General features: G+C 58.4%; 52 protein-coding genes, 4 tRNA genes and 2 pseudogenes (1 of these 58 only partly in view). 38 read left to right on the plus strand and 20 right to left on the minus strand.

The features are described from left to right. The 5 genes from GTU76_RS13605 to GTU76_RS13625 all read left to right on the plus strand — a co-directional run. Positions 1–1,645: DUF2345 domain-containing protein (locus GTU76_RS13605; protein WP_180698823.1), on the plus strand; the 1,645-nt coding region annotated here is incomplete at its 5' end. After that, positions 1,642–6,297, plus strand: a complete 4,656-nt coding sequence (locus GTU76_RS13610) for an RHS repeat-associated core domain-containing protein (RefSeq protein ID WP_246376039.1) — start codon at positions 1,642–1,644, stop codon at positions 6,295–6,297. The genes GTU76_RS13605 and GTU76_RS13610, both read left to right, overlap by 4 nt. Next, entirely contained in the window at positions 6,294–6,611 is a 318-nt protein-coding gene (locus GTU76_RS13615) for a hypothetical protein (RefSeq protein WP_016984665.1), read from the plus strand. Before GTU76_RS13610 ends, GTU76_RS13615 begins: the two co-directional genes overlap by 4 nt. A 198-nt stretch (positions 6,612–6,809) precedes the next feature. Further along, positions 6,810–7,073, plus strand: coding sequence for a PAAR domain-containing protein (locus GTU76_RS13620; RefSeq protein ID WP_007918680.1), 264 nt, complete (start codon positions 6,810–6,812; stop codon positions 7,071–7,073). An 80-nt stretch (positions 7,074–7,153) separates the two neighbouring features. Further along, on the plus strand, positions 7,154–7,549 hold the full coding sequence (locus GTU76_RS13625; RefSeq protein ID WP_180698824.1) for a hypothetical protein: 396 nt from the start codon (positions 7,154–7,156) through the stop codon (positions 7,547–7,549). A gap of 110 nt (positions 7,550–7,659) precedes the next feature. Here GTU76_RS13625 and GTU76_RS13630 read toward each other — a convergent pair whose 3' ends face one another. Continuing rightward, the gene (locus GTU76_RS13630) at positions 7,660–8,808 is read right to left on the minus strand and encodes an aldose epimerase family protein (RefSeq protein ID WP_180698825.1); all 1,149 of its coding nucleotides are present in this window, start codon (positions 8,806–8,808) and stop codon (positions 7,660–7,662) included. 343 nt (positions 8,809–9,151) lie between these two features. On the opposite strand from GTU76_RS13630, the gene GTU76_RS13635 reads away from it, so the two are divergent. The 4 genes from GTU76_RS13635 (at position 9,152) to GTU76_RS13650 (ending at position 12,546) form a co-directional block, all read left to right on the plus strand. Then, the gene (locus tag GTU76_RS13635) at positions 9,152–9,901 is read left to right on the plus strand and encodes a hypothetical protein (protein WP_180698826.1); all 750 of its coding nucleotides are present in this window, start codon (positions 9,152–9,154) and stop codon (positions 9,899–9,901) included. Positions 9,902–9,978: 77 nt separating this feature from the next. After that, entirely contained in the window at positions 9,979–11,193 is a 1,215-nt protein-coding gene (locus GTU76_RS13640) for an MFS transporter (RefSeq protein WP_180698827.1), read from the plus strand. Positions 11,194–11,426: 233 nt separating this feature from the next. Then, a complete protein-coding gene (locus GTU76_RS13645) occupies positions 11,427–12,212 on the plus strand; it encodes a sulfite exporter TauE/SafE family protein (protein WP_034154648.1) in 786 nt (261 codons plus the stop codon). 7 nt (positions 12,213–12,219) lie between these two features. Continuing rightward, complete coding sequence (locus GTU76_RS13650; protein WP_180698828.1) at positions 12,220–12,546, plus strand: hypothetical protein; 327 nt, start codon at positions 12,220–12,222, stop codon at positions 12,544–12,546. Between the two features lie 36 nt (positions 12,547–12,582). Here the strand turns inward: GTU76_RS13650 and GTU76_RS13655 are convergent, their stop codons facing one another. After that, positions 12,583–13,047, minus strand: a complete 465-nt coding sequence (locus GTU76_RS13655; RefSeq protein WP_180698829.1) for a GNAT family N-acetyltransferase — start codon at positions 13,045–13,047, stop codon at positions 12,583–12,585. 207 nt (positions 13,048–13,254) lie between these two features. Between GTU76_RS13655 and GTU76_RS13660 the strand changes: the two genes are divergently transcribed. After that, on the plus strand, positions 13,255–13,818 hold the full coding sequence (locus GTU76_RS13660) for a DUF4174 domain-containing protein (protein WP_180698830.1): 564 nt from the start codon (positions 13,255–13,257) through the stop codon (positions 13,816–13,818). A gap of 176 nt (positions 13,819–13,994) precedes the next feature. Here GTU76_RS13660 and GTU76_RS13665 read toward each other — a convergent pair whose 3' ends face one another. After that, on the minus strand, positions 13,995–15,266 hold the full coding sequence (locus GTU76_RS13665; RefSeq protein ID WP_343057505.1) for an AAA family ATPase: 1,272 nt from the start codon (positions 15,264–15,266) through the stop codon (positions 13,995–13,997). Between the two features lie 376 nt (positions 15,267–15,642). On the opposite strand from GTU76_RS13665, the gene GTU76_RS13670 reads away from it, so the two are divergent. Then, positions 15,643–15,933: a DUF6124 family protein gene (locus tag GTU76_RS13670; RefSeq protein ID WP_320337554.1), complete on the plus strand. Its 291-nt coding sequence runs from the start codon at positions 15,643–15,645 to the stop codon at positions 15,931–15,933. 16 nt (positions 15,934–15,949) lie between these two features. Continuing rightward, positions 15,950–16,216: a hypothetical protein gene (locus tag GTU76_RS13675; protein WP_180698832.1), complete on the plus strand. Its 267-nt coding sequence runs from the start codon at positions 15,950–15,952 to the stop codon at positions 16,214–16,216. Positions 16,217–16,301: 85 nt separating this feature from the next. On the opposite strand, the gene ampC is transcribed toward GTU76_RS13675, so the two are convergent. After that, positions 16,302–17,468 (minus strand): class C beta-lactamase, encoded by a 1,167-nt coding sequence (gene ampC / locus GTU76_RS13680; RefSeq protein ID WP_180698833.1) that lies wholly within the window; start codon positions 17,466–17,468, stop codon positions 16,302–16,304. 160 nt (positions 17,469–17,628) lie between these two features. Here ampC and GTU76_RS13685 point away from each other — a divergent pair, with 160 nt between their 5' ends. Then, entirely contained in the window at positions 17,629–18,501 is an 873-nt protein-coding gene (locus GTU76_RS13685; protein WP_180698834.1) for a LysR family transcriptional regulator, read from the plus strand. 102 nt (positions 18,502–18,603) lie between these two features. Here GTU76_RS13685 and gudD read toward each other — a convergent pair whose 3' ends face one another. Then, complete coding sequence (gene gudD / locus GTU76_RS13690; RefSeq protein WP_116256027.1) at positions 18,604–19,947, minus strand: glucarate dehydratase; 1,344 nt, start codon at positions 19,945–19,947, stop codon at positions 18,604–18,606. Positions 19,948–19,986: 39 nt separating this feature from the next. Further along, a complete protein-coding gene (locus tag GTU76_RS13695) occupies positions 19,987–21,333 on the minus strand; it encodes an MFS transporter (RefSeq protein ID WP_180698835.1) in 1,347 nt (448 codons plus the stop codon). Positions 21,334–21,677: 344 nt separating this feature from the next. Between GTU76_RS13695 and GTU76_RS13700 the strand changes: the two genes are divergently transcribed. Together GTU76_RS13700 and GTU76_RS13705 are read left to right on the plus strand one after the other, a co-directional pair. Continuing rightward, on the plus strand, positions 21,678–22,391 hold the full coding sequence (locus GTU76_RS13700; protein ID WP_175553791.1) for a FadR/GntR family transcriptional regulator: 714 nt from the start codon (positions 21,678–21,680) through the stop codon (positions 22,389–22,391). A gap of 92 nt (positions 22,392–22,483) precedes the next feature. Continuing rightward, positions 22,484–22,717: a hypothetical protein gene (locus GTU76_RS13705; protein ID WP_016984646.1), complete on the plus strand. Its 234-nt coding sequence runs from the start codon at positions 22,484–22,486 to the stop codon at positions 22,715–22,717. A gap of 126 nt (positions 22,718–22,843) precedes the next feature. Here the strand turns inward: GTU76_RS13705 and GTU76_RS13710 are convergent. Both GTU76_RS13710 and trhP read right to left on the minus strand, forming a co-directional pair. Next, positions 22,844–23,323 (minus strand): annotated as a pseudogene (locus GTU76_RS13710) (DMT family transporter); the annotation flags it as partial. Positions 23,324–23,457: 134 nt separating this feature from the next. Next, entirely contained in the window at positions 23,458–24,879 is a 1,422-nt protein-coding gene (gene trhP, locus GTU76_RS13715) for a prephenate-dependent tRNA uridine(34) hydroxylase TrhP (RefSeq protein WP_180698836.1), read from the minus strand. A 155-nt stretch (positions 24,880–25,034) separates the two neighbouring features. On the opposite strand from trhP, the gene GTU76_RS13720 reads away from it, so the two are divergent. Next, positions 25,035–26,096 carry an AI-2E family transporter gene (locus tag GTU76_RS13720; RefSeq protein ID WP_016984643.1) on the plus strand — a complete coding sequence of 354 codons (1,062 nt, stop codon included), beginning with the start codon at positions 25,035–25,037 and terminating at the stop codon, positions 26,094–26,096. On the opposite strand, the gene GTU76_RS13725 is transcribed toward GTU76_RS13720, so the two are convergent. The 3 genes from GTU76_RS13725 to GTU76_RS13735 form a co-directional block, all read right to left on the minus strand. Continuing rightward, positions 26,093–26,275, minus strand: a complete 183-nt coding sequence (locus GTU76_RS13725; RefSeq protein WP_016984642.1) for a hypothetical protein — start codon at positions 26,273–26,275, stop codon at positions 26,093–26,095. The two genes, GTU76_RS13720 and GTU76_RS13725, sit on opposite strands and share 4 nt — an antisense overlap. Before the next feature lie 98 nt (positions 26,276–26,373). After that, positions 26,374–26,568, minus strand: coding sequence for a hypothetical protein (locus GTU76_RS13730; RefSeq protein ID WP_016984641.1), 195 nt, complete (start codon positions 26,566–26,568; stop codon positions 26,374–26,376). Positions 26,569–26,798: 230 nt separating this feature from the next. Further along, the gene (locus GTU76_RS13735) at positions 26,799–27,158 is read right to left on the minus strand and encodes a hypothetical protein (RefSeq protein WP_007917357.1); all 360 of its coding nucleotides are present in this window, start codon (positions 27,156–27,158) and stop codon (positions 26,799–26,801) included. A gap of 256 nt (positions 27,159–27,414) precedes the next feature. Here GTU76_RS13735 and GTU76_RS13740 point away from each other — a divergent pair, with 256 nt between their 5' ends. Both GTU76_RS13740 and GTU76_RS13745 read left to right on the plus strand, forming a co-directional pair. Further along, positions 27,415–28,233, plus strand: a complete 819-nt coding sequence (locus tag GTU76_RS13740; RefSeq protein WP_180698837.1) for a shikimate 5-dehydrogenase — start codon at positions 27,415–27,417, stop codon at positions 28,231–28,233. A gap of 188 nt (positions 28,234–28,421) precedes the next feature. After that, the gene (locus tag GTU76_RS13745) at positions 28,422–28,940 is read left to right on the plus strand and encodes a cupin domain-containing protein (RefSeq protein WP_180698838.1); all 519 of its coding nucleotides are present in this window, start codon (positions 28,422–28,424) and stop codon (positions 28,938–28,940) included. 116 nt (positions 28,941–29,056) lie between these two features. Here the strand turns inward: GTU76_RS13745 and GTU76_RS13750 are convergent, their stop codons facing one another. Beyond that, positions 29,057–29,704 (minus strand): YceH family protein, encoded by a 648-nt coding sequence (locus tag GTU76_RS13750; protein ID WP_108225592.1) that lies wholly within the window; start codon positions 29,702–29,704, stop codon positions 29,057–29,059. Between the two features lie 125 nt (positions 29,705–29,829). Between GTU76_RS13750 and GTU76_RS13755 the strand changes: the two genes are divergently transcribed. Continuing rightward, positions 29,830–30,339 carry a DUF1993 domain-containing protein gene (locus GTU76_RS13755; RefSeq protein ID WP_150652255.1) on the plus strand — a complete coding sequence of 170 codons (510 nt, stop codon included), beginning with the start codon at positions 29,830–29,832 and terminating at the stop codon, positions 30,337–30,339. Positions 30,340–30,581: 242 nt separating this feature from the next. On the opposite strand, the gene sstT is transcribed toward GTU76_RS13755, so the two are convergent. Next, complete coding sequence (sstT, locus tag GTU76_RS13760; protein WP_180698839.1) at positions 30,582–31,814, minus strand: serine/threonine transporter SstT; 1,233 nt, start codon at positions 31,812–31,814, stop codon at positions 30,582–30,584. Between the two features lie 336 nt (positions 31,815–32,150). On the opposite strand from sstT, the gene GTU76_RS13765 reads away from it, so the two are divergent. Continuing rightward, on the plus strand, positions 32,151–33,314 hold the full coding sequence (locus GTU76_RS13765; protein ID WP_016986873.1) for an MFS transporter: 1,164 nt from the start codon (positions 32,151–32,153) through the stop codon (positions 33,312–33,314). Here the strand turns inward: GTU76_RS13765 and nhaR are convergent. Beyond that, entirely contained in the window at positions 33,309–34,208 is a 900-nt protein-coding gene (nhaR, locus tag GTU76_RS13770) for a transcriptional activator NhaR (protein WP_016986874.1), read from the minus strand. The two genes, GTU76_RS13765 and nhaR, sit on opposite strands and share 6 nt — an antisense overlap. A gap of 133 nt (positions 34,209–34,341) precedes the next feature. On the opposite strand from nhaR, the gene GTU76_RS13775 reads away from it, so the two are divergent. Then, complete coding sequence (locus tag GTU76_RS13775; RefSeq protein WP_175553797.1) at positions 34,342–34,584, plus strand: hypothetical protein; 243 nt, start codon at positions 34,342–34,344, stop codon at positions 34,582–34,584. A 29-nt stretch (positions 34,585–34,613) separates the two neighbouring features. Next, entirely contained in the window at positions 34,614–35,363 is a 750-nt protein-coding gene (locus GTU76_RS13780; RefSeq protein ID WP_016986876.1) for a TerC family protein, read from the plus strand. Between the two features lie 254 nt (positions 35,364–35,617). Here GTU76_RS13780 and GTU76_RS13785 read toward each other — a convergent pair whose 3' ends face one another. After that, a complete protein-coding gene (locus GTU76_RS13785; protein ID WP_180698822.1) occupies positions 35,618–35,782 on the minus strand; it encodes a hypothetical protein in 165 nt (54 codons plus the stop codon). Between the two features lie 246 nt (positions 35,783–36,028). Here GTU76_RS13785 and GTU76_RS13790 point away from each other — a divergent pair, with 246 nt between their 5' ends. The 3 genes and pseudogenes from GTU76_RS13790 (at position 36,029) to GTU76_RS13800 (ending at position 37,213) form a co-directional block, all read left to right on the plus strand. Beyond that, on the plus strand, positions 36,029–36,700 hold the full coding sequence (locus tag GTU76_RS13790; protein ID WP_175553798.1) for a peptidase C39 family protein: 672 nt from the start codon (positions 36,029–36,031) through the stop codon (positions 36,698–36,700). 87 nt (positions 36,701–36,787) lie between these two features. Further along, positions 36,788–36,994: a DUF6021 family protein gene (locus tag GTU76_RS13795; RefSeq protein WP_026000733.1), complete on the plus strand. Its 207-nt coding sequence runs from the start codon at positions 36,788–36,790 to the stop codon at positions 36,992–36,994. A gap of 12 nt (positions 36,995–37,006) precedes the next feature. Further along, positions 37,007–37,213: pseudogene (locus GTU76_RS13800) on the plus strand (hypothetical protein). 53 nt (positions 37,214–37,266) lie between these two features. Here GTU76_RS13800 and pbpG read toward each other — a convergent pair. Both pbpG and folD read right to left on the minus strand, forming a co-directional pair. Beyond that, the gene (pbpG, locus tag GTU76_RS13805) at positions 37,267–38,205 is read right to left on the minus strand and encodes a D-alanyl-D-alanine endopeptidase (RefSeq protein WP_180698840.1); all 939 of its coding nucleotides are present in this window, start codon (positions 38,203–38,205) and stop codon (positions 37,267–37,269) included. A 230-nt stretch (positions 38,206–38,435) separates the two neighbouring features. Further along, on the minus strand, positions 38,436–39,290 hold the full coding sequence (gene folD / locus GTU76_RS13810) for a bifunctional methylenetetrahydrofolate dehydrogenase/methenyltetrahydrofolate cyclohydrolase FolD (RefSeq protein WP_016986882.1): 855 nt from the start codon (positions 39,288–39,290) through the stop codon (positions 38,436–38,438). Between the two features lie 275 nt (positions 39,291–39,565). Between folD and GTU76_RS13815 the strand changes: the two genes are divergently transcribed. The 10 genes from GTU76_RS13815 to GTU76_RS13860 all read left to right on the plus strand — a co-directional run bounded on the left by GTU76_RS13815 (position 39,566) and on the right by GTU76_RS13860 (position 48,963). Then, positions 39,566–39,642 (plus strand) — tRNA-Arg (locus GTU76_RS13815). A 32-nt stretch (positions 39,643–39,674) separates the two neighbouring features. Beyond that, positions 39,675–39,750, plus strand: a tRNA-His gene (locus GTU76_RS13820). 56 nt (positions 39,751–39,806) lie between these two features. Further along, positions 39,807–39,891, plus strand: a tRNA-Leu gene (locus GTU76_RS13825). A 77-nt stretch (positions 39,892–39,968) separates the two neighbouring features. Further along, positions 39,969–40,044: transfer RNA gene (locus GTU76_RS13830), tRNA-His, on the plus strand. Positions 40,045–40,446: 402 nt separating this feature from the next. After that, positions 40,447–41,757 (plus strand): trigger factor, encoded by a 1,311-nt coding sequence (gene tig, locus GTU76_RS13835; protein WP_016986883.1) that lies wholly within the window; start codon positions 40,447–40,449, stop codon positions 41,755–41,757. A 93-nt stretch (positions 41,758–41,850) separates the two neighbouring features. Then, complete coding sequence (gene clpP / locus GTU76_RS13840; RefSeq protein WP_007951559.1) at positions 41,851–42,486, plus strand: ATP-dependent Clp endopeptidase proteolytic subunit ClpP; 636 nt, start codon at positions 41,851–41,853, stop codon at positions 42,484–42,486. A 112-nt stretch (positions 42,487–42,598) separates the two neighbouring features. After that, a complete protein-coding gene (gene clpX, locus GTU76_RS13845) occupies positions 42,599–43,882 on the plus strand; it encodes an ATP-dependent Clp protease ATP-binding subunit ClpX (RefSeq protein ID WP_003223632.1) in 1,284 nt (427 codons plus the stop codon). A 163-nt stretch (positions 43,883–44,045) separates the two neighbouring features. After that, a complete protein-coding gene (gene lon, locus GTU76_RS13850) occupies positions 44,046–46,442 on the plus strand; it encodes an endopeptidase La (protein WP_016986884.1) in 2,397 nt (798 codons plus the stop codon). Between the two features lie 148 nt (positions 46,443–46,590). Then, a complete protein-coding gene (locus GTU76_RS13855; RefSeq protein WP_003183171.1) occupies positions 46,591–46,863 on the plus strand; it encodes an HU family DNA-binding protein in 273 nt (90 codons plus the stop codon). Positions 46,864–47,091: 228 nt separating this feature from the next. Beyond that, positions 47,092–48,963 carry a SurA N-terminal domain-containing protein gene (locus GTU76_RS13860; RefSeq protein ID WP_180698841.1) on the plus strand — a complete coding sequence of 624 codons (1,872 nt, stop codon included), beginning with the start codon at positions 47,092–47,094 and terminating at the stop codon, positions 48,961–48,963. Between the two features lie 629 nt (positions 48,964–49,592). On the opposite strand, the gene GTU76_RS13865 is transcribed toward GTU76_RS13860, so the two are convergent. Then, complete coding sequence (locus GTU76_RS13865) at positions 49,593–50,798, minus strand: MFS transporter (protein WP_180698842.1); 1,206 nt, start codon at positions 50,796–50,798, stop codon at positions 49,593–49,595. Positions 50,799–50,916: 118 nt separating this feature from the next. Between GTU76_RS13865 and GTU76_RS13870 the strand changes: the two genes are divergently transcribed. Together GTU76_RS13870 and GTU76_RS13875 are read left to right on the plus strand one after the other, a co-directional pair. Next, positions 50,917–51,816 carry a LysR family transcriptional regulator gene (locus GTU76_RS13870; RefSeq protein ID WP_180698843.1) on the plus strand — a complete coding sequence of 300 codons (900 nt, stop codon included), beginning with the start codon at positions 50,917–50,919 and terminating at the stop codon, positions 51,814–51,816. 92 nt (positions 51,817–51,908) lie between these two features. Continuing rightward, on the plus strand, positions 51,909–52,763 hold the full coding sequence (locus tag GTU76_RS13875; RefSeq protein ID WP_016983898.1) for a DUF2242 domain-containing protein: 855 nt from the start codon (positions 51,909–51,911) through the stop codon (positions 52,761–52,763). A 386-nt stretch (positions 52,764–53,149) separates the two neighbouring features. On the opposite strand, the gene GTU76_RS13880 is transcribed toward GTU76_RS13875, so the two are convergent. Continuing rightward, positions 53,150–54,190 carry an AraC family transcriptional regulator gene (locus GTU76_RS13880; RefSeq protein ID WP_180698844.1) on the minus strand — a complete coding sequence of 347 codons (1,041 nt, stop codon included), beginning with the start codon at positions 54,188–54,190 and terminating at the stop codon, positions 53,150–53,152. Between the two features lie 3 nt (positions 54,191–54,193). After that, the gene (locus tag GTU76_RS13885) at positions 54,194–55,324 is read right to left on the minus strand and encodes a nitrilase-related carbon-nitrogen hydrolase (RefSeq protein WP_026000510.1); all 1,131 of its coding nucleotides are present in this window, start codon (positions 55,322–55,324) and stop codon (positions 54,194–54,196) included. A 208-nt stretch (positions 55,325–55,532) separates the two neighbouring features. Between GTU76_RS13885 and GTU76_RS13890 the strand changes: the two genes are divergently transcribed. Further along, positions 55,533–57,159, plus strand: the 5' portion of a protein-coding gene (locus GTU76_RS13890) for an NADPH-dependent 2,4-dienoyl-CoA reductase (RefSeq protein ID WP_016983901.1). The gene runs 413 nt beyond the window's last position; the window shows 1,627 of its 2,040 coding nt (coding positions 1–1,627); its start codon is at positions 55,533–55,535; its stop codon lies off the right edge, out of view.

Consider the following 57,159-nt stretch of genomic DNA (forward strand, 5'->3'; position numbering starts at 1 on the left):
GGAAACCTTTGGCTCGATCAACATTCCGCGGGTCGGCATGGAGGTGCTGATCACCTTCCTTGAAGGCGATCCCGATCAGCCGCTGATCACGGGTTGCCTGTACCACGGCGCGAATTTGCCGCCGTACAAACTCCCGGACTTCAAGACCCTGGCCACGGTCAAGAGCAAGGAATACAAGGGCAGCCGCGCCAACGAACTGCGCATCGACGACACCACCAGCGAGATCAGCATCGCGCTGCGCAGTGATCACGGTGCGAGTGCGATCAACCTCGGTTACCTGACCCATCCGCGCCCGAGCGGTGGCCAGCCGCGCGGCGAAGGTTTCGAACTAAGAACCGACCGCCACGGTGCGGTGCGTGCGGGTGCGGGTCTGTTGATCACCACCGAGCCGCGTCCGAACGAATCCAAGCACCACAAGGATCTGCCGGAAACCGCCGAGCGCCTCGCGACGGCCAGCGATCAGCAGGACGGTTTTGCGGTGCAGGCCAAAGAGTTGCAGGCCCAGGAGGCGGGCGATCAGGACGACGTCGCCAAAGCGTTGCACGCCCAGCATCAAGGCGTGCTCGGCAGTGGCCCGGCAAACCTCACCGCCAACGAATTCCCCGAGTTCACCGAACCGCATCTGGTCCTCGCCAGTCCCGCCGGCATTGCGCTGACCACGCCGCGTTCCAGCCACATCGCTACCGGCGAACACCTGGCGCTGAGCAGTACCGGCCACACCAGCCTGTCGATCGGCAAACGCCTGCTCGCCAGTGCCAGCCGTGGCATGCGCCTGTTCGTGCAAAGCATGGGCTGGCGTCTGGTCGCCGCGTCCGGCGACATCGACGTGCGCGCGCTGAAGGACAGCATCAACCTGCTGGCCAAACTCAACATCACCGCCAACGCCGACCGCATCACCATCACCGCGAAAACCGAACTGGTGATCCAGGGCGGCGGCAGCGCCACCACTTACAACGCCGGCGGCATCACCCACGCCACCAGCGGCCCCTACACCGCGCACGCAGCGAACTTCGCCTACACCGGCGCGAAAAGTCTCGCCGGGGTGTTCCCGGAACCGCCGAAACCGGGCAAGGGCAATCTGGAATTGTTCAACCAGTACGCTGGGCGTCAGGGCATCAAAGAGGGCGATTACGAAGTCATCGATGCGCTGGGCAAAAGCATCAAAGGCAAGCTAGACGGCAAGGGTTTCGCCAGTGTCGCCGGCGCTGCACCGGGGCCGGCGCGTGTGCTGTTCGGCAAGGATCCGGCGGATACGTGGAGCGATGGCAGTTACATCGGCAAACCGGAATGGCCGTTGAACCCGCCGGGGCCTGAAGAGGTGCCGAGCCAAGTGCAGGCGATGGTCGCGCAGGTGTTGCCGAGCAAGAGTTGGGACATGTTGGAGAAGGGCAAGGACATGGCGCAAACAGGGATGAGTGCGATGCAGACGGCGCAAGGTGCGATGCAAACGGCGCAGCAAGTGAAAGGTGTGGTGCAGGGCGGGGTGGCGGGGTTGCCGAAGCTGGCGAGTGCAGTGTTGCCAAGTGCGTCGGGGGTTCTTGGGGCGGCGAGCAAGGCGGGCAACTTGCCGAGCCTGCCTGCACCGAGTCTGCCAAAACCTTCCTTGAAAACCCCGGGCCTGTTGGCGGGTGAGATGCTGTCATGACTAATGAAGTAGCTGCTGTAAAACGTGAACCTCAGGTTGCCATCGTTCCACTGAACGCCATCGACATTCAGGACGTCGCCAGCAGTGCGGCAACCTTCGATGCTTGGCTGCAATCGGCTACGGATGGCGTGGTCACGCTTGATCGAATCAAGAACTACGCCGGCTTCCTGCCGGTGGTGGGCAACATCATGGCGCTAGTCGATGCGCTGGGTGACATCGTCACCCTGTCGAACGCCAAGCAACGTGACTTGCTCGCTTGGGCCAGTCTTGGCATCAACCTGATCGGCGTCTTGCCGTTGCCGCCGTCGATGGCCGCGGCGCGGATGACCCTGCGCCCGACGCTGTTTCTGGTGCGTCAGGAAATGAGGGCCAGCAGCAAGGTGTTGCTCAGCACTTCCGTGATCGAGGTGCTGGTCGGCCACCTGAACGCCTCGATTATCGGCACGCTTGATGATTTTGTTGAGCAAGCCAAAGGCAAGTTACCGGGCATTTTGGCGGACGCTGGCAAGCTCGGCGAAGAAATCATTGATCAGATTGCAATAGGCATCGAAGCGGTGGCGTTCGGCAATCTGGATGCCAAAGGTGATCTGAATGCAGCCAGCACCCAGGCGAGCGCCGCAGCCGATCAATTCAAGAATGATCCGCTGGCGTCATTCAGCAATGTTTTTGGGGCTGCCAACAGCGCCCTGAAGTCGGCAGGCAAAGGCCTGGCCAACAGCGTGGCGCAAAACCTTGTCCCCGATGACTTCAAAAAAACCGTTTCTGACGAAACCAAAAAACTGCGCGCCATGGGCCCGGAGCTGCGTACGCAGTTGAGCAAGCTCGACGATGAGTCGGTGCAGAACTCGATCGGCTGGTTGCTGCTGATCCTCTCCAGTGCCGTGACCTTGTGGCGCAAGCGCAATGCCCATGGGCAGAACGCCGCGGTCCACCCGGACAAGACCGGTCAGGCGAAGCGTACGGCATCCGAGGGGCAGTTGGCCTCTAACGGCCAACAGGCTTCGGCGACTCACGCACCCGAGCCGAAAAAAAACTGCGCCTGCGCCAGCACGGGGCGCAGTATCAATTTCGCCATAGGCTCTGAAAGCCTCAGCCATACCGATTTCAGCCTGCCCGGCCCCTTCCCGATCGAATGGACGCGCACCTACAACTCACGCCTCGACGCCTACGATCAGAGTGAACTCGGCGCTCGCTGGATCAGCGAATTCACCACGCGCTTTGACTGCGTGGATGATGGCCTGACGTTCTACGGTGCCGACGGCCGCGACCACAGCTATCCGTTGCCAAAAGTCGGCCTGTTCCACTACGACGCCATCGAAGACATCACCCTGGTCCGCAACAGCGAAGACCAGTTGCTGCTGTGCCGTGGTTTCGAACGCAAGGAAACCTACGTCCGCCGTGGCCAGCGCTTTGTGCTGAGCAATATCTCGCTGCGCAACGGCGCCGGGATCATGCTGCATTACGAGCATCGTCACGATGAGCAGTCGGTGCTTTCGGACTTGATCACTTATCAGGAAAACGACTTCACCAAAGTGCACTTGCACCTCGGCACGATGATCGACGATCACGGCCGGTTTATCGGCCTCTGGCAGATCGTTGACGGCGCTCCACTGCGCCAGCTCTGTGCTTACCAGTACGACGCCTATGGCGACCTGATTCAGGCGCAAGACGAGAACGGCGCCGTCTGGTCGTATCAGTTCGAGCATCACCTGATCACCCGCTACACCGACCGCACCGGGCGCGGTATGAATCTGCAGTGGGATGGCCAGAGCGCCAAGGCCAAAGCCATCCGCGAATGGGCCGATGACGGCAGTTTCGACACGCGCCTGGAGTGGGACGAAAACATTCGTCTGACCTACGTCACCGATGCCCTCGGCAACGAGACCTGGCACTACTACGACATCCTTGGCTACACCTACCGAATTCGCTACGCGGATGAGCGTTCGGAATGGTTCTTCCGCGACGAGGCGAAAAATATCGTGCGCCGCGTCAATGCCGACGGCAGCACCGATCGCTACAGCTACGATGAACGCAGCAACTTGCTCGAACACATCCGCGCCGATCACACGGTGATGCATTACGCCTACGATGATCAGGATCTGCTGATCAAGATCAGCGATGCCGAGGGCGGTCAGTGGCAACGCGCCTATGACGACCAAGGCAACTTGGTCGAAACGCTGGATCCGCTGGGCAACAAAACCGAATACGCCTACAACAAATCCGGCCAGCCCACCGCGATCAAGGATGCCAACGGCAACGAAAAAACCCTCGACTACAACGATGCCGGGCAACTGGTCGAGTACGTCGATTGCTCGGGCAAAACCAGCGCCTGGGAGTACAACGAACTGGGGCAGATGATCTGCTTCACCGACGCTGCCGGCAACGCCACCGAATACGAATACAAGGCCGGCCAACTGGTGCTGATCAAGCACCCGGACAAGACCGAAGAGCGCTTTGATCGTGATGCCGAAGGTCGGTTGTTGGCGCACGTTGATGGACTCGATCGCTGCACCACCTGGAGCTATAGCGCGGCTGGTTTGATCGCCGAACGCATCGACGCTGCCGAGCAAACCCTGCGCTACCGCTGGGACCGTCTCGGACGGCTAACGGCCCTGGAAAACGAAAACGAACAACGTGCGCACTTCCACTACGACCCGGTCGGTCGTCTGCTCGAGGAACGCGGTTTCGACGGCCGCAGCACACGTTATCAATACGACCCGCTCACCGGTCGCCTCGCGCAATCGATCAATGGCCAACGCGTCATCTCTTTGAGCTTCGACCCGATGGGCCGTTTGACCGAACGTCGCGCAACCTTGGGCGACCAGTCGCAAAGCGAGACCTTTGCCTACGATGGCAACGGCAACCTGGTGCTGGCCGACAACGCCGACAGCCGCCTGCAATGGTTTCACGACCCGGCCGGTAATCTGCTGCGCGAACACCAGCATTATCTCGGCCTGGAAAAACCCACCGTCGCGATCTGGCAGCACGAGTACGACGTGCTCAACCAACGAGTCGCCACCGTGCGCCCCGACGGCCACCGCGTCAGCTGGTTGACTTACGGCAGCGGCCATTTGCTCGGCCTGCGCCTCGATGAACACGAACTGATCGGCTACGAACGCGACGACCTGCACCGCGAAGTCGCCCGCCATCAAGGCAACCACCTGCTGCAAACCCAAAGCTGGGACCCGGCCGGTCGTTTGCAGGAACAATTGCTGGGACGCAGCGACGACAAATCCACCCTGCTCAAACGCGAGTACAAATACGACGCCGCCGGCCAACTGACTGACATCAACGACAGCCGCCGCGGGCCACTCGCCTATCGCTACGATCCGGTCGGCCGACTGCTCAGCGCCACCACACGTCAAGGCGTGGAAACCTTCGCTTTCGACCCGGCCGGCAACCTGCTCGACGACAAAGCGACAGAAATTCGCCGCCCGCTCGACCTGACCCCGCCGCGCAGCAAACTCGTCGACAACCTGCTGCGCGAATACGCCGGCACCCACTACGACTACGACGAACGCGGCAACCAGATCCAGCGCTGGCACAACGGCCAACGCAGCGACCTGCGCTGGGACCTGTTTGATCGACTGGTGCATTTCGAAGACCCGCGCCTGAGCGTGGATTTCGCCTACGACGCACTGGGACGCCGCCTGCACAAAAACTCGCGCGCGCATTACAAACTGCGGCCTGAAGCCGGTTCTCTCTGGAACAGAAACGAGCACGCGCGCAAACAACGCGAACTCGGCTGCGGCTTCACCTTGTACGGCTGGGACGGCGACAACCTCGCGTGGGAAAGCAGCCCAGCACAAAGCGATGGCGAACCGGGTCGCACGGTGCACTACGTCTTCGAACCGGGCACTTTTGTCCCTGTTGCGCAGGCTGTACGGCATGCGCCAATCGATCTGATTGGGCTGCCGGACTACAGTGGTGAATACAGCCTTGATGATGACCCGGTTTGGAATCACAAGGCGACGGCATTACCATTTGATGCGTTGGCCTGGTATCAGTGTGATCACCTCGGCACGCCGCAGGAATTGACGGACTCGCACGGCAACATGGCCTGGACCGCGCAGTACAAGGCGTGGGGACAGGTGACGGAGCAGCGTTCGGAGTGGGCGCAGCAGCATGGCGTGATGAACCCGATACGGTTCCAGGGGCAGTATCACGATCATGAGACGGGGCTGCATTACAATCGCTACCGATACTACGATTCTGAGGTAGGGCGTTTCATTTCACAGGACCCGATTGGGCTGGCTGGTGGACTGAACCTTTATCATTACGTACCTAACCCGCTGGAGTGGATTGATCCACTTGGCCTTTCCGCCTCTTCTGATCTACCTCGGATGAAAGGTACGAGTATTCCTCGCGCCGGTAGAACGTTGAACAGCGCTGGATTTTCGAAAACCAAAGACAATGGGGTTAACGAAACCTGGAAGCATGCAGACGGTTCAGAGGTCAGGGTTCACAAGTACGGAAACTTGAATGCCTGCCCTCACAAATCTGGCAACAATGCACACATCCATAAACAGGATCCGTCCAATCATCAACTGGATGATGAGGGTAAAGTTTCCACCGATCCTAATAAAACTCACATTGGCATTCGTAATCCTGCCGATTTACCAGCTGTCCGAGGGAGACCACACGGATCATGAGTTATGAATACAAATTGGTGTTTGACGACAACTCTACAGCTCAGCATGTCATCGACATTGTTAAAGCTAGTAGTGCTTGTGTTCGCTCGGGCGACGGTGATCTTTATTTGAAGGATCACTCGTTGAATAGCAGTGGGGCTTACGATACTCGTCTCATTTATGGGGATGATGAATCCCTGTGGCTCCAAGTGAATTTCCAATCAGCAGAACTGTACGCCTTACTTAAAACAGCACTCAATGGAAGAAAATTCAGGTGTCTTGAAGATGGGGACGAGGATGAAGAGGTTGGCTTAAATGAGGCCTTCCGCGTGTAGGTTGACTCTCGGTCAAATTGCAGCCGAATAGCCACTTTTTAATCTCTAAAAATTTATGAAATATATCAGGGGCAGGCCACGTTTTTGAAGGTTGATTAAACGCAACCTGCCTCTGATAAAACTCTCTGCCATTGGTGGCCGAAAGACGCGAAATTGATCGAGGCTGCAGTCAACCCTCGTAGTCGAAGGAATGACAACATGAAAGACGCCATTCGCTTGGGCGACTCCACCACTCACGGTGGCAAAGTCCTCGAAGCCTTTTCCCAGACTGACCTCAACGGCAAGCCCATCGCAGGGGTTGGCCACAAAGTCAGTTGTCCTCTGTGCAAAGGCATTTTTCCAATTGCCGAAGGCAGCAGCACTTACACCGTCGATGGAACGCCCATCGCGCTGGACGGCATGAAAACCGCCTGCGGGGCCGCGCTGATTGCCAGTGGCCCGAAAGGAGCGGTGGTCAGTTGAATCCGCGAGGGTGAGCTCTTCGTTCGCCCTCAGGAATACTGCAAGTAAACAACCTGGCTTCATCCATTAAAGGAATAAACATGAAGAACACCGCTTTGATCCTCGCACTGACCGCCGCGCTCGGCATCGTCAATGTTGCTCACGCAGAAGGACCGGACGCCGCTACGTTGAAAGGGATGTACGACACTGGGCGCAACATGTCCGGTCTGATTAACCATTGCGTTGACAAAGGTTTCCTGAAAGCTGAAAGCGCTACGAACGCCAATAAAATGGTGGCGTTTGTTGCCGGTATTCCAGGGCAGATGGACAAGAGCGACGGCGATAAGAACGAGGCCCATGGTCGCAAGGGTGAAGTATTGGACGATGGTCAATACAAAAACCTGGAGGCCAATCTGCCGCCGAGTCTGACGCTGAAGCAGTGGTGCGAGCAGGCGGATCAAGGCATGCGCCAGGGATTGGAGCGTGTGGGTCTGTAATCTCCTTGGTGATTGATCGTTCCCACGCGCAACAACGGAATGCCTCAAGGGACGCTCCGCGTTCCAGTTCGCGAAGGGACGCGGAGCGTGGGAACGATCAGCGTTGGAGGTTATTTTGCGGAGAACTTCAACACCACGCTGTGGCTGTAAGTCTGCCCCGGATCAAGCCGAGTGCTCGGGAAGTCCGGCTGATTCGGTGAATCCGGATAATGCTGAGTCTCCAGGGTAAACGCGCCCCAGTGCGGATACACCTTGCCACCCTTGCCCTTGACCTTACCGTCGAGGAAGTTGCTGGTATAGAACTGCACACCCGGTTCCGTGGTGAACAACTGCAGGACGCGACCGGACTGCGGGTCACTCACCTCAGTCGCAACTTTGCCGATATCACCCTTGGTATCCAGCGCCCAGTTGAAGTCGAAGCCACCCTGTTTCGGCTCGGCAAATTTCAACTGCGGATGATCCGCCTTGATGTGCGTGCCGATCGCGGTTGGTTTGCTGAAGTCCATCGGCGTGCCGGCCACGGGTGCCAGTTCGCCGGTCGGGATCAGTTTGGCGGTGACCGGGGTGTAATGGCTGGCGTGCAGGGTGGCGACCTGTTTGAGGATGTCGCCATTGCCGGCGCCGGCGAGGTTGAAGTAGCTGTGGTTGGTCAGGTTGAGCACGGTCGGTTTGTCGGTGCTGGCCTTGTAGTCGATGCGCAACTCGTTGTTGTCGGTGAGGCGATAGGTCACTTCGGTGGTGAGGTTGCCGGGGAAGCCCATTTCGCCGTCCGCCGACAAATAGGTCAGGGTCACGCCGACCGAATCCTTGTCCTTGGTTTCCTGGGCTTTCCAGACTTTCTTGTCGAAGCCCAGCGTGCCGCCGTGCAGCGCGTTGGTCTTGTCGTTCTGCGGCACTTGATAGCGCTTGCCGTCGAGTTCGAACGCACCTTCGGCGAGGCGATTGCCGAAACGGCCGATGGTCGCGCCGAAGTAGGCGGTGCCTTTCTGATAACCCTGCACATCGTCGAAGCCGAGCACGACGTCGTCGAACTTGCCGTGCTTGTCCGCCACTTTCAGCGATTGCAGGGTCGCACCGTAGGTGATGACGGTCGCTTGCATGCCGTGGCTGTTGCGCAGGATGTATTGCTCGACGGGCGTGCCGTCATTGGTTTTGCCGAAAGCTTTGTGTTCGGCGCTGAGGCCGGCTGCGTTGGCGGAGAGGGTGGCGATCATCAGGGACAGTCCGAGGCCGGAGAGCAGGTGACGGGATTGAAGCATGGTTGACCTTCCTTTTTGTTGTTGTTTTCAAATTGCTGCTGACGCTGTGTAGGAGCTGCCGAAGGCTGCGATCTTTTGATCTTGGCTCTAAAAACAAAGTCAAAAGATCGCAGCCTGCGGCAGCTCCTACAGAATAACTAGTCATGCTATTTGTATGTGCAGTGAAGATTTATAGTTGATTAATCGTTTATTTCAACAATAAAGACAGACTAATTGGTTGGGCAGGCATTGCCGAAGGTCGGCTGGTCGTGCGCACCACTGCACTTTTTCGCAATCGGCGGCTCTATCCATGGCCAGGATGCGGTGACTCCCGCCGCACAGGAATGTGCCCGTTCGAGATTTCATGCCGAGAGTTTTTGCCCCGATCGCTGCTTTTTTCCGCCGCCCGTGCCTGTTGCTGGCCTGTCTGTCGTCGCTGCTGTTCAGCGGTTGCAGTCACCAGGACGGCAACGGCTTCTTCAACCAGATGCGTGAAGGGAAGCCGCAGGAGTTCCTGCAGACCAGCGTCGACCGCATGGCCACACTGGCGATGCGCGACAACCTCAACAGCCTCTATCGCTTGCAGGGCAAACTGTACTTGCGCAACCCGGAAGAACTGCGCAAGTCAGGCTTTCTCAACATCCATGCGGCCGTGAAACAGGTGCGCCAAGCCATCGAGCAGCAACAGCCGCTGCCGGTGCTTGGCGGGCGCAAGGATCTCGCAGCGCTGAGCTATGCGATGAGCCCGGAGTTTCTCGGTGACCGCGTCGGCGCGTTCATCTATGCGATCGGCAGCATGCTGGTCACCGCCCACGGCAATCGCACCGAGTTCTACATGACCGACGCGATCAACCCGACGTTCGTTCACAACGCTGCCCGCAATATCGAAAAAGCCACGTGGATTTTGTCCCAGCGACAGAACACCGCCGGCCAGCCGCTGCTGTTTTCCAATGAGATCTCGGAGGAGGGCAGCAACCTGAGTTTCGCCACCGAGTTCGGCAAGATCGTTGCGCGACTGGACCTGATCACGCAGATGCTTGATGAGCGTTACCGGCGGATCGGCCTTAACTACGCGCAGAGTTTGCTGTTCCTGAATTTCTTGCCGGTGCAGTGAGTGCAGAGCACCAATGTGAAGGTTGTTTTTGTATACAATCCGTTGCCACTATTGATCAAAAAGGAGCGGCAACCGTCATGACCGACCCCGCAAGCGCCGATTTCACTCGCGTCGACCGCACCGCCCGTGCGGACAAACTGCCCTATGCCGCGTTGCTGGCGTTCGCCATGACCGGCTTCATCGCCATCCTCACCGAAACCTTGCCCGCCGGGCTGCTGCCGCAAATCGGCGCCGGGCTCAATGTCAGCGAGGTGCTCGCCGGGCAACTGGTGACGCTGTATGCGCTGGGTTCGATTGTCGCGGCGATTCCGTTGACCGTCGCCACGCGCGGCTGGCCTCGGCGGCGGGTGTTGCTGATGACGGTTGGCGGGTTTCTGGTGTTCAACACCGTCACCACGTTCTCCAGCCATTACGGCTTGACCCTGGCTTCGCGCTTCCTCGCCGGGATGGCGGCGGGGCTGTCGTGGGGGATCATGGCGGGGTATGCGCGCGGCATCGTGCCGGTGCATCAGCAGGGACGGGCGCTAGCGATTGCTATGCTCGGCACGCCGGTGGCGCTGTCGCTGGGCACACCGGCGGGGACGTGGCTGGGCAATCTGATCGGCTGGCGTGCGTCGTTCGGGATCATGTCGGCGCTGGCCCTGGTGTTGGCGGCGTGGATTGTCATTGCGGTGCCGGATCGTCCGGGGCAGGCCAGTGATGAGCGTCTGCCGTTGCTCGAATCAATGCGCCTGCCCGGCGTGCGACCGGTGCTGTTCGTGGTGCTGACGTGGATGCTCGGGCACAACATTCTCTACACCTACATTGCACCGTTTCTGATGCAGGCTGGGCTGGCTGACCGGGTCGATCTGGTGCTACTGGTGTTTGGCCTGTGTTCGCTGGTGGGGATCTGGATCATTGGCATGCTGGTGGATCGCTGGTTGCGCTGGTTGACGTTGATCAGCCTCGCGGTGTTCGCGCTGACGGCGCTGGTTCTAGCGTTGGCAGCGCCGTCGCCTCTGATCATCTATGCCTGCATGGCAGTGTGGGGATTGTCGTTTGGCGGCTCGGCCACGTTGCTGCTGACTTCGGCGGCGGACTCGGCAGGTGATCACGTCGACGTGGTGCAGGCGATGCTCACCACTTCCTGGAACGTGGCGATTGCCGGGGGCGGGTTGTTTGGCGGGTTGCTGCTGGATCGGGCAGGGGCGATGTCGTTTCCGTGGGCGTTGCTGATTTTGTCGCTGATTGCGCTGGCCACGGTGTGGATCAACAAGACCCACAGCTTCAAACCGGGCCGGCGAGTGCATTAACTCTGGAAACCACCGCTTCACCCTGTGGGAGCGAGCTTGCTCGCGAATACGTTGTGTCAGTCGACAGATGAGTTGAAGGATCCACCGCATTCGCGAGCAAGCTCGCTCCCACAGGGGGATAATCGTGGTGAGTTCGATATGGCATAACGATAGACCGCATCGATATATGTGGTTATAAGAAAAATCGCTATGCTGCGGGCCAGATTTTTCCTGTCGTTTTTCTGGACGGTTTAATGGAATTGGCAAATTTCGGCCTGGTGATTGCCGGGCTGGTGGTGGGTTTTATTGTCGGCATGACCGGTGTCGGCGGTGGTTCGTTGATGACGCCGATTCTGCTGTGGTTCGGCATCAACCCGGCAACGGCGGTCGGCACTGATCTGTTGTACGCCGCCATTACCAAATCCAGTGGCGTCCTCGTCCATCGCAAAAACAAGAACATCGACTGGGCCATCACCGGTTGGCTGACCCTCGGCAGTGTGCCGGCGGTGGCCATGACCTTGTGGTTCCTCAGCACCCTGCACACCGCGCCGGACGCGATGAACGCCATCATCAAACAGGCGCTGGGCTTCGTCCTGTTCGCCACGGCGCTGGCGATCTTCTTCAAGAAACGCTTGCTCGACTTCGCCCACAAACGCGCCGGCGGCAACTACAACCCGAGCGGTTCGCGCCTGAACGTGATGACTGTGATCACCGGTCTGATTCTCGGCACCATGGTCGCCCTGACCTCGATCGGCGCGGGCGCCCTGGGCACCGTTGCGCTGTTCATCCTCTATCCGCTACTGCCGACCCGCCGTCTGGTCGGCACCGAAATCGCCCACGCCGTGCCGCTGACCCTGGTTGCAGGCCTCGGCCACGCCAGCATGGGCAATATGGATTGGGGGGTGCTGGGCTTCTTGCTGGTTGGCTCGTTGCCGGGCATCTGGCTCGGCAGTCACCTGACCGGACGCATCTCCGATGAAGTGCTGCGCCCGTGCCTGGCGACGATGCTGGTGTTGATCGGTTACAAACTGGCGTTCTGATCTGGCCATGAGTGAAACCACTGTCCATTGCGATGGCCGTCTCGCCATCACCGTCGAACCGCGTGAAATGCGCATGAGCCATTGGCTGTATGCGCCGCGTGCGGTCGATCTGCAGCGCCAGCAAGTGCTGCTGGATCTGAGCGAGAGCCTGTGGGATTTGCTCGGTACCGTCGACGAGACGGCCAATGGCCTCGCGCTGGTGCTGCGCAAGTACCCGGGTGATCGGGCGTCGGTGAGGTTGAGCGTTGAACTCGACAGCGGTGAACTCAAGCTCGGTGGACAACCCGTCGACCCTTCGCAATTGCTTTCGACACTCGATTCAGCGCTAGACTGAGGCGGCACAGCTTGCGGCGCGCCGCCTCACCACGGGTTAACGCAGAATGACGTATTTCATTATCGTCACCGGCAAACCGTCGTACACCAGTTCTTCAACCACTTCCCAACCCAGCCGCGCATATAGCGACTGCGACGTGTCGGTGTACAGATACAACTCAGGCACACCCAGCGCCGCCGCTTCTGCAACCACTCGATTGACCAGTTGCGAAGCAATCCCGCGACCGCGTTCCTCAGCCTTCACATAAACCCCGGCCAGCCATGGCGTCAGGTTCGGTCGCAGCTTCAGATCGCTTTCGATCAGCAGCGCGCCGCCCAGCAAACGTGAACCCTCAAGCGCTACCACCACGCTGGGCACTGCGCCTTTGCCGCAGGATTCGCGCATGTGTTCGATACGGTCCTCGACGGTTTGCCCGGGACGAAACTCGCCCCACTCCTTGAAGTTGAGCGTGGCCAGTTCTTCGATCAATTCGGGGTGATCGCACAGGTAATCGATGTGCATGTGGCTGAACTCCATTCCATTGGCAGAACCACCACCCTAATGCGGTCATAAAAGGTAATCAAATCCGCGTTGCGATCACCTCGGATATGTTGCGCAATGTCGCGCCTGTCCTAAGCTTCTGACTAGGCGGATATATTTGCCGGGTTGTCCCGGAACAATCGCCACGATGCGCAATCATTAGAGCGTGGATATCAAAAGGAGATGCGCATGCTCATCAGGTCATTGACCCTGACACTCTTGCTGGCGATTGCCGGCCCCTTGTTCGCCGCTGACAACGATTCGCCCATCGCCGGGGATATGGGCCGCGCCCGACCGCTGATCGTGATCGCACAAAGCACGGTCGACCCCGTGTGGGTAGCCCTGAAAAAGTCGCTGGAGGATCCCGCCAACAAAAAGGGCGTCACCGACCGCAACATCAAGGTCTACACCATCCTCAACATGTCCGGACAGCTCGACGGCAAAGACATGGGCCAGCAAGACACCATGGCGCTGCTGCGCTCGCTGAAACTGGGCGCCGGGGCGTATCCGAAAGTGTTCCTGGTGGGCAAGGACGGCGAGACCAAGCTTTCGGCCTCGGGGGATGAAGCGAAATCGGTGGATTTGAAGAAGATCTTTGACACCATTGATGCCATGCCAATGGCTGAGAAGGAAGCGGCCGCTGCGGCTCAGGCACCGGTCGCTGCTACGCCGGAACCGGCAAAAGGCGCGAAGAACGCTAAACCCGCCAAGCCTGCGAAACCGGCCAAGCCGCCGGAAATGCCGGATGATTGATCGCGCTGTCACTGAATAAAACGCGTCCCCTGTAGGAGTGAGCCTGCTCGCGATAGCGGTGTATCAGTCACCATCAGCGTTGACTGATACACCGCTATCGCGAGCAGGCTCACTCCTACAATGTTTATTCCGTTGCCTGCAGATTTGCGGACACCGAAGCCCTCACAGCAACCTGTCTACCCACGGCTATCGCCCTCATCAAGCAGGTAAACCAGCACACCTTTGGTATCACCTACGACCAGTGGAGAATGCGTGGTCAACACGAACTGGCAATTGGGAAAGGTCGTACTTAACTGTGCAATCAGACCGAGCTGCCATTGCGGATCCATGCGCAATTCCACATCGTCGATCAGAACAATACCGCCACCGTGCAGCGGGTTGTCCATCGATGGATTCATCATCGCCAGACGCCTGGCCATGTCACCCACCAACGCAATCATCGATTTTTCGCCAAGCGAGAGCTGAGTGACATTGAATGTCGCGCCATGCTTGTCGATTGCCGTATGCAGATGGGGTTTGCGTTGCACGCGCAGGTTAGTGAAATCCGGCATGAACGCGGTGAGGGCCGAACGAACGGCAGTCAATTGGCGATCGCGAGTGGAGGCTTTCACATTGGCCAGCGTTTTCCAGACGTCGCTGTCAGTACCGAATTTTTCCGCCATTTCGGCCAGTGCGGTATCGGAAATCCCGTCTTCGTTTTCGCTGTCTTCGCGTTCGCGGAACCATTCGAAAAAACTGCCAAAATCGGCACCCCCGTGAAAACTGGTGTCGTAGCCGTCGAGTTGATCGAAGGCTTGTTTGCCGCTGATTTTCAGCGGGACTTCTACAATGCAACGTTCGGCCGGGTAATAAGCGATCAGCGGGAGTGAGGCACTATCGTCGGCGGTGAGTTGAGTGCGGTAGTGGTCTGCAAGCAGTCTGACTTCGTTCAAATATCCACGGCCCGAAACTGCACCTTCTTGGCGACTTCGGGCAGCGCCCCATACGAACAATTCGTTTTCGGAACCCGCACCACTCTCAGCTGCGCGCGGATGTGAAACGTCGGTGATGCCAATCGAGAGGACGGCTCCTGAAGCGCCGTTGCGAATATCTTCATCGACAAGGTATTTGCCATTGCCTTTATTGGAGCGAATTTTTGCGATCAGCCAGCTCAGACAAATATTCAGGGATTTCAGAATGGTGGTTTTTCCGCTGCCGTTGTTTCCCACCAGCACCGTGATGTTCGAACGGTGTGTCGGGGTAGGGGCAAACTGAATATCCATGTCGCCAAAGTGTCCGACATCCGCAAGCTTCATACTTTTGATTTCCATCACTGCGCCCTTCGAATGACTGTTTTTTTTGCCCGACGCCATCCTCGTCCAAAGATTGACTCGATGCAGTGTAGATACAACAAATTCATTCGCTAATCCAAAGTCGTTGCAGCATATGCCGGCGGAAATGTCTGACACAAAGCTCCTTCAGGGCCTGCGGATTTTTCCTGCAAGTCGCGGCGGCGGTGGTGAACTGGTGGGCTTTGCGGTGTAGGGATAGTCTTCTTTGGCCGCTGCAAAACACAGTGGCCGGACGTGGAAGTCCGGTTGTCGGTTACATCCATCAATGTCTCAAAAGCGCATGTCGACGTTATTTATGTCAACATCGCCGCGTTTTTGGCGGCTGTGCGCAGGGGCACTTTCGAGTGCGCCGGGTTTTGGTGGATTGGCCTGGTCTTCCACACCTGCGTACAGCTGCCACCCTCATGTGGAAGTGAGAAAGGTAGTTTTTCCTACAATTCACTACGGTACTTCATACATGAAAAAACCAACGCCAAACCCTCCCGAATCCCCCATGGATTCAGGATCCTTCGACGCCAACAACCCCCGCTTACGCAACCCCCGTCACCCCGATCCCATCAGCCATCTCTTCACCATCCTCCCCGATATCGATACGCCCACTTTGCTCTGCCACGCTTGCGAAACCCTTGCTTCACTGAACGTCCTGACCACCGACCTAGCCGCAGAACTTCAAGGTTCACCGCGTAGCCTCGCCTTGTCGATTCAGCAGTTGGCCGTACTCGGCGAGTTGCTGGTCAACCGTGCGCTGGACAATCTCGATCCACCGGCGGCGACGCAACATTGAACAGGGAGGTTCAAACATGGCGCGATATATTCCAATTACCGGGATCGACTGCAAGATTCCCTGCCTGTTGATCGACAGCGAGGCACCAGTGGATGTGCTGCATGGCACGGCGGCTTACCGTTTGCGCTGTGTGACGCAACTGATGGAGACGCTGGCGCTGGTTGACGGCAAGGGCCACGATGCTTTGCTGCTGCAGGATTTCGCCCGGGTGATGGCGATTCCGTTGCGGGACAGTTGCGACTTGATGGATGTCATCGGCTGGAAGTTGCAGGCACAGCTTTAAAGACAAAAGATCGCAGCCTGCGGCAGCTCCTTGGATCGGGTTTTCACTCGGTCAGGAGCTGCCGCAGGCTGCGATCTTTTGATTTTCAGTCAGCGACAGCGCTGAGGATTTTGTGGGCGATCTTCACTCGCTCAGGAATCGGGAAGTTCTTGTTGGCCATGATCACGATGCCAACGTCCTTGCTGGGCACAAACGCCACGTAAGTCCCAAAACCACCGGTAGAGCCGGTCTTGTTGATCAACACGTCATGCGGCTGCGGTTGCGGCGGGTTCAGCCACTGCACCTTGTGCGCCTGCATGGCCATTTCCGTCGAGTTGCCAGCCAGTAAACGGTCGAGACTGATCGGGTAGCGATACATTTCCCAACCCAAACCTTGAGTCATATCGCCGACCGTGTAGTACCCGGTGTGGGTGTTGGCGATGGTTTTTTGCAGGGACGCTTCCAGCGTTTCGGGTTTCAGGTTGGCCTGCACGTAACGCAGCATGTCCACCGCGCTGGTTTTCACGCCGTAGGCCTGCGAATCCAGGGCGCCGGGGGTGACGCGCACCGGTTTGTCGTTCTTGTCGTAACCCTGCGCATACAGGTCCATTTGCGCGGCAGGCACGCTGAGGTAGGTGTGCTGCAAACCGAGTTTCGGCAGCAGGGTTTGGGTCAGCGCCTGATCAAACGGCTGGCCGAGGCTTTTCGCCGCCAGATAGCCGAACAACCCAAGGCTTGGATTTGAATACTGGCGATGGCTGCCTGCCGAATAAACCGGTTTCCACTGTTGGAAATAGCCGAGCATCTTGTCAGACGAATCCCATTGCGCCGGGAATTGCAGCGGCAAACCACCGGCGCTGTAGGTGCCCAGTTGCAACACGCTGATGTTGTCGAGCGCGCTGCCTTTCAGTTCAGGCCAGAGCTGGCTGGCTTTGGTCGACAGGTCGAGTTTGCCAGTGGCCTGGGCGTAACCGGCGAGGGTGGCGGCGAAGGTTTTGCTCACCGAGCCGATTTCGAACAAGGTGTTTTCGCTGACTTTCTGCCCGGTATCTTTTGCTGCAACCCCGTAGTTAAAGTAATGCGGCTGGCCATTAATGGTCAGCGCCACGGTCAGCCCGGGAATGTTCTGTTGTTGCATTACCGGCGTCACCGTGTCGTTGACCAGCGCTTGCAACTGCGAGTCGGTGGGCGTGGCGGCCATGCAGGCCGAGGCGCCGAAAAACAGGCCGAAAGCGGCGCAGGAAATGACTTTTTTTGAATGAATGGATGGCATGAATGAACCACTCTCCATGAGTGTTGATGACGTTATCCCGCTACACTGCGGGCGATTTCTTCGTTGGGCAACTGATCAGCGCCGCCAATCTAGTCAGCGCGCGACCAATCGACAAACGACGAAAACTCGCACGAGCCATTAGAAAAATTTGGGACTTGGCATGATTCGACCGCAATTGCCGCTCAACGCACTGCGCGCCTTCGAAGCATCGGCGCGTCATTTGAGCTTCACCCGCGCCGCCGTGGAACTGTGCGTCACGCAAGCGGCGGTCAGCCATCAGGTCAAAAGCCTTGAGGTGCAACTCAACGTAACCCTGTTCAAACGCCTGCCCCGTGGGCTGATGCTGACCAGCGAAGGGGAAACCTTGCTGCCGGTACTGAGCACGTCGTTCGATCACATCGCGCAGATTCTTGAACGCCTCGCTGGCGGACAGTACCTCGAAATGCTGACCGTTGGCGCGGTCGGTACGTTCGCCGTGGGTTGGCTGTTGCCGCGGCTGGCGGAGTTCCGGGCGAAACATCCGCTCATAGATTTGCGGCTGTCGACCAACAACAACCGCGTGGATGTGGCAGCAGAAGGGCTGGATTACGCAATCCGCTTCGGTGCTGGTGCGTGGCATGGTATCGAGGCGACGCGGTTGCTTGAGGCGCCGCTGTCGGTGTTGTGCGTGCCGGAAATCGCCCGGCAATTGCATTCGCCGGGAGATCTGCTGCAACAAACACTGCTGCGCTCTTATCGCACCGATGAATGGCCGGAATGGTTTCAGGCGGCCGGGCTGGCGACCCAGGCTGCGCCGCCGCAGAGCATCGTTTTTGATTCATCGCTGGCGATGATGGAGGCGGCGTTGCAGGGCAGTGGGGTGGCGTTGGCGCCACCGCTGATGTTCGCCCGGCAACTGGCGGCGGAGGCGATTTGCCAGCCGTTTGCGATTGAGATTACGACGGGGAGTTACTGGTTGACGCGGTTGCAGTCGCGCCCTGAAACAGCGGCGATGCTCGCTTTCAAGCACTGGCTGCTGCAAATATCAAGCTGACACAAATCCTGTAGGAGCTGCCGAAGGCTGCGATCTTTTGATTCTGTTTTGAAGATCAAAAGATCGCAGCCTTCGGCAGCTCCTACAGTTATCAGTGAGGCATCAGCGCACCAGACACGGCCGCTTGTTATCGAACTTCCAGCCCGGAATCAAAAACTGCATCGCCACGCTGTCATCCCGCGCGCCGAGGCCCATGCCTTTATATAGCTCATGAGCCTTGGCCACCTGGTCCATGTCCAGCTCGACACCCAGCCCCGGTTTTTTCGGCACCTGCACCAGACCATCGACGATTTGCAGCGGCGCCTTGGTCAGCCGCTGGCCGTCCTGCCAGATCCAGTGGGTGTCGATCGCGGTGATCTCGCCCGGTGCGGCGGCAGCGACATGGGTGAACATCGCCAGCGAGATATCGAAGTGGTTGTTGGAATGCGAGCCCCAGGTCAGCCCCCATTCATGGCACATCTGCGCCACGCGCACCGAACCTTGCATGGTCCAGAAATGCGGGTCGGCCAGGGGAATGTCCACCGACTGCAACTGGATCGCATGACCCATCTCACGCCAGTCAGTGGCGATCATGTTGGTGGCGGTTTTCAGCCCCGTGGCACGACGAAACTCGGCCATCACCTCTCGACCGGAATAACCGTTTTCCGCACCGCACGGGTCTTCGGCGTAGGCGAGCACCTGATGTTGATCGCGGCACAAGCGGATGGCTTCTTTCAGTGACCACGCGCCGTTCGGATCGAGGGTAATCCGCGCCTCGGGGAAACGTTCGGCGAGCGCCGTCACCGCTTCAATTTCGGCATCACCACTGAGAACGCCGCCCTTGAGCTTGAAGTCCTTGAAACCGTATTTCGCATGGGCCGCTTCGGCGAGGCGCACCACGGCTTCGGCAGTCATGGCCTTCTCGTGACGCACGCGGAACCAGTCGTTGTCGGCGTCCGGTTCGCTGCGATAGGCGAGGTCGGTTTCGCGCTGATCACCGACGTAAAACAGATAACCGAGCATCTTCACTTCATCACGTTGCTGACCTTCGCCAAGCAGTGCTGCCACCGGTACATCGAGATGCTGACCGAGCAGATCGAGCAGTGCGGCTTCGAGGCCCGTCACCGCGTGGATGGTGATGCGCAGGTCAAACGTCTGCAGACCACGACCGCCAGCATCGCGGTCGGCGAAGGTCTGGCGCACTTGATTGAGGATCTTCTGATACGTGCCGATCGGGCTGCCGACCACCAGGCTGCGCGCGTCTTCCAGGGTCTGGCGAATACGCTCGCCACCGGGTACTTCACCGACGCCGGTGTGGCCGGCGTTGTCCTTGAGGATGACGATATTGCGGGTGAAAAAAGGCCCGTGGGCGCCGCTCAGATTGAGCAGCATGCCGTCGTGGCCGGCCACCGGGATGACTTGCATGTCGGTGATGATCGGGGCTTTGGCGGTGTCGTGTGCGGTCATGTTCTTATCCTTTTAATACGCAATCTTTAACAATGGGCGTCAGGCGTGTTTCGGCGCGGTCTCGACCACGGCGATGTCGGCAGCAGGTTTCGGTGTGGTGCGCGCGAAGAAGACGATGATCGCGGCGATGATCGAGGTCGCGGCCAGCCCATAGAGGCCGCCCTGAATCGAGCCGGTGTGTTCTTCGAGCAGGCCGAACGTGGTTGGCGCGACGAAGCCGCCAAGGTTGCCCACCGAGTTGATCAGCGCGATCACCGCTGCGGCGATGCGGGCATCCAGATAGGCCTGTGGGATCGGCCAGAACAGCGATGAGGCGGATTTGAACCCCAGCGCAGCAAAGCAGATCGCAACGAAAGCGAAGATCGGCCCGCCGGTAGTGGACATGAACATCCCCGCAGCGGCGATCAACAGTGCGGTGGCGACCCACGCCTGTTGGTGTTTCCACTTGGCCGAGAACGAGGCAAAGGCGTACATGCCGATGATCGACAGCAACCATGGGATCGAGTTGAACAGGCCGACCTGGAAGTCACTCATCTCGCCCATTTTCTTGATGATGCTCGGCAGCCAGAAGGTCGCCGCGTAGATGGTCAACTGAATGAAGAAGTAGATCAGGCAGAACAGGATGATCTGGCGATCCTTGAGCAATTTTCCCATTGATGGCCGGATTGGCGTCGCGGCTTCGCGGGCCTTTTGTTCAGCGTCGATGGCGTTGACCAGTGCGTCCTGTTCGGCGCGGCTCAGCCATTTCGCGTCGTGGGGTTTGGCGTCGAGCCAGAACCAGACAAACACGCACAGGCACACCGAGAACATCCCTTCAATGAAGTACATCCACTGCCAGCCGTGCATGCCCAGCGCGTTGATTTGCAGGAGCAGGCCGGACAGCGGGCCGGAGATCAACGAGGCCACGGCGGAGCCGCTGAGGAAAATCGCAATCGCCTTGCCGCGTTCGGCGCCGGGCAGCCAACGGGTGAAGTAGTAGATCACCCCGGGAAAGAACCCGGCCTCGGCCACGCCGAGCAAAAAGCGCAAGACATAGAAGTGGGTTTCGTTCTGGATGAACGCCATGCCGGCGGCGACCAGTCCCCAGGTGAACATGATGCGAGTCAGCCAGATACGTGCGCCGACTTTCTGCAAAAGCATGTTCGACGGAACTTCGAACAGCGCGTAACCGATGAAGAACAGCCCGGCGCCGAAGCCGTAAGCGGCGGCACCAATACCTAGGTCGTGTTCCATGTGGGTACGGACGAAACCGATGTTCACCCGGTCAATGTAATTGACGATGAACATGATCACGAAAAGCGGCAGGACGTGGCGTTTCACTTTCGAGATGGCCGAGGCGAGTGTCGAATCGACACCCTCGTTCATCCCGGAGACGGAGGTTTTCACTTGTTTTTCTCCCACTGATTATTTTTATGCGGGGTAGGGCAGGTGCTGCGTTGTTGATAGACATCATACAACTGAGAATTTTTGTCCTACAAGTAGGGAGGGCCGATTAATTTTATCTGGAAGGCTGGTTTCTTATGCTTTTTCGTATTTTTACCTAGCGTTTATTGAGTGTTGTGCTTTGAGGCGCCCGATAAATTCCTGCGTCTGCGCACGAGTAGTCTTCAAGGAGTCCTGGTTTTTTCCGATTTATTTGAATGTTGTCATACAAGTTAGGCGCTAGAATCACTCCCGTCAGCCAGCTTCTCAATGCTACGATCGGCAAGCCCCGATCACCGGAACCGACCATGCAAGAAGACCTCGACGCTCCCGCTCGCAAACGTGCGCACAACCTCGCCCATGATCTGGTGGATAAACTCACCCAGAGCATCCTGCTCGGCCACCTGTCACCGGGTGACAAGCTGCCGTCGGAGAATTCCATCGTTCAGGAACACGGCGTCAGCCGCACCGTGGTGCGCGAGGCGATTTCCAAATTGCAGGCTTCGGGACTGGTCGAGACGCGGCACGGCATCGGCACGTTCGTCATCGAGCGTGCGCCGGAGCAGGGCTTGCGCCTGAATGTCGATACCGCGCTGGGCGTGCGCAGCATTCTTGAATTGCGTCTGGGCCTGGAAACCCAGGCAGCGGCACTGGCGGCGCAACGGCGCAGCGAACAGCAATTGCTGCAAATGCGTCAGGCGCTGGATGACTATCAGCGGTTACTGGACAACAACGACAGTTGCGTCGAGGCCGATCGACGTTTTCATCTGCTGATCGCCGAGGCGACCGGCAACGTCTGCTTCAGTGAAATCATGCAGCACTTGGGCAGTGCGATGATTCCGCGCAACCGGCTCAACGCCGCCGAGCGCGGTGCGGCGGATCTGAGCAAGCTCGGGCAACTGGCCCATCTGGAACATGAGGCGATCCTGAATGCGATCAAGCGTCAGGATGCCGATGCCGCGCGGGCAGCGATGTGGCTGCACCTGACCAACAGCCGCGACCGCTTTTCCGCGCAGGGTTGAACGCCGTTGGTCTGTTCGATGGCACGCGGTACACAGGGCTGATTCCAAGTTGTACGGCCCGGGTATTCCGGACCTCCTGAGTGAGGTGCGTCATGGCTAACGATTTGCTGTTTCAGGGTGGTGTGCTGCCCACCGATCCAACCCGGCCGCTGCCCGGTACCGATGAGCCGACACTGGCCGATCATGATTCCCCGATGGGGATGCCCCCGGGGCGCGACCCGCTGAGCGATGCCGATCGGCCAGAGGACTGGAAGGATCCGACGGCGGACGATGAGGATGTGCCGCCGGCGGATGAGCCGACGCCGCTGTCCGATGATCGGCGCTGAATTCTGGTTGTTGCGCTGGATTTACCGGCCCCTTCGCGAGCAAGCTCGCTCCCACATTGGAACGCATTTTCCTGTGGGAGCGAGCTTGCTCGCGAAGACTGTATCAGGCGCAGAAACGATTTCAGATCAGACCCCGGCAGCCCGAACATCGCCAACCCGCCGCTCCAGATTCAACGCCAACACACTGATCAACACCACCACCGATCCCGCCAGCACCATCAGTGTCGGCCGCTCCGCCAGCCCGACCGAAGCAATCCCCATCGCCGTCGGCGGTATCAAACACAACGTCATCGTCGCCCGGCTCAGATCCACATGCTTGAGCACAAATCCCCACGCCAGATAGGCCAGCGCACTGGGAAATACCCCAAGCGCCAACACCGCCCATTGCACCCGCAGCGGCGCTTTCATCACGCTGTCCCCCAGCCCCGGGAAATAGATCAGCAGCATCAACGTCCCCGACCACACCGCATAACAGGCTAGGCTGAAGCCGTCGTAGCGCCGCGCATGATGTTTTTGCAGCGCGAAATAAATGCTCCACGACATCGCTGCCAGCAAGATCAGCAAGCCATGGACATCGATAGCCCCCAAACCCTTGTCGCCGCTGACCCTCACCCCAGCCCTCTCCCGAAGGGAGAGGGGGTCGACCGAGGTGTCTCGGGTTATACGCCGACCTGAAACACCGTGTTGAATATAGATTCAACCAATTCCAGTGTGCTTGATCGGAACAGTCGATTATGGATTCACTGCCATGCTTTCAGGTCGGTGGATTTCTCCAATATCCCCCAATCAGTCCCCTCTCCCTCTGGGAGAGGGCTAGGGTGAGGGGCTTTTTCACGCAACCCGATATCCCGCATCAACAACCCAAACCGCAAATCCACCCCTTCCGGAATCGGCATATAAACCGTATGCCCATCCCCCGGCGCTACCTCGATAGCCTCACCCTTGAGGCTCTGCAACTCATGCAGATCAAAATTAAAATTGCCCATGGGCGTCATCAATTCCAGATGATCACCAAGACCAAAACGGTTCTTCACCTTGACCTCGGCCAGGCCCTCACGCCGCTCACCAGTCAGCTCACCCACGAACTGCTGGCGCTCCGACACCGAACTGCCGTGCTGATAATTCTGGTACTCGTCATGCACATGCCGGCGCAGAAAACCTTCGGTGTAGCCGCGCTGGGCCAGTGACTCCAGATCCGTCATCAGGTTGCGATCAAACTCACGCCCGGCCACCGCATCATCAATCGCCCGGCGATAAACCTGAGTGGTACGCGCGCAATAGAAGTGCGATTTGGTCCGACCCTCAATTTTCAATGAATGCACACCCATACGCGTCAGACGCTCGACATGTTGCACCGCACGCAGGTCCTTGGCGTTCATGATGTAGGTGCCGTGCTCGTCCTCGAAAGCAGGCATCAATTCGTCGGGACGGTTGGCTTCCTGTAACAGGAACACCTGATCGGTGGGCGCGCCGAGGCCCAGGGTCGGCTCGGGCTGAAAGGTCTGGACGATTTCGCCGAGCTGGTTTTCCGTGGCCTCTTGCGCCGAGTATTTCCAGCGACAGGCGTTGGTGCAGCTGCCCTGATTGGCATCGCGCTTGTTCATGTAACCCGACAGCAGGCAGCGCCCGGAGTAGGCCATGCACAGCGCGCCGTGGACGAACACTTCCAGCTCCATGCCGGGCACCTGTTCGCGGATTTCGCCTATTTCTTCCAGCGACAATTCCCGCGACAGGATGATCCGGCTCAGCCCCTGTTGCTGCCAGAACTCGACACTCGCCCAGTTCACCGTGTTGGCCTGCACCGACAGGTGAATCGGCATTTGCGGGAAATGGCGACGCACCAGCATGATCAGCCCGGGGTCGGACATGATCAGTGCATCCGGCGCCATCTCGATCACCGGCGCCAGATCCTTGAGGAAGGTCTTCAGCTTGGCGTTGTGCGGCGCGATGTTGACCACCACGTAGAAGCGCTTGCCCTGCGCCTGGGCCTCACGAATCCCCAGCGCCAGGTTGGCGTGATCGAACTCGTTGTTGCGCACCCGCAGGCTATAACGCGGTTGGCCGGCATAGACTGCATCGGCACCGTAGGCGAAGGCGTAGCGCATGTTTTTCAGGGTGCCGGCGGGAGCGAGCAGTTCGGGGGCGGCGAGGATCGAGGTCATGGCGGTGTCGGTCGCAAAAGCGCGGCAGGGTAAGTCAGATGCGGCGAGGGTTTGTTGATCTGGATCTATGCTCCATGAATAAAGATGGCACTCGTGCACGCCGCGGCTGACTAAGGAGCGGGGCGTGCATGACGCCTGACTGACATGGATCGGACATGAACGAAAAAAGCCTTCAATTCAAATCCCTCACCGTGCTGCTGTTGCTGGTCACGGTGGCGTTTATCTGGATCCTCTTGCCGTTCTACGGCGCGGTATTCTGGGCGGTGATTCTCGGCATTGTGTTTGCGCCGATGCAACGCCGGCTGCAGGCGAAATTCGGCTGGCAGCGCAACCTGACGTCGCTGTGTACCTTGTCGATCTGCCTGGTGATCGCGATTCTTCCGGTGATCATCCTCAGCGTGCTGCTGGTGCAGGAAGGCGCGGCGGTCTACAAGAACATCGAAAGCGGCGAGCTGGACATTGCTGCGTATCTGGCACAATTCAAGCACAGCCTGCCGCCGTACTTTCAGCACTTGCTCGACCGTTTCGGCATGGGCGAACTCAATGGCCTGCGCGAGAAAATCGTCAAATCGGCGATGCAGGGCAGTCAGGTGCTGGCCAGCCAGGCGTTCAGCTTTGGCCAGGGTACGTTCGAGTTCGTGGTGAGTTTTTTCATCATGCTGTACTTGCTGTTTTTCTTCCTGCGCGACGGCGCCGAACTGGCGCGCAAGGTGCGCACCTCCGTACCGCTGGAGGAGAATCACAAGCGCCGCTTGCAGTTGAAGTTCAACCGCGTGGTGCGCGCAACGGTCAAGGGCAATCTGGTGGTTGCGGTGACGCAAGGTGCATTGGGCGGGGCAATTTTCTGGTTTCTCGATATCCCCAGCGCGTTGCTGTGGGCGGTGTTGATGGCGTTTCTGTCGTTGCTGCCAGCGGTCGGCGCGGGGATTGTCTGGGCGCCGGTGGCGGTGTATTTCCTGCTCAGCGGGATGATCTGGCAGGGCGTGGTGCTGGGCTTGTTCGGGGTGTTTGTGATCGGTTTGGTGGACAACGTGCTGCGGCCGATTCTGGTGGGCAAGGACACCAAAATGCCCGACTACATGATTCTGATCTCGACCCTTGGCGGTCTGGCGGTGTTTGGCCTCAACGGCTTCGTGATCGGGCCGCTGATCGCGGCGTTGTTCATGTCGAGCTGGGCGCTGTTCGCCGAGACCAAGCCCAAGGTGCAATTGCCTTAGGCGTGAAACGGCTGGCTGACGATCTTTTGCGACAGTGCCTGCGCAGCGGGCAGCGAAGTGAGCGGGCCGCTGATGGCTTCGCCGTCGCGCATCAGATACCAGCAGGCGAGCAAGCCCGAGGCTCTGAGCGAGGCGGGAACGGCGCTGCCGATAACGGACATGATTTGAACCTGAGCCATGACGGGTACCTCCATCTATCAATGGAGCTACCTTAGAGATTCGCCGCTTCTACGGACAATCAACGCTTTCGATAGTGGTCATTGATGCCATTGAGGCTTCAGTCGACCACTTGATCAAGCATGTGCATGACTTCGCGTTCGTTGAGCAAACCTTTGTGCACCAGATTCTCCGCCAGCAGCGAAAGAAACTTGGCGCAGCGGTGGCCTTCCAGGTGCTTGAGTTCGGTCAGCGCGCTGTACACCTTGCTGGAGGTGCACAGGCCGACGATGCGGTGCGGGTTTTGTGTTGGCATACAGTCGTCCTTGTTGTTATCAACCTGTTGTTTACGGACGGATTCAGATTGCGGTTCCGTCATGACAAATAAGTGACCGTTTTGTGGAAATCTACATAACGGTCGAGTCAATCATGCCGACTTTAGCCGGTGAAACTGTCCTCACAGCGACCTTGGCGAGATTTTTTCAGACGCTGGCCGACCAACGGTCATAAAAAACCCCGCTATAAAAGCGGGGCTTTGCGTTCCGGTTACCAGCGTGGACCGCCGTAGTAGCCATGTGGCCGGCCGTAATAACCGCGAGGCGGGCCGTAGTAGACGGGGGCCTGTTGAATGTATACCGGTTGTTGCACATACACCGGCGCCGGCTGGTAGTAGACCGGTGGTGGTGGCTGCTGCACGTAGACCGGTTGCGGTTGAACATAAACCGGCTGTTGTTGCACATACACCGGCCGATCCTGGTTGATCAGTGCCGAGCCGATGATGGCCGAGCCGACGATCGCGCCAAACACCGCAGGGCCTTGCCAGCCGTGGCCACCACCGGCTTCTGCCTGACCTGTGACCGCAAGTGCGCCAATCAACAAGGCCAGAATGGGGAGTTTACGAATCATGATAATTCCTCGGTTCTTCGACCCGGCGGCAGGGCCTGCACCAGGCCCACAGTTGTCGCGGGGATACTTCTAAGACAGCGAAATTCTGAAAATCAGCACAGCCGCTGGGTAAATTTTGTGTAAGGTCTGTACCGGCTTCTTTACCGGGCCGTGCAAGGGCCACAGAACCCATTTAAAACAGGCCTCTATGATCGTTCAGAACCCGATGGGCTGGCTAATCCCGTCTATCCGAAAGTGCGTTTGAAGGAGAAGTTTCATGCAGATGAACCCGAACAAAGACACCCAGCTGTGCATGTCCCTGTCAGGACGTCCAGGCAATTTCGGTCTGCGTTTTCATAACCATTTGTATGAGCAACTTGGTCTGAATTTCTACTACAAGGCATTCAGCAGTAAAGACCTGACCGGTGCTGTCGGCGGCATTCGCGCCTTGGGCATCCGTGGTTGCGGCGTGTCGATGCCGTTCAAGGAAGCGTGCATTGCGCTGGTCGATGAACTGGATGCGTCGGCAGCGGCGATCCAGTCGATCAATACCATCGTCAACACCGACGGCCATCTCAAGGCTTACAACACCGATTACATTGCCATCGAACAGTTGCTGAAAACCCACGCGGTGCCCAAGGATTCAACGTTCGCCCTGCGTGGCAGCGGCGGCATGGCCAAAGCGGTGGCCAGTGCCTTGCGTGATGGCGGTTACCAAAACGGTTTGATTGTCGCCCGCAACGAGCGCGCCGGGCGTGCGTTAGCGGATTCGCTGGGTTATCGCTGGCAGGCGGAACTGGGCGAGGAGCGCCCGCAGATGCTGATCAACGTGACGCCGGTGGGCATGGACGGCGGGCCGGAGGCGGGGCAGCTGGCGTTTGAGGCAGAAGTGATCAAAGCGGCCGAGACGGTTTTTGATGTGGTGGCGATTCCGTCGGAAACGCCGTTGATCGTGCGCGCTCGGGCCGAAGGTAAAAAGGTGATTACCGGGCTTGAGGTGATTGCGATTCAGGCGCTGGAGCAGTTTGTCCTGTACACCGGCGTGCGCCCGAATGAAGAGCAGTTTGCGGCGGCGGTGGCGTTTGCCCGGAGCTGATTCTTTGGTTTTGTGTTGATCTGGCGGACCTCTTCGCGAGCAAGCTCGCTCCCACATTGGAATGCGTTCCCCTGTGGGAGCGAGCTTGCTCGCGAAGGCCGCGACTCGGTTTCAAACTTCGATTGCCTATACTGCCTCCCCAGCAAGCACAGACTTGCCCACCACAAAAACCGTGACCGAGGCTCCCCATGCACCCACCCATTCTCAACCTGCATCAGGTCGAACTCGAACCCCTGCCCGAAGCCCTGGCCCCGGAAGGCGAAACCGCCGGCCGCTATCAGCAGCGCATGGCCCGCGTCGGTCAGCAATTGGGTTCGCAAAAACTCGGTTATCGCCTGTACGCGTTGCCACCGGGCATGCGCGGCAGCCCGTTTCACAGTCATCGGGTCAACGAAGAAATGTTCTACGTGGTGGCCGGGGAGGGCGAGGTGCGTCTTGGCGCCGAGCGTTTTCCAATCCGCGAAGGCGATGTGATTGCCTGCCCCCCGGGCGGCCCGGAGAAGGCGCATCAGATCATCAATACCAGTCAGGCCGAACTGCGTTATCTGGCGGTGAGTACTCAACAGCAGCCGGACATTTGCGAATACCCGGATTCGAATAAATATGCGGTGATGGATAATTTTCAGGTGGATGCCGAAGGTAATACTTCAGGCTTTGTCGCCGTGGCGCGGCAGAAGGATGGCGTTGATTACTGGGATGGCGAGTAAAACATAGATCCCTTGTAGGCCTTCGCCTGCTCGCGATAGCGGTGTGTCAGTCACATCATATTTGACTGACACACCGCTATCGCGAGCAGGCGAACGCCTACATTGGTTTTGTGTGCTTATTCCAGGCGGGCCAGGCGTTCTTCCAGCGCGGCGATCCGCGCCTCCAGCTCTTCGATGCGCTCGACTGACACGCCACTGCTTGCGCCGCGATCCAACGGATTCTGCCGCGCCGCCATGATCGCCTCGATATCCGCCGGATCACCCAAGGCATGGGTGTAACGATCTTCGCGCTGCCCGGCCTGACGGGGAATCAACACGGCCAAACCCCGCGCGATCAAGCGCTCAAGCTGATGTACTACCTGCTCGGTGTCTTCAAATTCATGCATGCGCCCACTGCGGGTCAGCAGTTCATTGACGGTTTGCGGACCACGCAGAAACATCAATCCGCTGAGAATCACCTGCGCCGGCACCAGTTCCAGTGCCTTGTCGACCTTGTGCTCCCAGCGGTCGGCGCGACTGCCCATCACCAGCTTAGCGAAACCGCGACCTTCCAGTGCGCGCAAGCTCTGCCCGACCTGACCCTGGGTCAGATTCATCACCGGTTCGCGACTGGTTTTTTGATTGCACGCCGTGACCAGCGCATTAAGGGTCAGCGGATAGGTTTCCGGACTGGTTGCCTGTTTCTCGATCAACGAGCCGAGGATGCGGATTTCCGTGGCATTGAGCCGTGGCTCGTCGAAGGTGGATTCTGGTTCAGTGGTCATCGCGCGTTCCCTTTGCAGTCGAAGGCGCCTAGCCTAATCCTTGCCAAACAAAAGGCAAGCCGTGTGGTCATCAAGCATGGCTATAATCGCCTCCTTGTTCCACCCAGCCACCACACGAGACTGCCATGACCATTTCCCTGTACGCCGCATCCGTTCCGGTTTTTCAACAAATGCTCAACGCTTTGAGCGATGTGCTGAAAAAGGCTGAAGCCCACGCCACCGAGAAAAACATCGACCCGAACGCGTTCCTGCAGGCCCGTCTGTACCCGGACATGTTCCCGCTGACCCGCCAGGTGCAGATCGCCGTGGACTTCGCCAAAGGCGTATCCTCGCGTCTGGCTGAAGTCGAAGTGCCGAAGTACGACGATACCGAAACCACCTTCGCTGAGCTGCAAGCCCTGATCGCCAAGGTTCTGGCCTACATCGGCGAGATCAAGCCGGAGCAGATCGATGGCAAGGAAGGCATCGAAATCGTCACCCGTCCGGGCACGCCGAAAGAGAAGCGCTTCAGCGGTCAGTCGTACTTGCTGACTTATGGCTTGCCGCAGTTTTTCTTCCACGTCACTACCACCTATGCGCTGCTGCGTCATAACGGCGTGGAAGTGGGCAAACGTGATTACATGGGCGCGTTCTAAACCGCCAGAAGCCCCTCACCCTAGCCCTCTCCCGGAGGGAGAGGGGACTGATCGCGTTGTTGGTTCGAGATACGCCGACCTGATCTATCAAGTCGAACTCAGGTTTTGAACAACACTCGGTCTGCCCCCTTTCCCCCTCGCCCCCCTTGGGGGGAGAGGGTTGGGGTGAGGGGGAAAAGATCTCAGCCACAAAAAAGCCCGCCCGGGTTCACACCTCGGCGGGCTTTTCATTGCAGCAATTGTTACGCAGTGCGCTGGGCTTTCGCTTCTTCACCCAGACACGCCGCAGCGGTAAACAGCACATCAGTCGACGAGTTCAGCGCCGTCTCTGCCGAATCCTGCAACACACCAATAATGAAACCGACCGCCACCACCTGCATGGCAATTTCGCTCGGAATGCCAAACAGGCTGCACGCCAACGGAATCAACAGCAACGAACCACCGGCCACACCCGAAGCGCCACAGGCACAAATCGCGGCGACAACACTCAGCAGAATCGCCGTCGGAATGTCCACGGCGATGCCCAATGTATGCACGGCCGCCAGCGTCAACACAGTAATGGTGATCGCCGCACCGGCCATGTTGATGGTCGCGCCCAGTGGGATCGACACCGAATAGGTGTCTTCATGCAGACCCAGACGTTTGCTCAATTCCAGATTCACCGGAATATTCGCCGCCGAGCTGCGGGTGAAAAACGCGGTGATACCGCTTTCACGCAGGCACTTGAGGGTCAGCGGGTAAGGGTTGCGACGCAGCTTCCAGAACACGATCAGCGGGTTCATCACCAGCGCCACGAACAGCATGCAACCGAGCAGCACGGCCAGCAGGTGCGCATAACCGATCAGCGCACCGAAGCCAGAGGTGGCGAGCGTCGAAGCGACCAGACCGAAAATGCCTAGCGGGGCGAAGCGAATCACTACGCGCACGATCACCGTCACGCCGTTGGACAGATCACCCAGCACTTCGCGGGTGGTGTCGCCGGCATGGCGAATCGCGATGCCCATGCCGATCGCCCAGGCCAGAATGCCGATGAAGTTGGCGTTCATCAGGGCGCTGACCGGGTTGTCCACCACGCTCAACAGCAGGCTTTGCAACACTTCGCCAATGCCGCCCGGCGCGGTCACCGCAACGTTTTCAGTGGACAGCACCAGATGCGACGGGAACGCCATGCTCGCAACCACGGCCACCACTGCTGCGGCGAAGGTGCCCAGCAGATAGAGGAACAAAATCGGGCGGATGTGGGTTTCCTGACCGTGTTTGTGGTTGGCAATCGACGCCATCACGAGGACGAACACCAGAATTGGTGCCACGGCTTTCAACGCCGAAACGAACACCTTGCCGATGAACGCGGTGTCTTTTGCCACGTCCGGGGCAAACATCGCCAAGGCAATACCGGCGATCAGGCCGATGAGGATCTGGGCGACCAGGCTCAGGTTCTTCAGGCGTTGCAATAGAGAAGGGGATGAAGCAGTCATAGCGGCATCTCTGATTTTTTATAGGGTGCAAGGTTGCGTAGAGCGATGGCAAAACAGCGGCAGACCACCACCACGAACCGAAAGTGTTGACGCGACATCAACGCCAATAAACCGGTCGTTGAACAGGCTGTACGTTTTTCAGGGCGCGGACTTTATCACAGCGTAGGCCTTATCCTTCAGGCATGTGACGATCTGCCACCGGATCAGTCAACCAGATAGACAGGTTTGTGCAAGTCAGTCCGGACACACTCTGTTAAGATTGCGCATCCTTATTTTCAAACTCTGCCAGCGGGCCTCCGGGTCAACGCTGGTGTCGTCGTTTTGCTGGAGTTGCGCATGCTGTTGCCCATTCTTCTGTTGTCCGCTGCCGGATTCACGGTGCTGACCACGGAATTCGTTATCGTCGGCCTGTTGCCGGCGATTGCCCGAGACCTCGCAGTCACCATCCCGCAGGCTGGGTTGCTGGTGACGCTATTCGCTTTTACCGTGGCGATGTTCGGGCCTTTCCTGACCGCCTATTTCGCCCGGTTCGAGCGGCGCAAGCTGTTTATCAGCATCCTGATCATGTTCGGTCTGGCCAATACCGTGGCGGCGCTGGCGCCGAACATCTGGGTGATGGCAATTGCCAGGTTGATCCCCGCGCTGGGTCTGCCGGTGTTCTGGGCCTTGGCCAGTGAGACCGCCGTGGACATCGTCGGCCCGGATTTCGCCGGTCGGGCGATCGCCAAGATCGGCTTCGGCATTGTCTGTGCCACGGTGTTTGGCATCCCGGTCGGCACGCTGATTTCTGACGCCTTCGGCTGGCGCAGTGCCTTTGGCATTCTGGCGGTCATCGCTTTTGCCAAAGCCTTGCTGCTGTTTGTTTACCTGCCGAAAACCAGTCTGCATCAGCATCAGGTCAGCTTCCGCTCGCAGTTCAAGATCCTGCGCAGCCCGTTGATGATCGGCCATATCGTCCTGTCGATTCTGGTGTTCAGCGGCATGTTTACCGCTTACACCTATCTGGCCGACATTCTTGAGCGCCTTGCCGGCTTCAACGGCACCGTCGTCGGTTGGTGCCTGATGGCCTTCGGCGCGGTCGGGCTGATTGGCAACTCGCTGGGCGGTCGTGCGGTCGATCGCCATCCGCTGGGGGCATCGGTGTTGTTCTGTGCGTTCATGATTTCCGGCATGGTCTCGCTGGTGCCGAACATTCACTCGCCGCTGGGGCTGGCGGTGGCGATGGGAATCTGGGGCATCACCCAGGCTGCATTGTTCCTGGTCAGTCATGTGCGCCTGATGAAAGCCGCGCCAGAAGCGCCGGCCTTTGCCGCTTCGTTGAACATCGCCGGGGCCAATCTGGGCATCGGTCTGGGCGCTATCGTCGGAGGCCGGGTCATCGACAGCGCGGGTCTGGGCTTCCTTGGCTTTGCCGCCGCCGGTTTCATCTTGCTCTCAGTGTTCCTCGCCATGGTGCTGATGACACTCAAGCCGCGCGAAATGTGCGCCGAGGCCTCATAACGCCGTGAACAGCTCGCGTCGGGCACCTTCGGTAATCGCAACGATACCGGGGTGCTTGACCTTGCGTTCCACCGAAATGGCATAGAACGACTCGGTCACCGCGTCGGTCTGGCCTATCAGTTCGACGCCGTACTGGCGCTTCACTTCATCGGCAATCACGCTCGGGCCGATAAAAATTCCGCTGCCGGATTGGCCAAACGCCTGCATCAAGGCACTGTCATCAAACTCGCCGACGATTTGCGGCTGGATCTGCTGCTCGGCAAACCAGCGCTGCAAGCGGCTGCGCACTACGGTTTCCGCGCCGGGAATCAGCAGTGGCGCGCCGTGCAGGCTGCGCGGGAAATCCTGACCGTACCTGGCCGCCAATTCAGCAGTGGCAAAGAAGCTGATCCCGCATTCACCGAGTTTCTGGCTGTAGCCCTTGATGTCGAGGTGCGAGGGCATCGGGCTGTCGGAGATCACCAGGTCCAGGCGCTGGATCGCCAGATCGGCGAGCAAGCGTTCGAGTTTGTCTTCGCGGCAGGTGATGCGCAGCGGTTCGTTCAGCTCCATGGTCGGTGCGATCAGGCGATAGACGATGGACTTCGGCACCACATCTGCCACCCCTACACGGAACAGGATCTGCTGTTCATTGGGTTGTGCGCGCAGCATCAGTTCCAGTTCGCCACCGAGCTGGAACATCTGCTCGGCGTAGGGCAGGGCTTGTCGCCCGGCTTCGGTGAGTTCCAGCTGTCGGCCGACTCTGCGAAACAGTTCGATGCCATAAGTCTGTTCGAGCAGGGAAATCTGCCCGCTGATGGTTTGCGGGGTCAGGTTCAGTTGCTCGCAGGCGCGCACGATGCTGCCGGTCTTGGCTACAACCCAGAAGTAATGCAGTTGTCGGTAGTTGAGCATGGCGATCTACAGTTCGTGAAAACCGAAGTATAGCCGCTAAAAATACGAATTTTCCTGAAGTGTTCATCTCCCTAGAATGCCCAGCCATCGACGGCCGGTCTGTGAGCCTGTCTGTTCATTCGAAGGAAACCTTATGAAATACACAATCCCAGCTTTGATGTTTGCGTCTTTACTGCTTATGGCCGGTTGCGATCAGGCCGAGAAAAGCGCCCAGCAACTGATGGGCAAGGCTGCCGAAAGCGCCAAGCAAGCGATCGACGACACCCACAAAGCCGCCGAACAAGCGCTGAGTGATGCCACCGGCGGCTTGATCGAGAAAAAAGAAACACCGGAAAAAGACGCGGAACAATCCGAATCTTCCTCCAAGACCATCTAATTCGTCTTACACAGAGTCAGGACTGACCCATGGAATATCTGTTACAGCTCGCCGCCAGCCCCACCGCCTGGGTTGCTTTGGCCACATTGGTGGTGATGGAAATCGTGCTCGGCATCGATAACCTGATCTTTATTTCGATCCTGACCAACAAATTGCCCAAGCAGTACCAGCAGAAAGCACGCCGTATCGGTATCGGCATGGCGTTGATCCTGCGTCTGGCGCTGTTGAGCACCATCGCCTTCATCGTGCAGTTGACCGCGCCTGTTATCGAAATTCTGGGTCAGGCTTTCTCGTGGAAGGACATGATCCTGATCGCCGGTGGTCTGTTCCTGGTCTGGAAAGCCACGACCGAGATCCACCACAGCATGGACCCGGCGCCGGAAGATCCAAAGTCGGCGACCTCGACGGTTACGCTTGGTTTCGCTGCCGCTATTGGCCAGATCCTGATGCTCGACATGGTGTTCTCGATCGACAGCATCATTACCGCCGTCGGCATGACTGAACACTTGCCGATCATGATCATCGCGGTGGTGGTGTCGGTGCTGGTGATGCTGTTTGCTGCTGAACCGCTGGCCAAATTCATCAACGACAACCCGACGGTGGTGATGCTGGCCCTGGGCTTCCTGATCATGATCGGTATGACCCTGATCGCTGAAGGCTTCGGCGCCCACGTACCGAAAGGTTATGTGTATGCGGCGATGGCGTTCTCCGCTTCGATTGAAGTGCTGAACATGATGTCGCGTCGGGCGAAGCAGAAGAAGCTGGCTGAGCAGGTGTAACCGCCAATAAGCCAAAAAGGCCGCTTGAACTGAGTTCAGGCGGCCTTTTTTCATTTCGGGTTCTCTATGCTCTGCTAAAACCAGCCCCTCACCCCAGCCCTCTCCCGAGGGAGAGGGAGCCGATCGGTGCGGTTCTCAAACCTGAGTTCGGCTCGTTATTTCAGGTCGACGTAACTCGAGAAAACAACTCGATCAGTCCCCTCTTCCTCCGGGAGAGGGCTAGGGTGAGGGGCTTTTCGCTTTGACGTTAATCCTCAATGCGCGGCGGCGTGTCGTACCCGGTGCTTCTCGGCTTTCTCAACCGCAACAGGCTGAACCGGATGGTGATGGTGATGGTGGCGCCGCGAAACCCGCAGCACGCCCCACAACATGGCGGCAGCCACGGCCAGCCAGCCGGCAATCAACATTACGATAGTCATGGTCAGGCTCATCAGTGCCTCCTCTTCGCCCTGCATCGGGCGCACACTTTTTCAATTCGCTCTGTTTCAGTGACAGTCTAGACAATGGGGTGTTTCAGGCTATTGACCAAAGGTCGCTGGTGACCAATCAGTTTGCTCTATGCAATCGATGTGTCTGCCGCTTAAGGCTATACCGCAGCCTGGCGCGGCCCTATGATCGCAGGCGTTGCCGGAACACGATGACCGGCGTCTGAACAGAGAGTGATGATGGTGCAGGTATTTTCTCGAATTCGTGTGGCGCTGCTGGTGGCCGGTTGCGCGGCCGTGTTGGCCGGATGTGCAGGCAGTGTGGCGCCTGAGGTCAAGCGTCTGCCGGAGCGGGTCGAACTCAGTGGCACGTTCTATCGCGGCGAAGCCAATCAGAGCGGCCCGCAAGTGCTGGCCAGCCTGTTGTCGCAGCAGGGCGTCGTGATCACCCCGGGTTTATTGGAAAAACCACTGCACTTGCCGGGTGCCGAAGACAAGCTGCAGCAGAATATCCAGAACCTTGCCCGTGAGTACGGCATGGTGGTTTATCCGCTGGACAGCAATCTGCCAGCGCTGTTGACGCAGGTGGCGGCGGGTTATCCGGTGATGGTGCGCTTCAGCGAGGGTTCGGCGTTCTGGGCCGAGCCGCGTTACGCGATCCTGTCCGGCTACGACCGCAACAAACAGAAGGTCTTGCTGCGTGCCGGGATGAACCGTCGCGAACTGATGAGTTTCAGCGCCTTTGAATCGTCGCTGGAAAAGTCCGGTGGCTGGGCGATTCTGATTCAAAAACCCTCACAGATCCCGGCAGCCGTTGATCGTCAGCGCTGGCTCAAAGCGGCCGATGAACTGTCCCAGGCCGGTCAGGAAAACGAAGCGGCCCAGGCGCGCAAGGCGTTGGCGGCACACTGAATCTCCGTTCGTCATCTGCCGGGCACGACTGCGCCCGGCAAGCCTCTTACGCCTATAACCCGTTTTCGGGTAAATCAGGAGGTGAGCATGGCAGATTCCCCATCGCCGAAAGGCCCGCATTCTTCCGAGCATTCTTCGGGTCATGATCTGGGCTTCGATCCGGATTCGCCGGATCTCGATGATCCGCAAGTCGATCCCGTCGGCCCGGCGAAAGCACCAAAAGACGTGAAACCCGGCGAAGACGACAAGCAGCCGGCCAAGCCTTATGACCCGTTAGCCAATCTGAAACCTTGATGTGAGGTGCGTATGAGTACCGATTCAAGCTTCGATGACCAGAAACCGGACAGCGTGCCTACAACTCCAGAGCCGGAGATTTATCCGGTGCTGGACCCGGACAGCCCGCTGCGCGATCCGATGGCCCGGCCTAATGTCATGACACCGGAACCTTAGCGGGATCCGAGTGCGGGCGATGGCATCCCTGATGACGACCAGATGCCGCTGCCAAATGACTGATACGCAGGCGAAAAAAAGCCCCGAGGATTCGGGGCTTTTTCTTGTGCGGTGGCTTACTTGGACGCTTCGACCACGCCGCTCTGGCGATTCTTGAGGTTTTTCTCAGCCTTGTACTGCTGAGCCACCGCCGGAACGCTGGCGCTGCGCCCGGTTTCCACCCAACTGCGAATGCGGCTGGCGTCAGCAAAGTGGGTGTACTTGCCGAACGCGTCGAGGATCACCAGCGCGACCGGGCGGTTACCCATTTTCGTCACCAGTACCAGGCAATGACCGGCAGGGTTAGTGAAACCGGTCTTGGTGATCTTGATGTCCCAATCTGCCTTGTTGACCAAGTGATCGGTGTTGCGGAAACCCAGGGTGTAATTGGGTTTGCGGAACGACACGGTCTTTTCCTTGGTGGTGGTGAGTTCGCTGAGAATCGGATATTTGCTCGCGGCGACCAGCAACTTGCTCAAGTCACGGGCGGTAGAGACGTTGCGTTCGGACAAGCCGGTCGGCTCGACGTAGTGCGTATTGGTCATGCCCAGTGCCTTGGCCTTGGCGTTCATCGCCGCGATAAAGGCTGCATAACCGCCCGGGTAGTGGTGCGCCAGACTGGCGGCGGCACGGTTTTCCGAGGACATCAGAGCAATCAGCAGCATCTCGCGGCGCGGCAGCTCACTTTTCAGTTTGACTCGGGAGAACACGCCCTTCATTTCCGGCGTGTTGCTGATATCGACACTGATCCATTCGTCCATGTTTTGCCGGGCTTCAACCACTACCAATCCAGTCATGAGCTTGCTGACAGAAGCGATCGGCACGACCACGTCAGGGTTGCTGGAGTAGATGACTTTGTTGGTCTGCATATCCATGAGCAGGGCACTGCCGGAGGCGATCTTCAGGCTCGAAGCATCACGAGGGGCAGCGGTGGTTTCCGCAGCGTTGATCGTTGGCGTGATGAATGTGCCTGTAAAAGCAAAAAACAGGCTCAGAATCGAAAGACGAATTTTCACGCGGGCGAACTCATAAAGGTTGGATATTCCGTTAGTTTGTAACGGGTTATTTCTTCAAAGCGTCGCATTCTAGGAGTATGGCTGAAGATCTGTCGATGGTTGTTTGAACGACCTGAAAAACTCGTGAAAAGGCCTGTAAAAAGAGGGGTTTCCGGCGAACGGTTACAGTTTTTTCTCAGGCATGAAAAAACCCGCACGAGGCGGGTTTTTCTATCGCTGAAAACGACGACTCAGACGTGCAGGGTTTCTGCTGCGTAAAGCGTGTTTTCCAGCAGGCAGGCGCGGGTCATCGGACCTACGCCACCCGGTACTGGAGTAATCCAGCCGGCGCGGGGCAGGGCGGTTTCGTAGACAACGTCACCGACCAGTTTGCCGTCGTCCTGACGGTTGATGCCCACGTCGATCACGATCGCGCCTTCCTTGATCCACTCCCCTTTGACCAGGCCCGGCTTGCCGGCGGCCACCACCACCAGATCGGCACGACCAACGTGGCCGGCCAGATCCTTGGTGAAGCGGTGAGTAACGGTCACGGTGCAACCGGCCAGCAGCAGTTCCATCGCCATCGGGCGACCGACGATGTTGGAAGCGCCGACGACCACTGCGTCCATGCCATAAAGGTCAGCGCCGGTGCTTTCCAGCAGCGTCATGATGCCTTTAGGGGTGCATGGGCGCAGCAGGGGAATGCGCTGGGCCAGGCGACCGACGTTATAAGGGTGGAAACCGTCGACGTCTTTGTCCGGACGAATGCGCTCCAGCAATTTGGAGGCGTCCAGGTGCTCGGGCAGCGGCAGCTGAAGCAGGATGCCGTCGATCGCAGGGTCGTCGTTGAGGCGATCGATCAGATCGGTCAGCGCGTCTTGCGTGGTGTCGGAGGGCAGGTCGTAGGCTTGAGAGAGGAAGCCAACCTCTTCACAGTCTTTACGCTTGTGCGAGACATAAACCTGAGAGGCAGGATCGCTGCCGACCAGGATCACCGCGAGGCCGGGAGTGCGCAGGCCTTGCTGGCGACGCTCGGCAACTCGTTGGGCGATCTGCTGGCGCAGGCTGGCGGCGATCGATTTGCCGTCGATTAGTTGTGCAGTCATTGCGCGTGATTAACCATCGAGAGGGGAAAAAATGAGAACGCATTCTCGCATGTCGAGCGGTGAGGGCAAAGGCGCTTGGTCAGCAAATTCGTCTAACTCCTTTAATTAAATGAATTTTTTTCAAAAAGGATTTGACGACCTTCGGAGCGCTCTATACTATTCGTCGCACTTGTCGGGCACAGCCTAGCACTGGTTAAGAAGGTGAAGCGGAATCAAGGTTCTGCGACACTGGAAAGCACTTAGTTTGTAGTCCTTTAAGAGTACAGATTAATAAGGCGCCCGTAGCTCAGCTGGATAGAGCATCCGCCTTCTAAGCGGATGGTCGCAGGTTCGAGTCCTGCCGGGTGCGCCATTAGGCAGCTTTGGCACAAGTAACGCGATATGGTGGGCGTAGCTCAGTTGGTAGAGCACGGGATTGTGACTCCCGTTGTCGTGGGTTCGATCCCCATCGTCCACCCCATATTTCGAAAGGCGCCAGATGTAACAGTCTGGCGCCTTTGCTTTAAAGCTTCACCTGCGGATGTGGTGGAATTGGTAGACACACTGGATTTAGGTTCCAGCGCCGCGAGGCGTAAGAGTTCGAGTCTCTTCATCCGCACCAATTAAAGCTTCATTCATGTCTTCGGGCTGGTGAGGTTTCAACAAAGAAGTTGTTTGGCTTTTTTGTTACGCAATATGGTGGGCGTAGCTCAGTTGGTAGAGCACGGGATTGTGACTCCCGTTGTCGTGGGTTCGATCCCCATCGTCCACCCCATATTTCGAAAGGCGCCAGATTTAACAGTCTGGCGCCTTTTTTGTTTTAGCGGTTCTGAAAACCGGTGATTAACGGTTTCGGGGCGCAGGAGCAGGGCACTTCGTCGTATTTATGTTGCTCGATGATGCTGCGCTGCTCGCCGGGCTTGCTTGCAGGTTCGGCCGTCAGGGAGTGATTGGCAATCTCTTCTATATATAGAAGCGGTTGGCGCAGAGCCCTGGCGAGATTGGTTGTATTCGCCTGTGGGGCGCGCTGCACTGGTGCGGCGGTCCCGATAAAATGCCTGCTGTTTTTTTACCCGTTTTCAGTAGGGTGACTTCTTGAGTTTGACCCACTAGAATGCATGCCCTTGATTCTGGGGTCGGAAACGGCCGGCTAACGTCTGTGCAACGAGGAATATCCATGCAAGTTTCTGTTGAAAATACTACTGCTCTCGAGCGCCGCATGAGCGTCACCGTGCCGGCTGAGCGCATCGAGACTCAGGTCAACAAGCGTCTGCAGCAGACTGCCCAAAAGGCCAAGATTGCTGGCTTCCGTCCAGGCAAAGTGCCAATGAGCGAAATCAAGCGCCGTTTTGGTGCCGATGCTCGCCAGGAAGCTGTAGGCGACGTGATCCAGTCCTCCTTCTACGAAGCTGTGGTTGAGCAGAAGCTGAACCCTGCTGGTTCGCCGTCGATCGAGCCTAAGTCGCTCGAAGCTGGCAAGGACCTGGAATACGTTGCTGTATTCGAAGTGTTCCCTGAGTTCACCGTTGCCGGTTTCGACGGCATCACCGTTGAGCGCCTGAGCGCTGACGTGGCTGACGCTGACCTGGACAAAATGCTCGACATCCTGCGCAAGCAGAACACTCGTTTTGAAGTGGCCGATCGCGCTGCCCAGAACGAAGACCAACTGAACATCGATTTCGTTGGCAAGGTTGACGGCGAAGTATTCGCTGGCGGTTCCGCCAAGGGCACTCAGCTGGTACTGGGTTCCGGTCGCATGATCCCGGGCTTCGAAGAAGGCCTGGTTGGCGCTAAAGCGGGCGAAGAGCGCGTTCTGAACCTGACTTTCCCAGAGGACTATCAGAACCTGGACCTGGCTGGCAAAACCGCCGAGTTCACCGTGACCGTCAACACTGTTTCCGAGCCTAAACTGCCAGAGCTGAACGAAGAGTTCTTCGCTCAATTCGGCATCAAGGAAAGCGGCATCGACGGTTTCCGCACCGAAGTTCGCAAGAACATGGAGCGTGAACTGCGTCAGGCGATCAAATCCAAGGTCAAGAATCAGGTAATGGACGGTCTGCTGGCCACCAACCCGATCGAAGTGCCGAAGGCGCTGCTGTCCAACGAAGTTGACCGTCTGCGCGTGCAGGCTGTTCAGCAGTTCGGTGGCAACATCAAGCCTGATCAACTGCCGGCCGAGCTGTTCGAAGAGCAAGCCAAGCGCCGCGTTGTGCTGGGTCTGATCGTTGCTGAAGTGGTCAAGCAATTCGACCTGAAGCCTGACGACGCTCGCGTTCGCGAAATGATTCAGGAAATGGCTTCGGCTTATCAAGAGCCTGAGCAGGTTGTGTCGTGGTACTACAAAAACGAGCAGCAGCTGAACGAAGTGCGTTCGGTTGTGCTGGAAGAGCAAGTTGTGGATACTGTTCTGCAGAAAGCTAGTGTGACCGACAAAGCGGTCTCTTACGAAGAAGCAGTCAAGCCGGTAGAAGCTCCAACAGCCGACTGATTGGTTTTGCGTTAAGAAGTACACACCATAAGCCAGCTCTCGAGCTGGCTTATGCGTATTCAAGACATAACTATTTGGGAGCGACTGCAGAGCATGTTCCGTAATTCTTATATTCAGCAGAACTCTGATATCCAGGCCGCCGGCGGCCTGGTCCCGATGGTTGTCGAGCAATCTGCTCGTGGCGAACGCGCCTATGACATTTATTCGCGCCTGCTCAAGGAGCGAGTGATCTTTCTGGTGGGTCCGGTAGAGGACTACATGGCCAACCTGATCTGCGCGCAACTGCTGTTCCTTGAAGCGGAAAACCCGGACAAGGACATCCATCTCTACATCAACTCTCCGGGCGGTTCGGTGACAGCAGGCATGTCGATCTACGACACCATGCAGTTCATCAAGCCGAACGTATCGACCACCTGCATCGGTCAGGCCTGCAGCATGGGCGCATTCCTGCTGACCGCAGGTGCCCCGGGCAAGCGTTTCTGCCTGCCGAACTCGCGCGTGATGATTCACCAGCCACTGGGCGGTTTCCAGGGCCAGGCGTCGGACATCGAAATCCACGCCAAGGAAATCCTCTTCATTCGCGAGCGTCTGAACACGCTGATGGCCAAGCACAGCGGGCGTACTCTGGAAGAAATCGAGCGCGATACCAATCGCGACAACTTCATGAGTGCAGAAGCTGCGAAGGAATATGGCCTGATCGACGAAGTGATCAACCAGCGCCCAGCTTAAAATAAGCAGCTCAAAATAGGCTTGGTCGGCTGGTCTGATCAGCGGCGGGCTTGAAAAAGCCCGCAATAGCCTTCATCTTGTGTTGCAAGCCTATCGGATTTGGATCGAACGAATGACTGACACCCGCAACGGCGAGGACAACGGCAAGCTGCTCTATTGCTCCTTCTGTGGCAAAAGCCAGCATGAAGTGCGCAAATTGATTGCCGGCCCCTCGGTCTTTATCTGCGACGAGTGCGTCGACCTGTGCAATGACATCATCCGTGAGGAGGTGCAGGAAGCCCAGGCCGAAAGCAGCGCGCATAAATTGCCTTCGCCTAAAGAAATCAGCGGCATCCTTGACCAGTACGTCATTGGTCAGGAGCGTGCGAAAAAGGTTCTGGCCGTAGCGGTGTACAACCACTACAAGCGCCTGAACCAGCGTGACAAGAAGGCTGACGACGTCGAACTCGGCAAGAGCAACATCCTGCTGATCGGCCCGACAGGCTCCGGTAAGACCCTGCTGGCCGAAACACTGGCCCGCTTGCTGAACGTTCCGTTCACCATCGCCGACGCAACCACCCTCACCGAGGCGGGTTACGTGGGTGAAGATGTCGAGAACATCATTCAGAAGCTGCTGCAGAAGTGCGATTACGACGTAGAGAAAGCCCAGATGGGTATTGTCTACATCGACGAAATCGACAAGATTTCCCGCAAGTCTGACAACCCGTCGATCACCCGGGACGTTTCCGGTGAAGGCGTGCAACAGGCCTTGCTGAAGTTGATCGAAGGCACGGTCGCTTCCGTACCGCCGCAAGGTGGTCGCAAGCACCCGCAGCAGGAATTCCTGCAGGTCGACACCCGTAACATCCTCTTCATCTGCGGTGGTGCGTTCTCCGGTCTGGAAAAGGTTATTCAAAACCGTTCCACCAAGGGCGGCATCGGCTTCAACGCAGAAGTGCGCAGCAAGGAAGAAGGCAAGAAAGTCGGTGAGTCCCTGCGTGAAGTCGAGCCTGACGATCTGGTCAAGTTCGGTCTGATCCCGGAGTTCGTCGGTCGTCTGCCGGTCCTCGCAACGCTGGACGAGCTGGATGAGGCTGCGTTGATGCAGATCCTCACCGAGCCGAAAAATGCTCTGACCAAACAGTATGCCAAGCTGTTCGAGATGGAAGGCGTGGATCTGGAGTTCCGGACCGACGCACTGAAATCGGTCGCCAAACGTGCTCTGGAACGTAAAACCGGTGCCCGTGGCCTGCGTTCGATTCTCGAAGGTGTGCTGCTCGACACGATGTATGAAATCCCCTCGCAGTCCGAGGTGAGCAAGGTCGTGATCGATGAAAGCGTGATCGAAGGCAAGTCCAAGCCACTGTATATCTATGAAAACAGTGAGCCGACGGCCAAGGCAGCGCCGGACGCGTAAGCGTCCACTGCGCCGCAACAAAGAAGGGGCCTTCGGGCCTCTTTTTTTTTATGTCGATTTTTACATCCGCTTTGCGCTTGTTTTTTTTCAAGGCAGCCCCCATCTTGGTTTCAAGCTCAATTCCATCCGATTACGGCCATATGGCCGCCGTAGAGGCGAAATCATGAAGACAACCATCGAATTGCCTCTCCTGCCATTGCGTGATGTCGTGGTTTATCCGCACATGGTTATCCCGCTGTTCGTGGGGCGCGAGAAATCCATCGAAGCCCTCGAGGCCGCGATGACGGGCGACAAGCAGATCCTGCTGCTGGCCCAGAGAAACCCGGCTGACGACGATCCCGGTGAAGACGCTCTCTATCGCGTAGGTACCATTGCCACTGTTCTACAGCTTCTGAAGCTGCCTGACGGCACCGTAAAGGTTCTGGTCGAGGGTGAGCAGCGTGGCACCGTCGAACGCTTCAGCGAAGTCGACGGTCACTGCCGTGCCGAAGTCTCGTTGATCGAAGAAGTCGACGCCGCCGAGCGCGAATCCGAAGTGTTCGTGCGCACACTGCTGTCGCAGTTCGAACAATATGTACAGCTGGGCAAGAAGGTCCCGGCTGAAGTCCTGTCGTCGCTCAACAGCATCGATGAGCCAGGCCGCCTGGTCGACACCATGGCCGCGCACATGGCGCTGAAAATCGAGCAGAAGCAGGAAATCCTCGAAATCATCGATTTGTCGGCCCGGGTCGAGCACGTTCTGGCGTTGCTGGATGCCGAGATCGATCTGCTGCAAGTCGAAAAACGCATTCGTGGCCGCGTCAAAAAGCAAATGGAGCGCAGTCAGCGCGAGTACTACCTGAATGAGCAGATGAAGGCCATTCAGAAAGAACTCGGCGACAGCGACGAAGGCCACAACGAAATCGAAGACCTGAAAAAGCGTATCGACGCTGCCGGTCTACCGAAAGACGCGTTGGCCAAAGCCACTGCCGAGCTGAACAAGCTCAAGCAAATGTCGCCCATGTCCGCTGAGGCCACCGTGGTGCGCTCGTACATCGACTGGCTGGTGCAAGTGCCGTGGAAGGCGCAGAGCAAGGTACGTCTGGACCTGGCGCGCGCAGAAGACATTCTCGATGCCGATCACTACGGCCTCGAAGAGGTCAAGGAACGTATCCTTGAATACCTCGCCGTGCAAAAACGCGTGAAGAAAATCCGTGGCCCGGTGTTGTGCCTGGTCGGTCCTCCGGGCGTGGGTAAAACTTCGCTGGCGGAGTCGATTGCTCATGCCACCAACCGTAAATTCGTGCGCATGGCCCTTGGTGGCGTGCGTGATGAAGCGGAAATTCGCGGTCACCGCCGGACTTACATCGGTTCGATGCCGGGAAGATTGATTCAAAAGATGACAAAGGTGGGTGTGCGCAACCCGCTGTTCCTGCTCGATGAAATCGACAAAATGGGCAGCGACATGCGTGGCGACCCGGCGTCGGCGTTGCTGGAAGTGCTCGATCCAGAGCAGAACCACAACTTCAACGACCACTATCTGGAAGTCGATTACGACCTTTCCGATGTGATGTTCCTGTGCACCTCGAACTCGATGAACATTCCGCCGGCACTGCTCGACCGGATGGAAGTGATCCGCCTGCCGGGCTACACCGAAGATGAGAAGATCAACATCGCCGTCAAATACCTCTCGCCAAAGCAGATCGCCGCTAACGGTCTGAAAAAGGGCGAGCTGGAATTCGACGCTGAAGCGATCCGCGACATCATCCGTTACTACACCCGTGAAGCCGGTGTGCGTGGCCTCGAACGTCAGATCGCCAAGGTCTGCCGCAAGGCCGTTAAAGAGCACGCAATGGAAAAACGCTTCTCGGTGAAAGTGACAGCTGACCTGCTTGAACACTTCCTCGGCGTGCGCAAATTCCGCTACGGTCTGGCTGAGCAACAGGATCAGATCGGTCAGGTCACAGGCCTTGCCTGGACTCAGGTGGGCGGCGAATTGCTGACTATCGAAGCCGCGGTTGTGCCGGGTAAAGGTCAACTGATCAAGACCGGTTCGCTGGGCGATGTGATGGTCGAATCGATCACTGCCGCGCTGACCGTTGTCCGCAGTCGTGCCAAGAGCCTGGGCATTCCTCTGGACTTCCACGAGAAGCGCGACACGCACATCCACATGCCGGAAGGGGCGACGCCGAAAGACGGCCCTAGCGCCGGTGTAGGCATGTGCACGGCGCTGGTGTCGGCATTGACCGGCATTCCGGTGCGCGCCGATGTCGCCATGACTGGTGAAATCACGCTGCGTGGTCAAGTGCTGGCGATTGGCGGTCTGAAGGAAAAACTGCTGGCGGCTCACCGCGGCGGAATCAAGATCGTGATTATTCCGGAAGAGAACGTGCGTGATCTGAAGGAGATTCCTGACAATATCAAGCAGGATCTGCAGATTAAACCGGTTAAATGGATTGACGAGGTCCTGCAAATTGCGCTGCAATACGCGCCGGAGCCCTTGCCGGATGTGGCTCCGGAGATAGTTGCCAAGGACGAAAAACGTGAGTCTGACTCTAAGGAAAGAATTAGCACGCATTAATACGCTTTTGCCTGGGGGGCTTCCTTGACAGTTTTTTAGAGCCCTTGTTATAAAGCGGCTCTTAAGTGTCTGTAGGCCATTCAGCACTCGTTTTTGCTTTCACCAAAAAACTTAGAATCATCTCAAAATAGATATAAGGGGACTTAGAGTGAACAAGTCGGAACTGATTGATGCTATCGCTGCATCCGCTGATATCCCGAAAGCTGCTGCTGGCCGTGCGCTGGACGCTGTAATCGAATCCGTCACTGGCGCTCTGAAGGCTGGCGACTCCGTTGTTCTGGTTGGTTTCGGTACTTTCTCCGTGACGGACCGTCCGGCTCGTACCGGTCGTAACCCTCAAACCGGCAAGACTCTGGAAATCCCGGCTGCCAAGAAGCCAGGTTTCAAAGCCGGTAAAGCACTGAAAGAAGCTGTTAACTAAGTTTTCAGGTTTTTACCCATCCGGGTCGGGGTCATGCCTGACTTGGCAGCGGAGCGGTAGAGCAGGTCGCTGAAACAGTGGCCTGTAACGCCGGGATCGAGGGTTCGAGCCCTGTCCGCTCCGCCAGTTACGAGAAGGCGCATCCTCGGATGCGCCTTTCTTCTATCCGGATTCTACCCACGCTCCACGGTTGCCTAATTTTGAAGTTCAACCGTTTCTGGGGGACGCATGCTGCAGAATATCAGGGACAATTCACAAGGCTGGATTGCCAAGACCATTATCGGGGTCATCGTTGCACTGATGGCTCTGACCGGTTTCGACGCCATTTTCCAGGCCACGACTCACAAGAATGAGGCGGCCAAGGTCAACGGTGAAGAAATCAGCCAGAACGAACTGAGCCAGGCCGTTGACATGCAACGCCGTCAGCTGATGCAACAGTTGGGCAAAGACTTCGATGCTTCCTTGCTCGACGAAAAAATGCTGCGTGAATCGGCCCTCAAGGGTCTGATCGATCGCAAGCTGTTGCTGCAAGGCGCCGAACAAGCGAAATTCGCTTTCTCCGAAGGCGCCCTGGACCAAGTGATCCTGCAGACACCTGAATTCCAGGTGGACGGCAAGTTCAGCTCCGAGCGCTTCGACCAGGTGATCCGTCAACTGGGTTACAGCCGCATGCAATTCCGCCAGATGCTGGCTCAGGAAATGCTGATCGGCCAACTGCGCGCCGGTGTGGCGGGCAGTGGTTTTGTTACCGACGCTGAAGTGCTGGCATTCGCCCGTCTGGAAAAACAGACCCGCGATTTCGCCACCCTTAACGTCAAGGCTGATCCGGCGGCGGTCAAACTGACCGACGACGAGGTCAAGGCCTACTACGACGAACACGCCAAGGAGTTCATGACTCCTGATCAAGTGATCATCGATTACGTTGAGCTGAAGAAGTCCTCGTTCTTTGATCAGGTTGCCGTCAAGGACGAAGACCTGCAGGCGGCGTATCAGAAAGAGATCGCCAACCTGTCGGAACAGCGTCGTGCCGCGCACATTCTGATCGAAGTGAACGACAAGACCACCGAGGCTCAGGCCAAGGCGAAGATTGACGAAGTCCAGGCGCGTCTGGCCAAGGGCGAGAAGTTCGAAGCGCTGGCCAAAGAGTTCTCGCAGGATCCGGGTTCTGCCAACAATGGCGGTGATCTCGGTTACGCCGGTCCTGGCGTTTACGATCCGGCGTTCGAAAAAGCCTTGTACTCTCTGTCGAAAGACCAGGTGTCGGAGCCGATTCGTACTGACTTCGGTTACCACCTGATCAAGCTGTTGGGTGTGGAAGCGCCGGAAGTGCCAACTCTGGCCAGCCTGAAAGACAAGCTGACCCGCGAGCTCAAAGCCGCGCAGGTCGAGCAGCGTTTCGTCGAGGCGACCAAGCAACTGGAAGACTCCGCGTTCGAAGCGTCTGACCTGGCTCAGCCAGCGGCGGATCTGAAGCTGACCGTGCACACCTCCAAGCCGTTCGGCCGTGAAGGTGGCGAAGGTGTTGCAGCCAACCGTGCTGTGGTCACCGCTGCGTTCAGCACTGAAGTGATCGACGAAGGTGCCAACAGCACCGCCATCGAGCTGGATCCGGAAACCGTGATCGTGCTGCGTTCCAAGGAGCACCTGAAGCCTGCGCAACTGCCGCTGGAAAGCGTGAATGCGGCCATCCGCACTCAGCTGACCAAAGAGCACGCCAGCGCTGCTGCCAAGACCAAGGCCGAGAGGCTGATTGCGGATCTGCGCGATGGCAAGGCACCGTTGGACAAGGCAGTTGATGGTCAGAACTGGAAAGCCACCGAAGCGGCCACTCGTGGTCAGGAAGGGGTTGATCCGGCGGTGCTGCAAGCGTTGTTCCGTATGCCGAAACCGGCTGCCAAGGACAAGCCGACGTTCACCAGCGTGACGTTGGCGGATGGCAGTCTGATGATCGTGCGTCTGAATGGCGTTAACGAAGCGGCTGCGCCGACGGATGAAGAGAAGGTTCAGTACCGTCGTTTCCTTGCTTCGCGTGAGGGGCAGCAGGACTTCGCGGCGTACCGCAAGCAGTTGGAAGCTCAGGCTGAGATCAAGCGGTTTTGATGTCTGATTGAGCTGTGATGTGATGTGAAAGCCCCGGCCTGTATAGGTCGGGGCTTTTTTTTGGGCGTTGGGTCGTGGCGGCCTTTGGGCCGACCATGTTTTTGGGGTTTTGGGTGAATATCCGTTGCTTTGGGTGCGGCCGCTGGCGGTTTCGCTCTTACAGCGAGTCACCTTTTCCAAACGCCGAAAAGGTAACCCAAAAGGCTTTGCCCTGACGTTCGGCCCGCTCGCTGGGGCTCGGGGTTCCTTCGCTCCGGGATTGATCCGGGGGCATCGCCTACGGTTTGCTTCGCTGCACCTCCTCTCGATGTGTTCGACTTCGTCGAACGGTCGCTGCGCTCCCACCCCCGGATCAATCCCTCCACTCAGCCTGCCGACGGGCTTTCAGATCAAGATCAAGAGCTGCAGCCGAGCTAACGCTCATCCTGTTGAGTGGGGCGGCTTTGCCGCGTGGGCGGTACACAGATTAAAACTGTGGGAGCGAGCTTGCTCGCGAAGGCGGCCTGCCAGCCGACCTGTTTCTTGCGGATTTACTCAATCCAATTGTGGGAGCGAGCCTGCTCGCGAAGACGGCCTTCCAGCCGACCGTTTTCCAGCCGTATGGCTTCAACTCAACAGCGCATTCGGTCTCATTCGGCTCTTGGAAAACCATGTTCCAGAGCTTTGATAGTTACTGACAGGGTCAACACCAACAATCCTGCAACAATCCACGGAAACGCCCCAACCCCGGGATTGCCCAGCAACAAACCACCCACCAACCCCCCGCCAGCAATTCCGACATTCCACAGCGTAACCAACATCGATTGCGCCGTATCGGCAGCCTCTTTCGCAGCTTTCGCCGAGGCGGTTTGCAGCAACGATGGCATGGCGCCGAACGCCAGGCCCCAGACGGCAGTCGCGATGTAAATGACGTTGGGCGAGTCGCGCCACAGGCCCAGTGCTATCGCCGAGAGCAGGAACAGCCCGGCGCTGATCAACACCAGTTCGCGCAGCCAGCGGTCAATCAGGCTGCCGACGATCCACAGGCTCAGCACTGAAGCGAGGCCGAATACCAGTAGCACGCGGTCGACACTGGCATCGAGTCCGGAGGGTTGCAGGAAAGGCGCGATGTAGGTGTACAACAAATTGTGCGCGACGACGTAGGTGAGGGTGACTAACAATACCGATCGCACGCCCGGCAAGGTGAATACCTGACGCAGCGGCATGCGGTTTCCCACGCGTTCGCCGGCGAAGTCCGGGACTTGCCAGTGCACCCAGATCACCAGCGCAACGGTCAGTCCGGTCATGATGGCGAAGCTCAGGCGCCAGCCGACCAGGGTGCCGAGCAGAGTACCTGCGGGAATTCCCAGCGACAGCGCCAGTGGCGCGCCGAGCATCGCTACCGTTATGGCGCGGCCTTGCAAGTGCGGAGCGACCATGCGGCTTGCGTAACCTGCCAGCAGCGCCCACAGCAGCCCGGCAAATATGCCGGCAATAAACCGTGCAATCAGCGTCAGCCAGTACCATTGCGACAGGGCGGTGAGGCTGTTGGCGATGGCGAAGCCTGCGATGGCGGCCAGCAGCAGCGGTTTTCTTCGCCAGCCACGGGTGGCGATCGTCAGCGGGATTGCTGCCAGGATCGAACCGAGCGCGTACAGCGTCACCAATTGCCCAATCAGCGCCTGGGAAACGTCCAGGCCGCTGCTCATCTGCGGTAACAGGCCGGCTGGCATGGCTTCGGTCATGACCGTTATGAACCCGGCGGTGGCTAGTGCCAGCAGCGCACCGAGGGGTAATCGTCCGCGTTGAGAGACGGGGTGTTCAACTGTGGGGCAACTGAGTTGTGTGTCATTCATGAGCCGGCATCCATGTGCAACGTTGACGAGGAGCACAGGGTATGGCGCTGCACATCGGCGAAAAACGGGTTAAGGTTCCGAACATATCGGACACGGATGTTGGCAATGGGAGGGTGGTATGGATAGCCTGGGCAGTATTTCGGTGTTTGTTCAGGTCGCCGAGACGCGCAGTTTCACTGAGGCTGGCCGACTGCAAGGGGTGTCATCGTCGGCGGTGGGCAAAAGTATTGCGCGGCTCGAGGCGCGACTTGGCGTGCGGCTGTTTCAACGCACCACGCGCAGCGTCACGCTGACCAGTGAAGGGGCGCTGTTTCTGGAGCGCTGTCGCAGGATTCTCGCCGAGGTCGAGGCGGCGGAGTTCGAGTTATGCGATGCGGCTGCGAAACCCCATGGCAAGTTGCGCATCAGCCTGCCGCAGGTGCATGGTCTGGTGATGCCGGTCATGACCGAATTCATGGCGTTGTACCCGCAGATCGAGCTGGATCTGGATTTGACCGATCGCATGGTCGATGTGGTTGAAGAAGGCTTCGACGCCGTGATCCGTACCGGTAAACCGCGGGATTCGCGACTGATGGCGCGAGCGTTGGGCGAGTTTCACATGGTGCTGGTGGCCAGTCCGACTTATCTGGCGCAACGCGGTGTGCCGCAGGCGCCCGCCGATCTGGCGGATCACGCGTGCCTTCGGCATACATTTCATGCCACCGGCAAACTGGAAACCTGGCCGCTGAATCGCGCGGAGGGTACCGCAGAGCCGACGTTGCCGACGCGGTTGGTCAGTACGTCGATTGAGGCGGTAAGCCACGCGGCGCTGGCCGGTATGGGCATTGCCTGTCTGCCGGACTTCATGACCCGCGAGGCTGAGGCGCAAGGGCGCTTGCGTCGTGTGCTCGATGCGCATCTTGAACACACCGGGCAGTTCTGGGTCCTATGGCCATCGAGTCGTCACGCCACGGCAAAATTGCGCGTGTTCATTGATCACTTGGCGTTGCGACTTTTTCCCGCAACCGAGGGTCGATAGAGTTGTAACTGCTTTAAGACACTAATCCATGCGCAGCGGGGCAGCGATCTGTTGCACAATACGCCCCGGACTGTTTTCTCTCAGGATGTTCAATGTTGATTTCCACTCCCATGCGTGTAGTCGGGTTGGCGCTGTTGTTGACCGCTGTTGCCGGCTGTTCGAAAGACAAGCCGATGTATGAGCATGAGAACTTCGATGACTCCGGTACGTTTTCGCGCAATTACCCGGTCACCGACTCGGTCAGTTGCGAAGCGGCTCGCCGTGCGTTGCTCAGCCAGGGCTACATCATTACCAGCAGCGACCCGAAACTGGTCAGCGGCCACAAGAGTTTCCAGCAAACCGGCGACACCCACATGGAGATCAGCTTCAACGTGGTCTGCGCCGATGACGGCAGCGCCGGGCACCATGCGACGATGTTCGCCAATGCCTTGCAGGATCGTTACGCACTGAAGAAGACCAACAACTCGGCCAGTCTCGGCGTGGGTGTGCTGGGTTCGGTGTCGATGCCGATCGGCTCGTCCGACGATTCGATGGTCAAGGTGGCCAGCGAGACGGTGACCGCGCAGAAGTTCTACGAGCGTTTCTTTACCCTGGTCGAGCAGTTCCTGCCGGCAGATGCGAAGAAAGCCGCGCATATCGAAGAGAAACCGAAAGCTGACCTGGGTGTGCCTGAGGTGAAGGCTGCGCCGGCAGCGCTGGCGCCAACGCCGACTCCGGCGGCCGAACCTGCCGCAACGCCGGCCCCGGCTGCAGAACCAGCGCCAGCACCTGCCGAGACCGCGCCAGTGACGTCGGAACCGGTCGCTCCACCGGCAGAGGCCGCGCCGATCACCCCGGCGCCCAGCGCAGAACCTGCACCGGCGACCGAAACCATCACGCCACCGGCCAACCCGGACATCCCGCCGCCATCCGAGCCGATTCCGGCGATGCCCGCCTCCGGTCAATAATCAAGCCTCACCGCACACCCTGTGGGAGCGAGCTTGCTCGCGAAAGCGTCGGAACATTCAGCACGCATGTGACTGACTGGCCGCCTTCGCGAGCAGGCTCGCTCCCACAGGGGTTTTTGGGTTGCCTTGAATTTCGTTACATTCCCCGGACAAAAGTCCCGCGATAAATTCCTGACCGTCTGCTACGTTTTATTCATGAAGGCCGGGTTTCACTTTTCCTTCACACGAGCACGTTAAGCTCGAGGCACTGGGCATTTGCTCAGGCCCATTCAAAAGAGCAGCAGGGGGATTACGCGATGGATGACTATCAAGAAGAGCTGCTCGAATACCAGGCCTTTGAACTGGATCCTCTGGAACCCGCCGAAGACGCCACCGAGCTGTAAGGGTCAGGCGGATTTACGATGGCTGCGACGGAATTCGCCGGGCGTCTGACCGCTCCAGCGTTTAAAGGCTCGCTGGAACGCTTCGGCTGAAGCAAAACCCAGCAAGTAGGCGATTTCGCCGAAGGCCAGTTCAGTATCGCGGATGTACGTCATCGCCAGATCCCGGCGCGTATCGTTGAGGATCGCGCGAAACTGCGTACCTTCCTCGGCCAATTTGCGCCGCAAGGTCCAGGTCGGCAGCTTCAGGCGTGCCGCCACTTCTTCCAGGTCGGGTTCCCGGCCACCATTGAGCAACGGCCCCAACAGCTGAGTGATGCGTTCACGCAGGCTGCGGGTGCGGGTCAACTGCTCCAGTTCACGTTCACACAGTTGCAGCAGATGCCGCCAGGTACTCGGGCAATGCTCGGGATTACGCTGTGCGAGGCTGTCGAGGCTCAGGCGCAATTGATTGCGCTCTGCACCGAACTGGATTGGGCAATCGCCCAACATGCTATAGGCATCGCGGTAATCCGGCGCTTCGAATTCGATGTCGATGCGTTCAGCGCGCAGCGGTTCGCGGCTGACGCTGGAGAGCTGATGCAGCCACCCGGCGATGATCGAGTCCACCACAAATCGGTTATAGGCGTTGTACGGGCTGATCGAATAGAAACGCAGCCACGCGCCATGGGCATCTTCGTGGAGGCTGGACTGGCCGCGATAGTTGGAACCGTACAACGCCTCGAAACGGATCAGGCAGCGCGCGGCCTCACGGACGGTCGGCGCTTGTGCGGCAGTGACACCGGCCAGCCCAGCCTGGCTCAGGCGACTGAGCTGACCCATGCGCAGACCCAACGCCGAATCGCCGGTCAACTGAATCGCTGCGTGGCCCAGGCGCATATAGCGCGGAATCGACAAGCGCGCCCCGGCCTCGGCCAGTCGCGCGGGGTCTAGGCCATATTGCTCCAGCAACGGCAGTGGATCCGCTGCATGACTGCGCACGGCATCGGCGAGGCTGTGAACAAAGCCCACCGACAGATCCCCAAGACGCATCGGTAGCGGCTTCATGGCTTACAACCAGATGTTCAGCAAGCGCGCGCCACGGGCCTCGCCGTCGGCAAACTGCTGACCGTTGCTGCTGAGGAAACTCTGACCGGAACTCGCCTTGTCCCAGAACTGCCCGCGCAGGAAAACGCTCATGCCGGCAATCGCTCGACTGCTTGGCGGTTGTGCAGTAAGGGTCAGGCGATGCCAGGCCTGACCTTCGGTGAGTTCGCCGGGTTTGAGGCTGACCGAGCTTGGGGTGTTGGAACTCTTGTAGCCGCGCCAAGGCAGGTTCCAGGCACGATGACCGAGAACTTGCGCGGGCACCGCTACCAATTGCGCGCGTTGCTCGTCGAGTTTGCGGTAGTTATCCGGGTACCAGCTGTCGCTGCCAATCAGCACACCGAGGCGTCCGGCCGGAGTATCGACGACATTGAGCAAGTGTTTGTCTGCGCCTTCGATCACTTCTCGCTGATCGAACACCGGGTGCATCTGCCGTTGCGGCTGGCCAAGCGGCACGCCATCACGACTGAACACCACGCTGCTGTTGAACAACGCGCCGCTGCCGGATTTGAGCTGGCCGTCGCGGATGCTCGGTTCTGGCAGCACGATCGAGCCGGCCACCAGCGTCACATGAAACTCCTTGGCCAGACCACCGAACAGCGCCTGATAATCCTTGGCCATGGCTTTGGATTTCATACGCAGGTAGGCATCGTTGAGACGGTCTTTGCCGTTGGCGCTGAGCCAGGCGCGGGCGAACAATAACGGATTGCTCGCCGCCAGCCAGTTCATTGCTTCGGCGAGGGTCGGGGCCTGATACAACTCGTCTTTCTCGCCGCTGAGCAGCAGCCAGGTGCCGACATTCTCCGGCAACACCACCACGGTTTTGTCGTTCAACAAGCCTTGATCCTGCGCTTGCTGCAGGTAGGCCGCCAGTTTGCGATGCAGGCGCTCGGGGCTTTGGTAGTCGGTGGGAAACAATTCGGGCTGGATACCCAGCAGATTGCCACGGTCGGCGGGCGTGCCCTGGTCGACTGCCAGCTTGATACGCAGGTCCGACAAGTAATGTCCCGTCGGCCGATCCGCCGCCCACATGGCGTAGGTGGTCAGAGCGGCGACGAGGGCCATGGAAAAGAACAGGTACAAAAGTTTGCGCATGTAAACCAACAACTACCGGGTGCAGGGTATGGCGACTAGGGTAGGGCTCATACGCTTGATTGCCAAGGGGCGCTGCGCATTTGGATCAATAAGTTGTCAGTTACGGTCATTGAGTGACAGCGATGCGACTCTTAGTCTGTCGAACATGACTGACGGGAGCCGCAGAGCCCCCGCAACTTTTCCGTGATTGCTCGTTGTGGAGTTACCGATGACCGCCGCTCATTACCCGCACCTGTTGGCCCCGCTGGACCTGGGATTCACCACGCTGCGCAACCGCACCCTGATGGGCTCGATGCACACGGGCCTGGAAGAAAAACCGGGTGGATTCGAGCGCATGGCGGCGTACTTCGCTGAGCGTGCGCGCGGCGGTGTCGGCCTGATGGTCACCGGCGGCATTGGCCCGAACGACGAGGGCGGCGTGTACTCCGGCGCGGCCAAGCTGACCACCGAAGAAGAAGCGCTCAAGCACCGCATCGTCACCCGCGCGGTGCACGAGGCGGGCGGCAAGATCTGCATGCAGATCCTCCACGCCGGCCGCTACGCCTACAGCCCGAAGCAGGTCGCGCCGAGCGCGATTCAGGCGCCGATCAACCCGTTCAAGCCCAAAGAGCTGGACGAAGAAGGCATCGAGAAGCAGATCAGCGATTTCGTCACCTGTTCGGTACTGGCGCAAACCGCCGAATACGACGGCGTCGAAATCATGGGCTCGGAAGGTTATTTCATTAACCAGTTCCTCGCTGCGCACACCAACCACCGCACCGACCGTTGGGGCGGCAGTTACGAAAACCGCATGCGCCTGCCGGTAGAAATCGTTCGCCGCGTACGCGAAGCCGTGGGCCCGAAGTTCATCATCATTTTCCGTCTGTCGATGCTTGATCTGGTCGAGGGCGGCAGCACCTGGGACGAGATCGTTACCCTGGCCAAAGCCATCGAGCAGGCCGGTGCTACCATCATCAACACCGGTATCGGCTGGCACGAAGCGCGGATTCCGACCATCGCCACCAAAGTGCCGCGTGCCGCATTCAGCAAGGTCACGGCCAAGTTGCGTGGCTCGGTGAAGATCCCGTTGATCACCACCAACCGCATCAACACCCCGGAAATCGCCGAGCAGATTCTGGCTGAAGGCGATGCCGACATGGTCTCGATGGCGCGGCCGTTCCTCGCCGACCCGGACTTCGTCATCAAGGCCGCTGAAGGCCGCGCTGACGAAATCAACACCTGCATCGGTTGCAACCAGGCGTGCCTCGACCACACGTTCGGCGGCAAGCTCACCAGTTGTCTGGTTAACCCGCGTGCCTGCCACGAAACCGAACTCAATTATCTGCCGGTGCAGCAGATCAAGAAAATCGCTGTGGTCGGCGCCGGTCCTGCCGGGTTGTCCGCCGCGACCGTGGCCGCCGAGCGTGGCCATCAGGTGACTTTGTTCGATTCGGCCAGCGAAATCGGCGGCCAGTTCAACATTGCCAAGCGCGTGCCGGGCAAGGAAGAGTTCTTCGAAACCCTGCGTTACTTCAAGCGCAAGCTGCAAACCACTCACGTCGAGGTGTGCCTGAACACCCGCGTCGACGTGGCGAAACTGGTTGAAGGCGGTTACGACGAAATCATCCTCGCCACCGGTATTGCGCCCCGGGTGCCGGCGATTCCGGGCGTCGACAACGCCAAGGTGCTGAGCTATCTGGACGTGATCCTCGAGCGCAAACCGGTTGGCAAACGCGTGGCGGTGATCGGCGCCGGTGGCATCGGTTTTGACGTCTCGGAATTCCTCGTTCACCAAGGCGTCGCGACCAGTCAGGATCGTGCCGCGTTCTGGAAAGAGTGGGGCATCGATACGCAAC

It is taken from the genome of Pseudomonas crudilactis, assembly GCF_013433315.1.
GTDB classification, from domain to species: Bacteria; Pseudomonadota; Gammaproteobacteria; order Pseudomonadales; family Pseudomonadaceae; genus Aquipseudomonas; species Aquipseudomonas crudilactis.

Coding starts and splice junctions, on each gene's coding strand:
- GTU76_RS13610 (WP_246376039.1), top strand. CDS start 1,642: ATGACTAATGAAGTAGCTGCTGTAAAACGTGAACCTCAGGTTGCCATC.
- GTU76_RS13615 (WP_016984665.1), top strand. CDS start 6,294: ATGAGTTATGAATACAAATTGGTGTTTGACGACAACTCTACAGCTCAG.
- GTU76_RS13620 (WP_007918680.1), top strand. CDS start 6,810: ATGAAAGACGCCATTCGCTTGGGCGACTCCACCACTCACGGTGGCAAA.
- GTU76_RS13625 (WP_180698824.1), top strand. CDS start 7,154: ATGAAGAACACCGCTTTGATCCTCGCACTGACCGCCGCGCTCGGCATC.
- GTU76_RS13630 (WP_180698825.1), bottom strand. CDS start 8,808: ATGCTTCAATCCCGTCACCTGCTCTCCGGCCTCGGACTGTCCCTGATG.
- GTU76_RS13635 (WP_180698826.1), top strand. CDS start 9,152: ATGCCGAGAGTTTTTGCCCCGATCGCTGCTTTTTTCCGCCGCCCGTGC.
- GTU76_RS13640 (WP_180698827.1), top strand. CDS start 9,979: ATGACCGACCCCGCAAGCGCCGATTTCACTCGCGTCGACCGCACCGCC.
- GTU76_RS13645 (WP_034154648.1), top strand. CDS start 11,427: ATGGAATTGGCAAATTTCGGCCTGGTGATTGCCGGGCTGGTGGTGGGT.
- GTU76_RS13650 (WP_180698828.1), top strand. CDS start 12,220: ATGAGTGAAACCACTGTCCATTGCGATGGCCGTCTCGCCATCACCGTC.
- GTU76_RS13655 (WP_180698829.1), bottom strand. CDS start 13,047: ATGCACATCGATTACCTGTGCGATCACCCCGAATTGATCGAAGAACTG.
- GTU76_RS13660 (WP_180698830.1), top strand. CDS start 13,255: ATGCTCATCAGGTCATTGACCCTGACACTCTTGCTGGCGATTGCCGGC.
- GTU76_RS13670 (WP_320337554.1), top strand. CDS start 15,643: ATGGATTCAGGATCCTTCGACGCCAACAACCCCCGCTTACGCAACCCC.
- GTU76_RS13675 (WP_180698832.1), top strand. CDS start 15,950: ATGGCGCGATATATTCCAATTACCGGGATCGACTGCAAGATTCCCTGC.
- ampC (WP_180698833.1), bottom strand. CDS start 17,468: ATGCCATCCATTCATTCAAAAAAAGTCATTTCCTGCGCCGCTTTCGGC.
- GTU76_RS13685 (WP_180698834.1), top strand. CDS start 17,629: ATGATTCGACCGCAATTGCCGCTCAACGCACTGCGCGCCTTCGAAGCA.
- gudD (WP_116256027.1), bottom strand. CDS start 19,947: ATGACCGCACACGACACCGCCAAAGCCCCGATCATCACCGACATGCAA.
- GTU76_RS13700 (WP_175553791.1), top strand. CDS start 21,678: ATGCAAGAAGACCTCGACGCTCCCGCTCGCAAACGTGCGCACAACCTC.
- GTU76_RS13705 (WP_016984646.1), top strand. CDS start 22,484: ATGGCTAACGATTTGCTGTTTCAGGGTGGTGTGCTGCCCACCGATCCA.
- trhP (WP_180698836.1), bottom strand. CDS start 24,879: ATGACCTCGATCCTCGCCGCCCCCGAACTGCTCGCTCCCGCCGGCACC.
- GTU76_RS13720 (WP_016984643.1), top strand. CDS start 25,035: ATGAACGAAAAAAGCCTTCAATTCAAATCCCTCACCGTGCTGCTGTTG.
- GTU76_RS13725 (WP_016984642.1), bottom strand. CDS start 26,275: ATGGCTCAGGTTCAAATCATGTCCGTTATCGGCAGCGCCGTTCCCGCC.
- GTU76_RS13730 (WP_016984641.1), bottom strand. CDS start 26,568: ATGCCAACACAAAACCCGCACCGCATCGTCGGCCTGTGCACCTCCAGC.
- GTU76_RS13735 (WP_007917357.1), bottom strand. CDS start 27,158: ATGATTCGTAAACTCCCCATTCTGGCCTTGTTGATTGGCGCACTTGCG.
- GTU76_RS13740 (WP_180698837.1), top strand. CDS start 27,415: ATGCAGATGAACCCGAACAAAGACACCCAGCTGTGCATGTCCCTGTCA.
- GTU76_RS13745 (WP_180698838.1), top strand. CDS start 28,422: ATGCACCCACCCATTCTCAACCTGCATCAGGTCGAACTCGAACCCCTG.
- GTU76_RS13750 (WP_108225592.1), bottom strand. CDS start 29,704: ATGACCACTGAACCAGAATCCACCTTCGACGAGCCACGGCTCAATGCC.
- GTU76_RS13755 (WP_150652255.1), top strand. CDS start 29,830: ATGACCATTTCCCTGTACGCCGCATCCGTTCCGGTTTTTCAACAAATG.
- sstT (WP_180698839.1), bottom strand. CDS start 31,814: ATGACTGCTTCATCCCCTTCTCTATTGCAACGCCTGAAGAACCTGAGC.
- GTU76_RS13765 (WP_016986873.1), top strand. CDS start 32,151: ATGCTGTTGCCCATTCTTCTGTTGTCCGCTGCCGGATTCACGGTGCTG.
- nhaR (WP_016986874.1), bottom strand. CDS start 34,208: ATGCTCAACTACCGACAACTGCATTACTTCTGGGTTGTAGCCAAGACC.
- GTU76_RS13775 (WP_175553797.1), top strand. CDS start 34,342: ATGAAATACACAATCCCAGCTTTGATGTTTGCGTCTTTACTGCTTATG.
- GTU76_RS13780 (WP_016986876.1), top strand. CDS start 34,614: ATGGAATATCTGTTACAGCTCGCCGCCAGCCCCACCGCCTGGGTTGCT.
- GTU76_RS13785 (WP_180698822.1), bottom strand. CDS start 35,782: ATGACTATCGTAATGTTGATTGCCGGCTGGCTGGCCGTGGCTGCCGCC.
- GTU76_RS13790 (WP_175553798.1), top strand. CDS start 36,029: ATGGTGCAGGTATTTTCTCGAATTCGTGTGGCGCTGCTGGTGGCCGGT.
- GTU76_RS13795 (WP_026000733.1), top strand. CDS start 36,788: ATGGCAGATTCCCCATCGCCGAAAGGCCCGCATTCTTCCGAGCATTCT.
- folD (WP_016986882.1), bottom strand. CDS start 39,290: ATGACTGCACAACTAATCGACGGCAAATCGATCGCCGCCAGCCTGCGC.
- tig (WP_016986883.1), top strand. CDS start 40,447: ATGCAAGTTTCTGTTGAAAATACTACTGCTCTCGAGCGCCGCATGAGC.
- clpP (WP_007951559.1), top strand. CDS start 41,851: ATGTTCCGTAATTCTTATATTCAGCAGAACTCTGATATCCAGGCCGCC.
- clpX (WP_003223632.1), top strand. CDS start 42,599: ATGACTGACACCCGCAACGGCGAGGACAACGGCAAGCTGCTCTATTGC.
- lon (WP_016986884.1), top strand. CDS start 44,046: ATGAAGACAACCATCGAATTGCCTCTCCTGCCATTGCGTGATGTCGTG.
- GTU76_RS13860 (WP_180698841.1), top strand. CDS start 47,092: ATGCTGCAGAATATCAGGGACAATTCACAAGGCTGGATTGCCAAGACC.
- GTU76_RS13865 (WP_180698842.1), bottom strand. CDS start 50,798: ATGAATGACACACAACTCAGTTGCCCCACAGTTGAACACCCCGTCTCT.
- GTU76_RS13870 (WP_180698843.1), top strand. CDS start 50,917: ATGGATAGCCTGGGCAGTATTTCGGTGTTTGTTCAGGTCGCCGAGACG.
- GTU76_RS13875 (WP_016983898.1), top strand. CDS start 51,909: ATGTTGATTTCCACTCCCATGCGTGTAGTCGGGTTGGCGCTGTTGTTG.
- GTU76_RS13880 (WP_180698844.1), bottom strand. CDS start 54,190: ATGAAGCCGCTACCGATGCGTCTTGGGGATCTGTCGGTGGGCTTTGTT.
- GTU76_RS13885 (WP_026000510.1), bottom strand. CDS start 55,324: ATGCGCAAACTTTTGTACCTGTTCTTTTCCATGGCCCTCGTCGCCGCT.